At 47.5% G+C, this 57,671-nt stretch carries 43 protein-coding genes and 1 riboswitch (2 of these 44 running past the window's edge); of the genes, 5 read left to right on the top strand and 38 right to left on the bottom strand.

From position 1 onward, the window contains the following. From gatB to ACAW68_03450, 16 genes are all read right to left on the bottom strand, one after another. A protein-coding gene (gatB, locus tag ACAW68_03525) for an Asp-tRNA(Asn)/Glu-tRNA(Gln) amidotransferase subunit GatB (protein XGA16639.1) crosses the window boundary here: on the bottom strand, window positions 1-543 show its start. Its footprint begins 900 nt before the window's first position; the window shows 543 of its 1,443 coding nt (coding positions 1-543); its start codon is at window positions 541-543; its stop codon lies beyond the left edge, outside the window. Continuing rightward, window positions 543-2,000 (bottom strand): Asp-tRNA(Asn)/Glu-tRNA(Gln) amidotransferase subunit GatA, encoded by a 1,458-nt coding sequence (gene gatA, locus ACAW68_03520; GenBank protein XGA16638.1) that lies wholly within the window; start codon window positions 1,998-2,000, stop codon window positions 543-545. Before gatA ends, gatB begins: the two co-directional genes overlap by 1 nt. Continuing rightward, the gene (gene gatC, locus ACAW68_03515) at window positions 2,000-2,311 is read right to left on the bottom strand and encodes an Asp-tRNA(Asn)/Glu-tRNA(Gln) amidotransferase subunit GatC (protein XGA16637.1); all 312 of its coding nucleotides are present in this window, start codon (window positions 2,309-2,311) and stop codon (window positions 2,000-2,002) included. The genes gatA and gatC overlap by 1 nt, the downstream gene beginning before the upstream one ends. A gap of 51 nt (window positions 2,312-2,362) precedes the next feature. Then, the gene (locus ACAW68_03510; GenBank protein XGA16636.1) at window positions 2,363-3,766 is read right to left on the bottom strand and encodes an RsmF rRNA methyltransferase first C-terminal domain-containing protein; all 1,404 of its coding nucleotides are present in this window, start codon (window positions 3,764-3,766) and stop codon (window positions 2,363-2,365) included. Between the two features lie 125 nt (window positions 3,767-3,891). Then, window positions 3,892-4,722 (bottom strand): Cof-type HAD-IIB family hydrolase, encoded by an 831-nt coding sequence (locus ACAW68_03505; GenBank protein XGA16635.1) that lies wholly within the window; start codon window positions 4,720-4,722, stop codon window positions 3,892-3,894. 78 nt (window positions 4,723-4,800) lie between these two features. Beyond that, window positions 4,801-6,831, bottom strand: coding sequence for a Xaa-Pro dipeptidyl-peptidase (locus tag ACAW68_03500; GenBank protein XGA16634.1), 2,031 nt, complete (start codon window positions 6,829-6,831; stop codon window positions 4,801-4,803). Between the two features lie 96 nt (window positions 6,832-6,927). Continuing rightward, window positions 6,928-7,746, bottom strand: a complete 819-nt coding sequence (locus tag ACAW68_03495; GenBank protein XGA16633.1) for a DUF4097 family beta strand repeat-containing protein — start codon at window positions 7,744-7,746, stop codon at window positions 6,928-6,930. 4 nt (window positions 7,747-7,750) lie between these two features. Continuing rightward, window positions 7,751-8,377 (bottom strand): DUF1700 domain-containing protein, encoded by a 627-nt coding sequence (locus ACAW68_03490; GenBank protein XGA16632.1) that lies wholly within the window; start codon window positions 8,375-8,377, stop codon window positions 7,751-7,753. Continuing rightward, window positions 8,377-8,685, bottom strand: a complete 309-nt coding sequence (locus ACAW68_03485; GenBank protein XGA16631.1) for a PadR family transcriptional regulator — start codon at window positions 8,683-8,685, stop codon at window positions 8,377-8,379. The genes ACAW68_03490 and ACAW68_03485 overlap by 1 nt, the downstream gene beginning before the upstream one ends. A gap of 136 nt (window positions 8,686-8,821) precedes the next feature. After that, window positions 8,822-10,210, bottom strand: coding sequence for an Nramp family divalent metal transporter (locus tag ACAW68_03480; protein ID XGA16630.1), 1,389 nt, complete (start codon window positions 10,208-10,210; stop codon window positions 8,822-8,824). 304 nt (window positions 10,211-10,514) lie between these two features. Then, window positions 10,515-11,000, bottom strand: coding sequence for an N-acetyltransferase family protein (locus ACAW68_03475; GenBank protein ID XGA16629.1), 486 nt, complete (start codon window positions 10,998-11,000; stop codon window positions 10,515-10,517). Window positions 11,001-11,051: 51 nt separating this feature from the next. Then, window positions 11,052-11,537: a universal stress protein gene (locus ACAW68_03470; GenBank protein ID XGA16628.1), complete on the bottom strand. Its 486-nt coding sequence runs from the start codon at window positions 11,535-11,537 to the stop codon at window positions 11,052-11,054. A gap of 91 nt (window positions 11,538-11,628) precedes the next feature. Beyond that, the gene (locus ACAW68_03465; protein ID XGA16627.1) at window positions 11,629-12,141 is read right to left on the bottom strand and encodes a DUF1456 family protein; all 513 of its coding nucleotides are present in this window, start codon (window positions 12,139-12,141) and stop codon (window positions 11,629-11,631) included. 58 nt (window positions 12,142-12,199) lie between these two features. After that, window positions 12,200-13,120 carry a ribokinase gene (gene rbsK, locus ACAW68_03460; protein ID XGA16626.1) on the bottom strand — a complete coding sequence of 307 codons (921 nt, stop codon included), beginning with the start codon at window positions 13,118-13,120 and terminating at the stop codon, window positions 12,200-12,202. 83 nt (window positions 13,121-13,203) lie between these two features. Next, window positions 13,204-14,196 carry an aldo/keto reductase gene (locus tag ACAW68_03455; protein ID XGA16625.1) on the bottom strand — a complete coding sequence of 331 codons (993 nt, stop codon included), beginning with the start codon at window positions 14,194-14,196 and terminating at the stop codon, window positions 13,204-13,206. A 46-nt stretch (window positions 14,197-14,242) separates the two neighbouring features. Beyond that, on the bottom strand, window positions 14,243-15,214 hold the full coding sequence (locus ACAW68_03450; GenBank protein XGA16624.1) for a ribose-phosphate diphosphokinase: 972 nt from the start codon (window positions 15,212-15,214) through the stop codon (window positions 14,243-14,245). Between the two features lie 219 nt (window positions 15,215-15,433). Between ACAW68_03450 and ACAW68_03445 the strand changes: the two genes are divergently transcribed. From ACAW68_03445 to ACAW68_03430, 4 genes are all read left to right on the top strand, one after another. Next, window positions 15,434-16,369: a dihydroorotate oxidase gene (locus tag ACAW68_03445; GenBank protein XGA16623.1), complete on the top strand. Its 936-nt coding sequence runs from the start codon at window positions 15,434-15,436 to the stop codon at window positions 16,367-16,369. 23 nt (window positions 16,370-16,392) lie between these two features. After that, window positions 16,393-16,482, top strand: a riboswitch (TPP riboswitch). A 108-nt stretch (window positions 16,483-16,590) separates the two neighbouring features. Next, window positions 16,591-17,154 carry an ECF transporter S component gene (locus ACAW68_03440; GenBank protein ID XGA16622.1) on the top strand — a complete coding sequence of 188 codons (564 nt, stop codon included), beginning with the start codon at window positions 16,591-16,593 and terminating at the stop codon, window positions 17,152-17,154. A 2-nt stretch (window positions 17,155-17,156) separates the two neighbouring features. Next, the gene (locus ACAW68_03435) at window positions 17,157-18,569 is read left to right on the top strand and encodes an ATP-binding cassette domain-containing protein (GenBank protein ID XGA16621.1); all 1,413 of its coding nucleotides are present in this window, start codon (window positions 17,157-17,159) and stop codon (window positions 18,567-18,569) included. Then, window positions 18,562-19,230, top strand: coding sequence for an energy-coupling factor transporter transmembrane protein EcfT (locus ACAW68_03430; GenBank protein XGA16620.1), 669 nt, complete (start codon window positions 18,562-18,564; stop codon window positions 19,228-19,230). The genes ACAW68_03435 and ACAW68_03430 overlap by 8 nt, the downstream gene beginning before the upstream one ends. A gap of 100 nt (window positions 19,231-19,330) precedes the next feature. On the opposite strand, the gene xylA is transcribed toward ACAW68_03430, so the two are convergent. The 13 genes from xylA to ACAW68_03365 form a co-directional block, all read right to left on the bottom strand. Next, window positions 19,331-20,716: a xylose isomerase gene (xylA, locus tag ACAW68_03425; protein ID XGA16619.1), complete on the bottom strand. Its 1,386-nt coding sequence runs from the start codon at window positions 20,714-20,716 to the stop codon at window positions 19,331-19,333. A gap of 256 nt (window positions 20,717-20,972) precedes the next feature. Continuing rightward, window positions 20,973-21,686: a type I 3-dehydroquinate dehydratase gene (gene aroD, locus ACAW68_03420; protein XGA16618.1), complete on the bottom strand. Its 714-nt coding sequence runs from the start codon at window positions 21,684-21,686 to the stop codon at window positions 20,973-20,975. A gap of 1 nt (window position 21,687) precedes the next feature. Next, a complete protein-coding gene (locus ACAW68_03415; GenBank protein XGA16617.1) occupies window positions 21,688-22,191 on the bottom strand; it encodes a shikimate kinase in 504 nt (167 codons plus the stop codon). Continuing rightward, complete coding sequence (gene aroA, locus ACAW68_03410; protein XGA16616.1) at window positions 22,191-23,486, bottom strand: 3-phosphoshikimate 1-carboxyvinyltransferase; 1,296 nt, start codon at window positions 23,484-23,486, stop codon at window positions 22,191-22,193. The genes ACAW68_03415 and aroA overlap by 1 nt, the downstream gene beginning before the upstream one ends. Before the next feature lie 22 nt (window positions 23,487-23,508). Continuing rightward, window positions 23,509-24,687: a chorismate synthase gene (gene aroC, locus ACAW68_03405; GenBank protein XGA16615.1), complete on the bottom strand. Its 1,179-nt coding sequence runs from the start codon at window positions 24,685-24,687 to the stop codon at window positions 23,509-23,511. Continuing rightward, the gene (aroB, locus tag ACAW68_03400) at window positions 24,687-25,754 is read right to left on the bottom strand and encodes a 3-dehydroquinate synthase (protein ID XGA16614.1); all 1,068 of its coding nucleotides are present in this window, start codon (window positions 25,752-25,754) and stop codon (window positions 24,687-24,689) included. The genes aroC and aroB overlap by 1 nt, the downstream gene beginning before the upstream one ends. A gap of 1 nt (window position 25,755) precedes the next feature. Then, window positions 25,756-26,745 (bottom strand): 3-deoxy-7-phosphoheptulonate synthase, encoded by a 990-nt coding sequence (gene aroF / locus ACAW68_03395; GenBank protein XGA16613.1) that lies wholly within the window; start codon window positions 26,743-26,745, stop codon window positions 25,756-25,758. 2 nt (window positions 26,746-26,747) lie between these two features. Then, the gene (gene aroE / locus ACAW68_03390) at window positions 26,748-27,569 is read right to left on the bottom strand and encodes a shikimate dehydrogenase (protein ID XGA16612.1); all 822 of its coding nucleotides are present in this window, start codon (window positions 27,567-27,569) and stop codon (window positions 26,748-26,750) included. A gap of 113 nt (window positions 27,570-27,682) precedes the next feature. Then, the gene (locus ACAW68_03385) at window positions 27,683-28,369 is read right to left on the bottom strand and encodes a VIT family protein (protein ID XGA16611.1); all 687 of its coding nucleotides are present in this window, start codon (window positions 28,367-28,369) and stop codon (window positions 27,683-27,685) included. A gap of 13 nt (window positions 28,370-28,382) precedes the next feature. After that, on the bottom strand, window positions 28,383-29,072 hold the full coding sequence (locus tag ACAW68_03380; GenBank protein ID XGA16610.1) for a VIT family protein: 690 nt from the start codon (window positions 29,070-29,072) through the stop codon (window positions 28,383-28,385). A gap of 138 nt (window positions 29,073-29,210) precedes the next feature. Beyond that, window positions 29,211-30,422 carry an OFA family MFS transporter gene (locus tag ACAW68_03375; GenBank protein ID XGA16609.1) on the bottom strand — a complete coding sequence of 404 codons (1,212 nt, stop codon included), beginning with the start codon at window positions 30,420-30,422 and terminating at the stop codon, window positions 29,211-29,213. A 43-nt stretch (window positions 30,423-30,465) separates the two neighbouring features. Beyond that, window positions 30,466-31,401 (bottom strand): nitronate monooxygenase, encoded by a 936-nt coding sequence (locus tag ACAW68_03370; GenBank protein ID XGA16608.1) that lies wholly within the window; start codon window positions 31,399-31,401, stop codon window positions 30,466-30,468. 34 nt (window positions 31,402-31,435) lie between these two features. Beyond that, window positions 31,436-32,995 carry an acyl CoA:acetate/3-ketoacid CoA transferase gene (locus tag ACAW68_03365; GenBank protein XGA16607.1) on the bottom strand — a complete coding sequence of 520 codons (1,560 nt, stop codon included), beginning with the start codon at window positions 32,993-32,995 and terminating at the stop codon, window positions 31,436-31,438. Between the two features lie 159 nt (window positions 32,996-33,154). Here ACAW68_03365 and ACAW68_03360 point away from each other — a divergent pair, with 159 nt between their 5' ends. Next, entirely contained in the window at window positions 33,155-34,045 is an 891-nt protein-coding gene (locus ACAW68_03360; GenBank protein ID XGA16606.1) for a LysR family transcriptional regulator, read from the top strand. A gap of 63 nt (window positions 34,046-34,108) precedes the next feature. Here the strand turns inward: ACAW68_03360 and ACAW68_03355 are convergent, their stop codons facing one another. The 9 genes from ACAW68_03355 to ACAW68_03315 form a co-directional block, all read right to left on the bottom strand. Then, complete coding sequence (locus ACAW68_03355) at window positions 34,109-34,507, bottom strand: hypothetical protein (GenBank protein XGA16605.1); 399 nt, start codon at window positions 34,505-34,507, stop codon at window positions 34,109-34,111. Further along, a complete protein-coding gene (locus tag ACAW68_03350) occupies window positions 34,474-34,722 on the bottom strand; it encodes a hypothetical protein (GenBank protein XGA16604.1) in 249 nt (82 codons plus the stop codon). Before ACAW68_03350 ends, ACAW68_03355 begins: the two co-directional genes overlap by 34 nt. Further along, window positions 34,703-36,064 (bottom strand): glycosyltransferase, encoded by a 1,362-nt coding sequence (locus ACAW68_03345; protein XGA16603.1) that lies wholly within the window; start codon window positions 36,062-36,064, stop codon window positions 34,703-34,705. The genes ACAW68_03350 and ACAW68_03345 overlap by 20 nt, the downstream gene beginning before the upstream one ends. 115 nt (window positions 36,065-36,179) lie before the next feature. Then, window positions 36,180-44,789 (bottom strand): hypothetical protein, encoded by an 8,610-nt coding sequence (locus ACAW68_03340; protein XGA16996.1) that lies wholly within the window; start codon window positions 44,787-44,789, stop codon window positions 36,180-36,182. Window positions 44,790-44,807: 18 nt separating this feature from the next. Next, entirely contained in the window at window positions 44,808-50,117 is a 5,310-nt protein-coding gene (locus ACAW68_03335; GenBank protein XGA16602.1) for a hypothetical protein, read from the bottom strand. Window positions 50,118-50,183: 66 nt separating this feature from the next. Then, window positions 50,184-53,831, bottom strand: coding sequence for a hypothetical protein (locus ACAW68_03330; GenBank protein XGA16601.1), 3,648 nt, complete (start codon window positions 53,829-53,831; stop codon window positions 50,184-50,186). Between the two features lie 263 nt (window positions 53,832-54,094). Next, entirely contained in the window at window positions 54,095-54,715 is a 621-nt protein-coding gene (locus ACAW68_03325; protein XGA16600.1) for an ECF transporter S component, read from the bottom strand. 175 nt (window positions 54,716-54,890) lie between these two features. Continuing rightward, the gene (gene pgmB, locus ACAW68_03320; protein XGA16599.1) at window positions 54,891-55,562 is read right to left on the bottom strand and encodes a beta-phosphoglucomutase; all 672 of its coding nucleotides are present in this window, start codon (window positions 55,560-55,562) and stop codon (window positions 54,891-54,893) included. Between the two features lies 1 nt (window position 55,563). Next, window positions 55,564-57,671, bottom strand: the 3' portion of a protein-coding gene (locus ACAW68_03315) for a glycoside hydrolase family 65 protein (GenBank protein XGA16598.1). It continues 154 nt past the right edge of the window; 2,108 of the gene's 2,262 nt are visible here — the last part of the coding sequence; the start codon falls outside the window, past its right edge — the gene reads right to left on this strand; the stop codon is at window positions 55,564-55,566.

Below are 57,671 nucleotides of genomic sequence, written 5' to 3'. Positions count from 1 at the left end.
CGTAAATTGGATAGCTTGGCGCAAAGCTTCAAGGTATGCGTAGGCCTCGTCTGGTGATGAAATGTCAGGTGCACCAACGATTTCAATCAATGGTGTTCCTTGACGGTTCAAGTCAACGTATGAGTAACCATCAGTCCCGTGGGTATTCTTACCAGCGTCTTCTTCAACGTGAAGCTCAGTAATACCAACGCGCTTCTTCTCACCCTCGAACTCGATTTCCAACCAACCGTTACGGCCAATTGGCTCTTGTTGTTGCGTGATTTGGTAAGCCTTTGGGTTGTCTGGGTAGAAGTAGTTCTTACGATCCCAGTGCAAATCGCGTGTCACATCAGCATTCAAAGCCAAAGCGGCCATCATACCGTATTCCAACGCACCCTTGTTAGCTTGTGGCAAAACACCAGGGTAACCCCAGTCAATAACGTTCGTGTTGGCGTTAGGCTCAGCACCGTATTGGACTGGTGAAGGTGACATTGCCTTTGAGTTGGTCTTCAACTCAACGTGGACTTCAAGTCCGATTGTCGTTTCAAAGTTAGGCACAGCCATTACTTGTTACCTCCTGGTACTTGTTCAAACAAACGTGTTGCTTGCTCGTATGCGTATGCAGCACGGTAAATCGTCTCTTCTTGGAAACGGTTTGCGATAAATTGCATACCAACTGGCAAACCATCAACGAAGCCGGCAGGTACTGACATACCTGGCAAACCAGCCATGTTAACTGGAATCGTCAATACGTCGTTCATGTAAGTTACTTCTGGATCATCTTCGTTAGCACCGAAGTTGTAAGCAACGTTTGGTGTCGTTGGCGCGATAATCAAATCGTACTTAGCGAATACGTTTTGGAAGTCCTCGTTCATCAACGTACGAACTTGAGCAGCCTTCTTGAAGAATGCATCGTAAGTTCCTGCTGACAATGAGTACGTTCCCAACATGATACGACGCTTAACTTCGTCACCGAAGCCTTGTGAACGTGTTTGAACGTACAAGTCATCCAAGTTCTTCACACCTTCAGGACGGAAGCCGTAACGAATACCATCGAAACGTTGCAAGTTTGATGAAGCTTCGGCAGAACCCAAGATGTAGTATGCAGCAACACCATACTTGGTGTGTGGCAATGATACTTCTTCAACTTCAGCACCCAACTCTTCAAGCTTGGCGATACCAGCCTTGATTGTTGCCTTAACATCTTCGTTGATTCCGGCACCAAAGTATTCAGCTGGCACAGCAATCTTCATGCCCTTGATGTCGCCGTTCAAGTTAGCAGCGAAATCAGGAACCGCTTGGTCTGAAGACGTTTGGTCCTTCTCATCTTGACCAGCCATAGCTGACAAAACGCGGGCGTTGTCCTTAACCGTACGTGTGAAGACACCAACTTGGTCCAATGATGACGCAAAGGCGATAACACCCCAACGTGATACACGACCGTACGTTGGCTTCATACCAACAATACCGTTGAAGGCGGCTGGTTGACGGATTGAACCACCCGTATCAGTTCCCAATGCAAATGGCACTTGACCAGCTGCAACAGCAACGGCAGATCCACCTGATGAACCACCAGGAACCTTTGTTTGGTCCCAAGCGTTCTTCGTCTTCTTGTAGTATGACGTTTCAGTTGTTGAACCCATGGCAAATTCGTCCATGTTCAACTTACCAACACCAACTGCACCGTTATCACGCAACTTTTCAACAACCGTTGCGTCATAAATTGGCTTGAAGTTTTGCAAAATCTTTGAGGCAGCCGTCGTCGTCACACCCTTGGTTACCAAGTTATCCTTGATACCGTATGGGATACCTGACAAGATGTTGTCCGGGTCGATACCAGCTTCATCAATTGCAGCGGCTTCTGCCAATGCTTCGTCCTTCATCACCGTGATGAAAGCTTCATACGTGTCGTCTGTGGCAGCAATGTTATCCAACGTTGCTTGTGCCAATTCAACAGCCGTAATTTCCTTGTTAACGAGTTGCTCGTGCAAGGTTTCCAAATCTGTGTGCAAGAAATCCATTAGCCCTCTGCTCCTTCATCAAGAATAGCTGGCACCTTAATCAAGGTATCCGTGTGTTCTGGTGCATTTGCCAACAATTCTGCTGATTGGTGTGCGTTAACCGCAACGTCATCGCGCAAAACTGTGTGCATTTCTGTCACTGAATACGTTGGCTTTACGCCCTCCGTATCAACTTCAGCCAAAGTCGTCACCACTTCGAAAATCTTCTCCAAGTGATCTGTAAACATGTCGGCTTCAGCGTCCGTCAAAGTCAACTTTGCCAAGTTGGCAACGTGTTCAACTTCTTCACGTGTAATTTGCTCGTTTGCCATGTGTATTCCTTTCAAGCTGTAATAGGTTTATTTTACCAAAAAACCGCACTATTAGTACATATCGTCTGACAAGTCTTCTGCTTTGTCTTCACGAACCAAAAAGCGCAATCCCTTTGGATAGAAATTCTTCATTTGGCCATCAACCAACTTACCGAAACCAGTTCCGTTGCCACCGATTTCAAGCAAGTACCAACCGTTCTTATACTGGTCGCGGTCACGAATCATAAACGTGTCACCGTGAACGTATTGCGCCCACTCTTCGTCAGTCAATTCGTAACGACGCGTAAATTGGTCTGGGTGAAGAGCCAACGCCAAGGCCAAACTTGGTTCAAAGCGCTTCTTCTTCAAAGTTCCCAAGTGAACCCCAACACGCATCACTTGAAGTCCCGTCAAATCAGGCGTTCCTTCTGGGGCTGCGTAAATTTGGTCACCAAAGGCAATCAACAATTCTGGGTCGTAATCCGGCATGAAGTCTGCACGGAATGCTTGCCACAATTCGCGTTGATCCTTGGTCAAGTTAGACTTCGCCAACTTAGGTTCCTTTGAAACGTAATCTTCATCCGTTTGATTTGAAATCAATTTGGCCATAAAGTGTCCTTCACCATCTGAGTGGTGTGGGAACAAACGCGCCGTCTTCTTCAAATCAGGGTTACCATCGGCCCATTCTGGCTTTCCATCATCCATACCTTCGTACTTGTCGGCATCAACAATTTCCAAATCAGGACGTTCGTTAATCAACCAAGCAATGATGCGCTCATCTTCTTCTGGTGCGAACGTGCAAGTTGAGTAAACCAATTGACCACCCGGCTTCAACATCTTAACGGCTTCTTCCAAAATTTCACGTTGGCATGCAGCGTTTTCTTCTGGGTAGTGTTCGTGCCAGTACTTGATTGCAGCTGGATCTTTACGGAACATGCCTTCACCAGAACATGGTGCATCCAACACAATTTTGTCGAAGTATTGTGGGAACTTTGGTGACAACTCTTGTGGTGAGTGGTTCGTCACAATCGTATTTTGGATACCAAAGCGCTCCACGTTTTCACTCAAAATAGCCGCACGCTTACGGAAGATTTCATTTGAGACCAACAGTCCCTTTTGTTCCATAAATGATGCCAAGTGCGTGGTCTTTCCACCAGGTGCAGCGGCCAAATCTAGCACGCGCTCGCCTGGCTTGGGGTGAGCAAGTTCACCAACCAATTGGGCTGATGGCTCTTGTGAGTAAATGACACCCGTTGTGTGATCAACAGAGTGGCCCTTTACGGCACCAAAGTTTCCCCACTTACCCCATGGCACCTTGCCGTCGGCCTTGGTATCGTATAAATCCATATTGGCCTTCAAGGGGTTTTGACGGAACGCCTTCACGACAGGCTTATCGAACGATTCAATAAAAGCATCTGCCTCATCGCCAAGTAATTGACGGTATTTTTCTTCAAATCCTTCTGGTAACTCCGCCATTCGGTATCTCCTTAAATCTAAGTATTCTTATTTATTTTACACGTTTTTCATCTATTTTAAAAACCTGACCTGTTGCATAAAAAAACGCACCCGCAATTAATATGCAAGTACGTTTCTAATGTTAATTACAATGACAATTTCAACAACTTCTCAAGATAACGAGCCAAGCCGTCTTCTTCGTTGGTGTATTCTGTCATATCGTCGGCGATTGCCTTTAGTTCGGGGTTTCCGTTCTTCATCACAACACCGTGAGTTGCGTAGCCAATCATCTCGAAGTCGTTCATTTCATCCCCAAAGGCATAGATATCATCCTTCTTAATGTCGTAGGCCTTACGCAAGATGTCCAAACCAGTATCCTTTGAAACACCAGCTGGTGCCACTTCAAGGACTGGTGATTCACCACCCCAAGTCTTCACGTTCACGCGATCAGCACCGTAGCGCTCCGTTACAAAGTGTTGAATTTTTGATTGGTGCAAGGCATTTTCGGCGTGAATCAAGATGGCATTCACGTCCGTTTGCAAGTTCAAACGATCCAGCATCTTACGGTTCGCTTCGTCTTGTGGGAAGAAAATTGCATCTTCTGTATTACGTTGTGGGCCATTACCATTTGCCCACACGTCATTTTTGCTTTCCGCAACGACAGTATCAATACCCATCATTTGTGCATTTTCAAGCAGGTCAAACGCAATTTCACGATCGATATTAAATGAGTACTCGTGTTCCCAGTGTTGACGTGGCTTGTGGCCCAATGATCCGTTGAAGTTAATCATTGGTGACTTCAAGCCCAACGTGTCGTAAATATCCATCGACAAACGCATGGGGCGTCCCGTGACAATTGACACAATGTGCCCGTCAGCTTGTGCAGCTTGCAACGTACGACGGGTACGGTCTGAAACCTCACCTGCATCATTCAATGTTGTCTTATCTAAATCAATTCCGATTAGTTTGCGTTCCATGCGTTAGACCCCTCTTTTGACTCAATTGGTACTATGTTAGCACATTTCGGACAAAAGAGAACCGAAATTCCTGATGACCTAGTCGTTCACAATTGGGACCAGCAATTGACTGTTAGTCGTATCAATCGTGTAGCGAATATCTTGGTTACCACGCACCGTCATTTCAAAGTCCGTTCCATATAAAATAACGCCCAATTGATGACCCGCCTTCAAACGATAAAGCGTTGGCTGCAACGTCAAGTTAAGCGTCACATACTCATCAGCTGCCAAATCATCAACTTGCCAAGGCGCGGTGCGGTTTTGCAAGTTCATGTGGCCGATGCTAATCATCTTTTCCGTCGTTGGCTTTTGCAATTTGAACTCTACCAAAGATGTTGGCTGCCACTCCGTTCCACGGTCAATTTGTTGACCAAGTGGCGTTGGCGTTGCACCCAAACGTTGTGCCTCACCATAATCAACCAACATCGCGCTCACCAAGCCAAAGTTTTCAGATGACTTGATGCGCAACTTTACCGTCACTTCACCATCAATCACCATGTCATTTTCGAATGGCGCTTCCGTGAACACCAAACGGTTAACTTCAAAACGGTCATTCTCTTGCTTCAACATTTCAGCACACCAATTGTTGAAGTCACGCTTGTAGGCCTCAAAATCGGCATCGATTTGCCAATCTTCGTAGCTCATCTCATCATCCCCAGCCAATGGGAAGGCCACCGTTTCTGTTTGCCCCCAATTTTGACGTGTTTCCCAAGTCTCAGCTTGGTCATTCGCCTGCCAAGTCACATCCGGCAATTGGTCCTTTGTGCGGTGCCAGTCACCTGCATCGTGCATACGTGAGTAAACTAATTCCGCCAACACATCCATGTCCTCACCCGGGAAACCACCTGGTGCAATAACCAGACCATTATCACGATAGTATTGGTACCAATCTGAGATGGCAGCTTCAGAAATCACGGTTTCCAAACCAGCTACGCCAGTTGTCGCTACTGCTGTCGCCAAGGTTCCCAAATACGACTTTCCGGTCATCGCAACCTTGCCATTTGACCAGTTTGCCTTGATAGCATAACCCGAAGTGCGGTCTGTGAAAGCAACACGATTACCTGCCAACCATTCGACGACTGCCTTCATCGAAAGGACTTGTTCTGGCGAACCGGTGTCTTGCATGCCATCTGAATGACGCGTACCCACACCTGAAGAGTATGCAACCGCGAAACCACGTGCCAAGAAGTAATTGTTGATGTCGACATGACTCGTTGCCTTGAAACTTTCTGTTGTTTCATCAACTTCAGCGATAACCTCATGTTGTGTCGAATCCGGTATCGTCACCCCTGAGAATGCAATATCTTCATAGCGCACATTGTTAGGTGTCTTGTGACTTAGCGGCACATCAACCGTGTGCAATTTAGCATCATTCGCCTCGTTGTTCAATCCTTGATAGTAAGGTGACGCCGTAAACAAGACTGGTACATCAACCGACGTATCAGGTCGCAAAATTTCAACGCGAACCAAATCTCGAACACCATCTTCATCCGTATCCACATCCGTTTCGACATACACAACTTCTTTAATTAGCGCACTGGTATCAAAAGTCGCCATTGCTTTCCCGTTGAAAAACAGTGGCAAATTCGTCTTAGCAAAGTAACCACGGCTGGCCAAATCATCGATAAATTGCAATCCGCCGGCTGTGTGCGTTGTCAGCAAAGCATACCAAGCCGTAAGAACATCATCTACGTCCCACTTGCCACGCTTTTCGTATAGCGGTAGGCCAATTTCATGAACTGCTTCTACTGGTTGATCAATTTGGTAATCAACAGCTTCCGTAAAACCAAGCAATTGCAGTGCAACGGCATCAAAAATCTCAGTTGTTAGTGGCGCCCCACTCTGCAAAAATGTTGCAACATCCCGATTGTTATCAACCGCTAACTCACGTAATTTTGATGTTGCGTCCCGGTACTCTGGAAAGGCTTGAAGCAACAATGCTTGCCAAACGGCCGCTGCACCAGCACCCATTGCATCAGTCACGGTCTCATCGTAAAAACCGATTTCTGTCAGTTCATGCACCTGCTGTTCGAACGGGGTCTCAACCACCGCATATTGATTTATCTTCATTAATTTGGAACCCCAATTTGTTGGTTTCATTATACCAAAAATGAGATTTTTATGAGACAGCAAAAAAGCCGGATATTAAACCCGACTTCATTGTGATTAATTTTCAATTGAGATGACACCGTTGGTCGTTTGAATCTTCAAAGCCTTCGTTGCATCACCAGTTTGGTAGCTCTTATCATCGTCACCGTTTTGTACATCTTCAACATGCACATAACCATTGTGTGTTGCTGCATCCAAACCTGGGAAATGGCTATCCTCAAGCTTGATCATGCCGTTCGTTGAGGTGATGTCACTCGCATCCGTCAACGTTAAATTTTCAGCCTTGAATGCACTGTTTTGACTCTTTGAATGCACGGCATGCAAGTTCGTATCTTCAAGTGCAATCGCACCATTCGTTGTCGTGATGTTTAGTTGCTCACCTTGTAAGTTTTCAAAGCGCACACCACCGTTTGAGTTGCTTACCGTCGTGTTCTTAACGTTTTGTCCTTGGACAATCATGCCACCATTCGTTGTCGTAATCTTCAAGCTATCCAAGTTAGCTGAGAACGGCACCGTAACCGTGACCTTTGGATCATAGTTACCAAACGAGAAAATCATGTGGTGATTGTCATCTGGCGCATCAATACGCAACGTCTTATCTTGTAAATTAGTCAGTACCTTGTTTGACGTGCCAGTCGCCTTCACACTCCATTCCGTACCACGGACGATTTCAACCAAGTTGTTACCAGCATCGACCTCAAGGTTTTGTACTTGGGCATCCTTAAATGTTTTGTGTGTCGTTGAAACGTTAACAATCTTAGGCCCCTTGTCCCAAGCAATGTTTGTTTCCGCACCGGCACTCAAACCACCCACAATCATCACGCCGCCAAGCACCATACCGGCAGCGCCAATAATCAAAGTTTTCTTCAAATCCATGCGCTTACACCTCCTGTGCTGGTTCGACACGATTCTTGCGAACCAACTTGCGACCAATCCACTTTGCAAAGACAATGACTTGCTCAAACAACCACTTCGTTGCGCGCCATACTAGTGGCGCAAAGAAAATCGTGGCTGCCGTTGCGACAATTCCAACTCCCATAAAGAAGATTCCCGTTGCAACTGATTGGAATAGCAAGATAATACCTGAAATAAATGAAAAGACGCCTACTGCCAATGCAGCAATAATCGTTGCATAAATTGCGAAGATAACACTAATGAACGCAACGAATACACCAAACAAGGCTGCGATTAACCCCAATGCAACTGGAATCAAAACTGGTGACGCAAACAATCCTAGAATGATCAACCAAATCAACGTTGCACGATTCTTGGTACGCTTACCAGCTGGCATATCAGTTGCTTCTGGTGCATCGTCCACTTGAATAAAGTACTCCAACTTCAACTTGCGGGCGAATTCCTTTGGCGTGCCATATTTTTCAATGATTTGTTCGGACGTTAACCCAGCGTCCATCATTTGTTCCTCATAAAACTGTAGCAGTTCTTCGCGTTCGTTTTCTGGCACCCCAGCCATATAACTTCTCACGTCTGCCAAATACTCATTAACCATTATTGTTCCTCCAATAGTGAGTCAACTGCGCCACGGAAAGCGCCCCAGCTATCTTTAATTTCTGTCAAATGCGCTTGCCCCTCAGCAGTCATTTTGTAATAACGTCGGATGCGACCTTCAAAAGGCTGATCGTATGTTTCGACATAGCCATCTTTCTTTAGGCGGCGTAGCACTGGATACATCGTCGACTCACTGACGTTCAGCAAGTCTTGCATGTTTTTCGTAATGATATAGCCATAGGTATCTTCCTTGGCTAACATCGCGAGAACCGAACCGTCCAATACAGTCGTCGGTACTTGAATATTCATACCTGTCTCCTTCGTGTGATATAACACTATTTATGATATAGTATATATTATACGAGATATAATGATATGTCAAACATAAGCACTTGAAACAAAAAAGACTTCGCAGCGAACACTGCGAAGTCTTGATAAATATCTATTAGAACATGTTACGAACCGTTTCGACGATCAATTGGATGTTCAATCCAGTCAAAACGATAAATACTAGCCAAGCAACCGTTGTCATCCACTTAGGGTTAACGAAGTCTTCACCCATCACCTTCTTTGATGATGTGAACAAAATCAATGGTGCCATCGCAAATGGCAAAGCAATTGATAGGAAGACTTGCGAGTTAATCAATAGGACGTCCAACTTTGACTCATCACCACCGTAAATCAATGTAAAAGCGATAACTGGTGCCAATGCCAATCCACGTGTAATCACACGACGGGCCCACATTGGAATCTTCAAACGCAAGAATCCAGCCATGACAACTTCACCAGTCAACGTTCCTGTAATCGTTGAGTTTTGACCTGACGCCAACAACGCAACGGCGAACAACGTTGACAAGATTGGTGACGCAATTGCACCAGCAACCTTGCTATCTGACAAAGCTGAGTACATTTGACCAAACGTTCCAACTGAATCAGCGTGACCGAAGAACAATGATGCTCCCAAGATCAACAACATTGAGTTAACAACGAAGGCCAACGTCAATTGAATGTTTGAATCCCATGTCATGAAGCGAACGGCTTCCTTCAATTCAGCCTTGTTCTCACGGTTAATCTTACGTGTTTGTGAAACTGATGAGTGCAAGTACAAATTGTGCGGCATAACCGTCGCACCGACAATACCCAACGTCATCAACAATGGTGAATCAACACCCTTTGGTGCGTGCGTGCTTACAGCTTGCAATTGTGGTACGTATCCACCCAACATCGCAACGATGTCTGGGTTTGATGAGATAACCAAGTAACCGAAGATAACCAAAATCGTCAAAATCAATGTAATAACAATTGCTTCAATCTTACGGAAACCGAAACGCATCAACAACAATAGCAGGAATACGTCAAACGCTGTCGTCAAAACAGACGCAATCATTGACCAACCGAACAGCAAGTGCAACGCAATTGCTCCTCCGATAACTTCGGCAATATCAGTGGCAATCAACGCCAACTCAGTGATAATCCAAAGAACGAAACCACCTGACTTACTCGTACGAGCTCGTGTAGCTTGGGCCAAGTCTTCGCGCTTAACCATTCCCAACTTACCAGCCATGTATTGCAACATCATTGCGATCAATGATGACACCAATACGACTGACAAAAGCGTGTAGTGATAGTTCGCACCACCCGCAACAGACGTTACCCAGTTACCTGGATCCATGTAACCCACGGCAACCAAGGCCCCAGGACCTGAAAAGGCCCACAACTTACGCCAGAATGAACCGTTCTTTGGTACCTCCACAGAACCGTTCACATCGCCCAAACTTGCGTCAGCAGTTGCATCGCCGACGAAGCCTGGCTTCTTTGTCATTTCTTCAGACATGACAAACCCTCCTACTATGTTTTAAAAACTCATAGCGAGGTTTTCCCCAGTGTACTATTAACTTTTATCTTAGTTCATAGTGCTAAATAAAATTCATAAAGGATTTCGTCCAATCTTTTCAGATTGAAGGCTTATGACTTTCACTTAACCGGGGCTCCTCACCCGCAAGAGTTAGTATACAGGGTGAATGTTTTTTAAGCAATAGTATTTTTTCACATAAGTCAAAAATTATTCATACGTATGATATTTTTTAGGTTTTCACTTCCAAAAAATAAGAAAAGCACATGTCGCCATGTGCTTTTCATTAGTCGACGAACCAATCCATTAAATAGTCATCAACAAAATGACCATCTAAATAAAATTCATCTTTTAATTCACCAACTTGTTTAAAGCCGGCTCGTTCATACAGGTGCATTGCTTTGGGGTTCGTTCCCAAAACCCGTAAGGTGATTTTGTGCATTTTCTCTTGGCGTGCCAATTCTTGTAGCCACGCTAACAATTGGCCACCAACACCTTGCCCTTGCGCAGCCGGTGCAACACCAAGGCCGATGTCCCACTTATACCGATGACTTGGAAAACGAGACGAAAATTCAACGTATCCCAATACAGCATTATTCTCGTCAACTGCAACGCCATGACGGCGTCCTTCTGCCATCATTGCCGCTTTAAACGAACTCGCATCCGACCATTTTTGCATGGCAACTGGCGCATTCGTATCATTCCAAACGACCTCGTCAATTGCCAAAATGCCAGCGTAATCTGCTAGTGTATCCGCTTCTCTAATTTCCATATTTACCCCCAAATTAAAACCCCATACCAACGGCACAGGGCTTCACTTCTATTACTTCTTAGGCTCTTCCAAATCGCAACGGGCGATCATTGATGATACCTTGGCGTGACGCGCAACGTAAACGGCTTGAGAACCCAATGATTCCCACCACCCCTTCTTTGAGTGCGCCCCAACAATAATCATGTCAGCGTTAACGCGTGGTGCGATTTCTTCAACCAACACTTCACCGGCACGTTGACCGCTGTCAAAGACAACTTCAACATCCTTAACACCGTGTGCTTCTGCATATTCCTTGTAACGCGCCAAGTTGGCTTCCAATTGATCTTCAACCGCTTGAACAGTTGGCAAGCTCAACACATCAACTGCTGACAACTCCCCCAATTCCAAAATTGATGCGATGATCAACTTTGCGTCGTCCTCAACAGCTTGGTGAATCGCGTTCGCCAAAGCCACGTGACCTTGTTGTGATTCATCCACACCTACCAAAATACGTTGAAAATGCATTGGTTCAATTTCCAAATTCAATTCAGCTACCATGTTAATATCCCCCATATCTATATGATGAGGCAAGTATATCAAACCAGCGGTATTTTTTCAGTGCGTAACCTGCGAAATTTATTAGAATTTTCTAATCGACAATTTCAGTCGTCTCGCCATCGCGGAAAGTGATGGCCAACCCACCAAGCAACTTACGCATAAATTGATCCCCAGCAACCAAGTACTTAGGGTGGCCCTTACGACGCAACATCGCACCAACTTCACCCTTTGACACCTTGAAGCCAGCTGCTTCCCAGAACTCAATCAAGTCTTCATTGCTGTAAGTCATCGCAATCTTCAACTTCTTGATTACGACATTGTTGATGTCATTATCGCGTTGCATGCTGTAGTCAGGTTCAACTGGTTGCCCATCTTCGTCCTTCTTTACACCACGTTGTGAAATGATCAAACCATTCATGAACTTCTCCAAATCGCGACGTGACAACTTTTCATCACGAGGTGTATCTGGTTCTTGCTTGGTCATGATGTCTTGGTATTGGTCCTTGGTAATCGTCAAACCACCAAGTTCAAAAATCTTAATCATGTCAGCATTCTTAATATTGTAGATAAAACGAATGCGACGCACGATATCATTGTTATTCATTCTTGTTCTCCTGTTAAAAAACGCCGGACAAGCGTCCGACGTTTGCGTTCATTCTTTATTATGCACGTGAAGCGTTAACTTGGTCCAACGTTGGGATTGATGGTTGTGCACCAGCCCCTTGCACCGTAATTGCGGCAGCTGCGTTGGCAAAGCGCACGGCTTCTTCAACGTTACGCATGTCGGCGTCCAACTTAGTCGTCAATGCACCGATAAACGTGTCACCAGCGGCCGTCGTATCAACTGCCTTCACCTTCAAAGCTGGCACGAAACCATTTTCGCCATCCGCCATGTAGAAGTAAGAACCACGCTCACCAACTGTGATGATGACGTTCTTAGCACCCATTTCTTGCAAACGCTTAGCAGCACTTTCCATCGACAAATCATCCGTCACTGGAATGCCAGTAATGATTTCAGCTTCCGTTTCGTTTGGTACCACCAAATCAGTCACGGCGAACAACTCGGCTGGAATGTCCTTCGTTGCTGGTGCTGGATTAAGAACCGTCATCACGTCAGCTTCCTTGGCACTCTTGAAAGCATTCAAAGTGGCAACCATTGGCGTTTCAAATTGTGCAATCAACACATCTGATGCCTTGATGGTATCCTCAGCAGCTTCAACGTTTGATTCGTTAACTTGGCGGTTGGCCCCACCCAAAATCAAAATTGTGTTGTGTGAGTCAGCTTCCAACATGATGTAAGCCGCACCAGTTGCGACACCTTCAAGTTCAGCCACGTGGGTTGTATCAACACCATCTGCCTTAAGTGCATCCAAAAGCAATTGCCCATTTGCATCTTGGCCAACGGCACCGATAAAGTTAACATCCCCACCCATGCGCTTTGCAGCGACGGCTTGGTTAGCACCCTTACCACCAGGGGCAGTTGAGGCATCGTCCATCGCCATCGTCTCACCTTGTTGTGGCAAATGTGGAATGTGCAGAATTGTGTCAGCGTTCAAAGAACCCAAAACTGTAATCTTCTTCATGTTGTTCGCTCCCTTACTACTTATCAACTTAGTATAACAGAAAAAGTGCCCTACTACCCGCTTGGATAATAGGACACTTTCAATTAGTTGTTCTTCAAAATTTGATCAATGGTTACCAACTCTTCAGCTGACAAATCCATGTTATCGCGGACCTTCACGTTGTCCAACAAATGGTCAACTGATGAAGCGCCGATAACGATTGATGGGACGCGGCGGTCGCGAAGCAACCAAGCCATAGCCAATTGCGCCAACGTTTGACCGCGGTCTGCAGCCACCTTGTTCAACGCGTTCAACTTAGCAACCGTACCTTCTGGATCTTCCTTGATGAAAGCATTCGTACGGTGCAAAGGCATGTCAGCTGGGAAACCATCTAGGTAACGGTCAGTCAACAACCCTTCAGCCAAAGGACCGTAGGCAATCAAACCAGCGTGGTGCTTGTCCAATTCTGCCAACATATCCGTCGTTTCAGCTTCACGGTTAAACATGTTGTATGACATTTGGTTACCAATAAATGGTGTGTGCAATTCATCAAAAATTGCCCCAATTTCAGCAACTTGTTCCGTCGTGTAGTTTGAAACACCAACGTACAAAGCCTTACCTTGGCGAACCATCAAGTCCAATGCTTCAGCCGTTTCACGCAAGTTTGTGTTCGGATCCCAACGGTGCGCGTAGAAAATGTCAACGTAGTCCAAGTGCATACGTTGCAATGACATATCCAATGCGGCCGTCAACGTCTTCTTACCAGAAAACTCCCCTAGTGGACCTGGCCACATGTGGTAACCGGCCTTTGTCGTAATAACCAATTCATTACGGTATGGCTTCAAGTCCTTCTCAAACACAGCACCGAACGTCTCTTCAGCAGAGCCATCTGATGGACCGTAGTTTGATGCGTTGTCAAATGAGAAAATACCATTATCAAACGCCTTCAACATCACTTCACGTGAGTTAGCAAGTGGCTTTTGATCGCCCAAGTTACGCCATAGTCCGAAAGACAATGCTGGCAAAATCAAACCAGAATCGGCCGCGCGACGGTATGGCATCATATCATAACGATTATCTGCAGCTGCATAAACCATGTGATTACCCCTCAAGTTAATTAAAATTCATATACCTTAGTTAACATTATAACTTAGCTTCTGGATTATTGCGTGACTTCAACAAAACATCCAAAGCGCGGTTATCGTGAATACGTTGAATAGCCTCGGCCAACAACGGTGCCACTGACAACGTTGTGAACCTAGCACTTTGCTTTTCAGCAGGCAACGTCAACGTGTCTGTAAAGACAAGGCGCGAAATGTTATCATCTCCTGCCAAACGTTGCGCAGCATCACCAGACAAAACGGCGTGTGTTGCCACAACAAAGACATCCGTTGCCCCATTTGCACGCAAAGCACGCGCTGTCATTTGGACACGGCGACCAGTATCGACAATATCGTCAACGATAATCGCACGGCGACCAGCCACTTCACCAACAATGGCATCAGGCGACTCTGGTTTTGTCATGGCAACGTGGTCGTTTACCACACCCCATGGTGAGTGCAACAAGTCAGCAAACTTGCGGGCACGACCAGCACCCGTGTGATCAGGTGAGACAACGACCAAATCATCCGTCATATTGCGGCTGTAGAAGTAGTCTGACAACAATGGTGCGGCTTGCAAGTGATCAACTGGGATATCAAAGAATCCTTGCAATTGATCAGCGTGCAAATCGATTGCAACCACGCGGTCAACACCATTCATTTCAAGCATTGAGGCCACCATCTTAGCCGTGATTGGCTCACGTGACTTTGCCTTGCGGTCTTGGCGGGCGTAACCCAAATATGGAATCACCACATTGATTTGCCCAGCAGAAGCACGACGCAACGCATCAATCACAATCATAGTTTCCATGAAAGCGTCGTTCACTTCTTCAGCGATTGGTGCCACGATGTAAACATCATCGCCACGAACGCTTTCCAAAACTCGCTCATAAATTTCACCATCAGCAAAACGTTGAATATCAATTTGACTCAACGGTTGGTGCAACTCTTCGGCCACTGCACGCGCCAACTTATTGTTAGCTGACAGACCGAATAACTTAATTTCACACTCCACGAACGAATTCCTCCATTTTTTTGCGGTAGCTTAAAAAGCTACTTTACGGTTACTTCTATTCTACCAAATATCAGTGATAAATTCGCCTGGTAACTGTATTTGAGAATTAATTCACGAGTAAAACGTTATACCCAAAAAACAGTATAGTCATAGGCCTTGAAACCTGGTAGACTTAAAAAAATTTAATTTCACAAGAAGACTTTTGGGGGACAAAAAGCCATGACAACTTTGACTGCGAGCATTGCTGGTTTTGATTTTGACAACGTATTATTGAACGCTGCTGGCGTATATTGCCAAACAGCATCTGAATTGGACCAAATTCTAGAGGCCAGTGGCGCTGGCTCATTGGTTACGAAGAGTGCCACACCTGCTGAACGCGATGGTAACGCCGGTATCCGTTTTGCTGAAATGCCATTGGGTTCAATCAACTCAATGGGCTTGCCAAATCTTGGCTTGGACTACTACTTGGACTACATAATTACGCACCAAGATGAAAAGCCATTGTTCCTTTCAATCGCTGGTCTAACAAAGGCTGATAACTTGGCGATGTTGCGCGACGTTCAAGCTTCTGACTTTAACGGTTTGGTTGAATTGAACTTGTCTTGCCCAAACGTGCCAGGTAAGCCCCAAACGGCCTACGACTTCGACACAACGCGTGAGATTTTGACTGAGGTCTTCAGCTTCTACACGAAGCCTTTGGGTGTGAAGTTGCCACCTTACTTCGACATCGCCCACTTCGACATGATTGCTGAGATCTTGAACGACTTCCCATTGGCCTTCGTGAACACGATTAATTCAATCGGTAACGGTTTGGTAGTTGATCCTGAAACGGACACAGTTGTTATCGCGCCTAAGGGGGGCTTCGGTGGCCTTGGTGGTGAAATCGTTAAGCCAACAGCCCTTGCTAACGTGCGTGCCTTGCGTCAACGTTTGCGCCCCGAAATCAAGATTATCGGCACTGGCGGCGTGACGAACGGCCGTGATGTGTACGACCACATCCTTTGCGGTGCTGACTTGGTTTCAGTTGGAACGTCACTTTACTTCGAAGGACCCGCTATCTTCGAACGCTTGAACAACGAATTGATCGCCATTATGGCCGAAAAAGGTTACAACCACCTCGACGAATCCCGCGGACAGTTGCAAACCCTCGCCTAACCCCCTATACTTGTGTTAACGAATCAAACAAGCTGGGGTGCCGTTACGGCTGAGATAATACCCATGGAACCTAAGCAGGGTAATGCCTGCCGGGGAGCTTGGTTTGTTTACGATTGAAGTAAACGGACCCCAGTATCGGACTGCGTTTTGCAGTGATGCTGGGGTCCTTTTTTATTTCCATGGCTTTGGGCGATTCGGAATATTATTTGGAGGTTTGCGTCATGCAAACAGTTGTTGAAAACAAGCGCGGTTGGGCGCTTCGAGATGTTATTTTCCTAGCCATTATTGCAATTTTCTTTGGGGTTATCTACCAATTATGGGGTGCCTCATACTACTTCTTGTCAGCGACCCCACTTAAGCCATGCGCTAATGATATGACCATTGGCGTTTGGTTGATGGCTGGTCCATTGGCCGGTGTGTTGTTGCAAAAGTTTGGTGCAACGACGATTGGTGAAGTATTGGCTGCCGTTGTTGAAATGTTGCTTTTCTCAAGCTGGGGTGCCGCAACGTTGATTTACGGTTTCGTACAAGGAATCGGTTCAGAACTTGGTTTTGCCCTCACAGGTTACAAGAACTGGAGCAAGCTTGGTTTGAGCCTATCAGTTTTGACGAGCACGATTGTGACGTTTGCCTGGGACTTGGTTAACTCAGGTTACATGGCCTACAAGCCCGGCATGTTGATCACGTTGTTCGTGATTCGTTTGATTTCAGTCGCTTTGTTTGCCGGTGTGTTGGTCTACTTGATTAACGCCTTGGTTGCGAAGTCAGGTTTGATGAAGCGTTAATTATGACATCATTACGTGTTGTAGATTTCAGTTTCGCTTATGAAGCTGATCAGCCAAGCATTTTGAATAAGATAAATTTGGATTTGACGCCCAGCAGTTTTAACTTGATGGTTGGCCCTTCTGGCTCAGGTAAGTCAACGTTGCTCAAAGCGATGGCTGGCTTACTACCAAAATTCGGTGGTATCGTCACAAATGGCGATGTCTTGTTAGAAGGTCAATCTATTGGCCCAATCGCACCATTTGAAAAGGCCAAGCGGGTTGCGATGCTGTTTCAAAACCCAGACCGCCAATTCGCAATGCGCACAGCCCGTGAGCAAATCACGTTTGCATTGGAAAACTTGCAGTTACCTGTCGCCGACATCAAACGTCGTGTCACAGATGCGATTGCGCAATTGGACTTGGATGGATTAGCTGACCAAGAACTACTAACGCTGTCTGGTGGTGAAAAGCAGCTCGTGGCCTTGGCGACAATTTTTGCGATGCAAAGTGACATCATTTTGCTTGATGAACCATTCGCCAATGTTGATCCGGATGCCCGCCAATTGTTATTACAAGATCTCAAAGATTTGCAACAAACAAATGGCACGACGATTTTGATTTCAGACCACGACTTGTCTGGATACGCCGACCTCGTTGATACCCTTTACCAACTCGATACGGCAACTGGTACGTTGCATGAAGCGAGTCGCGATATGCTAACTAACATCGCACCATCCCCAGCCTTTGGTGGCGCACCAGTTGGGGATGGACCATTGCGTTGGCAAGATTTTGGCGTTGCAGTTGGCGACCGCCAATTGTTGCAAGATGCAACCTTTACCGCACCTGCTGGTCAGATTGGGCTGATTTCAGGTGCTAATGGTATTGGCAAGTCAACATTCTTCAAGGGACTCACCCATCAACGCGCGTATGATGGCCAAATTCTTTGGGAAACCGTTGATGGTCGCAAAGTTAAACAAAAGATTTGGTCACAACGTCTTGCGCTAGTCTTTCAATCAGCCATCGATCAATTCGTGACGATGACCGTTGCGAGTGAAATTGCACTCTCGAAAAAGTTCAGTTTGCAAGCAACTTACTGGACGGATGACCGTGTTGCAGATGCGCTTGAAAAGTTGCAATTAAACAACTTGCAGGACCACGTCGTTTATCAACTATCTGGCGGACAACAAAAGAAGTTGCAACTACTGACCATGTTAATCATGGGCCAACCTGTTTTGTTGCTCGATGAACCGCTCGCTGGTTTGGATAGTACATCCGTCAATGTGTTGATGAACTTGCTACAAGAAACGATTCACCAGACCAATCAAACCGTTTTGATGATTTCACATCAACGCCAAGGTCTGACTGGGTTTGTCGATTATGAACTACATTTTGCCGACCAACACTTAACGCTAATCGGAGGTGTCCAACATGTTTAAGTTGAATCCGACCGTTTTGCTCGTTATTCTGATTGGGATTGGTTTTCAAACCGCCTTTAGTCAATCAATTACGTTGAATATCGTTGTTGCTGTCATCGGTCTACTATACCTACTGCTACAACGTGTTTCCGGTAAAGTCATCGTGATTATGTTGTTAGTTGCTGCCCCACTTGCCTTTGGAACATGGTGGTCATTCATTGCTTTTGGAACTGGTGACACGCATCGCATTGCGTTGGTTTATGCCTCACGTCTTTACGCCTATCTACTGCTTGGCGCAGCGCTGACATTAACCACGCACGTGAAAGATTTGCTCATCAGTTTGCACTTGCATGCCAAGTTGTCATCAACATTCACTTATGGCTTGTTGGCAGCCTTCAATTTGTTCCCTCGTGTACGACGCCAAGTCCAAACGATTCGTTACGCCGCCTCATTACGTGGCATCACCTATCACTTTTGGAGCCCACAATTGTATTTCAAAGCAATTGTCAGTGCTCTACACTGGTCTGATGACTTAGCAATGGCGATGACGTCACATGGCTTCACGGAAGGCTTTCCACGAACGCAAACTGCGACTGATCCTTTGCCAATCTGGCATTGGGCCGTTGCTATCATTTTGATTGTTGGCTATGCCATCGTGGCATGGATTATCAAACCTTATTAAAAACAAAACGTGCCTAGCAGGTTCTCACAGGAGCCTGCTAGGCACGTTTTTTATTTTTAACAGATGATTATTTTTGAGAATGTGAGGTTATTGCAATTAATTACTTGTTGAAAGTCGTACCCAAAACTGAGTAGATGTAGTTGTTCAAGGTTGCCTTGATAGCTTCCAAACGACCAGATTGAATCGTTGCGAAAATTTCGTCGTTCGTCTTGTTCAAGATGTAATCTTCAAAGTCCTTGAAGGTTACCTTATCAGCTTCGAAGTCGGCACCGATGCCTGAATCGAATGATGCGTAACGCTCCTTGTAGATATTCTCCAAGAAGTTATCCTCGACCATCTTCAACGCAACACGCAAACCAGCGGCGTAAACATCCATACCGGCCATGTGGGCGTAGAACAAGTCATCAGGCTTGAATGACGCACGGCGAACCTTTGAATCAAAGTTCAAACCACCAGTTGGCAAACCACCGTTCTTAACGAACTCGTACATAACCAATGTTGCTTCATAAATGTCATTAGGGAATTCGTCGATGTCCCAACCAGTTTGCTTGTCACCCATGTTGGCATCCAATGATCCCAACAAACCAGCTTCACGGGCGAAGCGAGCTTCGTGTTCGTAAGTGTGGCCGGCCAAGTATGCGTGGTTTCCTTCCAAGTTCAACTTGAAGTCGTTTTCCAAACCGTACGTCTTCAAGAAGGCAATTGTCGTTTGGACATCAGTATCGTATTGGTGTGCCGTTGGCTCCTTTGGCTTTGGCTCCAACAAGAATTGACCAGTGTAGCCAATTTCGTTAGCGTAATCCTTGGCCAACTTGAAGAACTTGGCGATGTGATCCAACTCACGCTTCGTATCCGTGTTCAACAATGACTCGTAACCTTCACGACCACCCCAGAATACGTATGATTCTGAGTTCAAACGCTTAGCAATCTCCAATGAGTGCTTGATTTGGGCTGCAGCATAAGCGAAGACGTCAGCAAATGGTGTCGTAGCACCACCGGCCAAGAAACGCTTGTTCGTGAACAATGATGATGTGTTCCATAGCAACTTCTTGCCAGTTTCGTGCATCTTTTGCTCAATCTTGTCGACAACCTTATCCAAGTTGGCGTTCGTCTCAGCCAACGTGTTACCTTCTGGTGCCAAGTCACGGTCGTGGAAGGCGAAGTATTCAACACCCAACTTGTCCATGAACTCAAACATGTAATCAACCTTCTTCAAGGCTTGTTCCATGCTTGTGACATCATCAACACCATCAACATCCCAAGGACGTACGGCAGTTCCTTCACCAAATGGGTCAACCAAACGTTGGTCCATCGTGTGCCAGTAGGCAACTGAAAACTTCAACCAATCCTTCATTGGCTTCGTTTCTCCGTTGATCGTTACAGGCTCCTCAGGGTTATAGAAGTTATATCCCTTGGCGTCCAAAAAGTTAATCCCCTTCTTTCCGCCAAGGTACTCAACCTTAGGGAAGTCAAACAGTTCTGACATAATGCTTTCCTCCAAAATTAGAACAATATCTTCGTTGGCAGCTAAAACTTCGTCAGCTTAGTTGAGTTGATTTGTCCGGCCAACCAACTTACAACACCCATTATAGGAGCATAATTTCCAAATGCAAGCCCTTTCATTATTCAAAAGACAGCTTATTTTGAAACACCAAAAATAACTGATAGTTAAATAGTTCTAGTCTGAAAACTTGTACACAAAAAAATAGTGCTGAACACTTTGCCGTTCAGCACTATAAAGTTTATTCAAAATGTGCTTTTAGTTGTGTCACACCAGGTTGTCCTGGCGCTGATGACTCACCAAGGCTCGCGAATGTTAATTGGGAACCATATTGATACCCGTCGAAACGTGACCGCTGACCAAGTTCGCCCATCGCCATTGTGATTAACGGCTTTGCTTGATCAGCTGCCTTAGTTGCATCCAACAATCGTTGCACATCCTCATCATCATTTGGCATCACAGCCAGTTTTACAACATCAGCTGGTGTCGCAATCATTTCTTGCAACGTTGCAGCTAAATCAGCGGGCGTCTCGTCAAAATAATGACGTGAACCAATCACGGTAATGCCCTGTGATTGCGCATCTTCAATCACATCCCCAACTTCTTCAAGCAGCGCAACTTCGACATCCACCGCCGCAACACGACTTGCAATCGCCAACTGGTATACCCAGTGATAAGCGATGCTATCAAAGTCTTCTTGCCCGCCTTCAGCTGTTGTTCGCCACGTGACAATCAACGGCTTATCCGCATTAAAAGCAATGGTTTGCATTTGGCTAGCTTGTAACTCACCCGGATCAGCTAAATAATCCACGCGCCATTCAATCACGTCGGCTTGACTCTCGTTGGCTTGTTCCAACATCACCAACACATCATTCACGGTTTCACCCATGACTGGCACCGCAATCAACGGGCGCTCGGGCCTCGCAATGGCTGACCCAATTTTCAAATTCGTCATCTTATTCACCTAGTAACTCGCGAATTTCAGTTGCGACTTCAGCTGCTGTTTTATTATCCGTCGCAATCACGTGACTGGCAGCCGCGTCATATTTCGGCAAGCGGTTACGCCACAAGGCTGCCACTTCCATCAACGTCTTTGAACGCAAAATGGGGCGCGTGTCATCATCGGCCAATCGTTCCATCGTTTGACCAAACGAACCTGATAGATAAAACACTGGCACATTTGCTTCAGACAACAGTTGAATATTACCTGGCGTCTCGATAATGCCGCCACCTGTTGCAATAATGCCCTCATTATTAATGACTTCTTGCAACACATCATGTTCCAGCGCCCGAAAGGCTGACTCACCCTCTGCGGCAAAAATTTCGCCCGGCGTTTGTCCCGTCTTACGAATAATCATTTTATCGGTATCGGTTAATGGCACGGTCAACATTTCAGCTAGTAAACGACCAACCGTCGTCTTGCCAGCCCCCATGAAACCAATCAAAATCGCTGTTTTCATTACGCTTCCACCAATCTTTCTAGGTCCGCAAAGAAGCTTGGATATGACACGCTGACTGAATCAGCGTTTGCCAAAGCAACTTCACCATCCGTCAACAAGGCCGCAATCGCCAGCATCATCCCAATTCGGTGATCGCCTGATGAATCAACCACCGTTGCCTCTTCAACATGCAACGGCGTACCACCGTGCACCAAGAACCCATCTTCGCGAGCCTCGATGTTCGCCCCTAACTTATTGAGTTGCGTGGTCACCGTCGCAATGCGATCCGTTTCTTTCACGTGAAGTTCCTGGGCACCTGTAATCAAGGTGTCGCCAAGCGCTTGCGTCGCCGCCAACACCAGCATCGGAATTTCATCGACCGCTGTCGGAATATCTTCTGACGTAATGGCTGTCGCTTGCAAGGCTTGTGTACGAACAATCAAATCCGCGGTTGGTTCACCTTCTGAAATCACATTATCCAGTTCAATCACTGCACCCATGCGACGCAACAAACGTAAAATGCCGTCACGCGTTGGGTTAATCCCGACGCCGGTCAAGCGCAACTCACTATTTGGCACCAACAATGCGGCCACAATCCAAAACGCAGCCGATGAAATATCACCAGGCACGTTAATCGTTGTCCCAGTCAAAGTTGTGTTCGGCGTCACGATAATATCTTGGCCATCACGGGTAACTGCTACGCCAAACTTTTGCAACATCCGTTCAGTGTGGTCACGCGTCGCCAACGGTTCGGTAATCACCGTTTCGCCTTCAGCTTGCAAGCCAGCTAAAATCAAAGCACTCTTCACTTGCGCAGATGCCACTGGCAAACGGTAGTGAATCCCATGCAAGCCAAAGCCAGGCATCGTCGTCACCGGCAAACGGTGATTCGTCGACACAAAACGGGCCCCCATTTTCGTCAATGGATCAATCACGCGCGCCAATGGACGAGTGCTCAAACTAGCATCCCCAACAAACGTCATCGGGAATGGCTGATTCGCCAACAATCCCATCAACAAGCGCGTACTAGTACCAGAATTCCCCATATCAAGCGGTTCCTCGGGCTCCGTCAACGTCGTAAGTGGTCGGCCGTGCACAACGACACGGTCATCATACCAATCGACGGTTACCCCCAACTGCTGCATGGCGCCCAATGTATTTCGGACATCATCCGAATCGAGCAGTCCGTAAATCGTCGTCTCCCCAGTTGCAATACTCCCCAACATAACCGCACGGTGTGAAATACTCTTGTCCCCCGGTACCGTTAACTGGCCATTAATGCCGGTTGCTGCAGTTTTTAATTGTCGGTTAGTCATAACTTACTCCTTTCGGGGCGACTTAGAAGTTTTTAATTTCGGCACGGTACGCCGCTAATTGCTCCTTCAAACGATCCATATTATCTGTATCAAATTTATCCAAAATGGCAGTGGCCAACTCAATGGCAACCATGTGCTCCGCGATTACGGCAGCTGCGGTAACCGCCGTTGTATCAGAGCGTTCCACTGACGCACGATGGTCTTCGTGGGTATCGATATCGACACTTTGCATTGGTCGATAAAGCGTTGGAATTGGCTTCACAACGCCCTTCACCACCACTGGTTCACCGTTGGTCATCCCACCTTCGAACCCGCCGAGGTTGTTAGACCCGCGGTAGAAACCACGTTCTTCGCTCCAGTAGATTTCGTCCATCACTTCTGAGCCGAACTTTTCAGCGTTCTCAAACCCGCCACCAAATTCAACGCCCTTGAACGCGTTAATGCCAATAATGGCGCGCGCAATCTTGGCATCCAACTTTGTATCAGCGGAAACATATGACCCCAAGCCAACTGGTACGCCGGTTGCGATAACTTGGACTGTACCACCAACCGTGTTGTAATCACGCTTCGTGTCATCCAACAACGTGCGCATCTTTTCATCCGTTTCGGCGTCCAACGTACGTGTTGGGAAACTCTCAGTCACGGCACGCAATTCGGCCAACGTCTTATACTGAGCAATTTGACCCGCATCAGCGCGGACTGGCCCGATGTTTAACACAAACCCGTGCACATCAATACCTAATTCAGCCAACAAACGCTTTGCAACCGCTCCAACCGCAACACGCATGACCGTTTCACGCGCTGATGAACGCTCCAACACATTTCGCAAATCGGCCGAGTGACGATACTTCATCCCCCCAACCAAATCAGCGTGACCTGGGCGTGGGCGCATCACCTTACGCTTGCTGTTTTCTTCGTCAGCTGGCGTGTTGGGATCCATAATCTTTGTCCAGTGATTGTGGTCATCATTGTGCACGTTCAACGCAATCGGTGATCCCAATGTCACCTGGTGGCGTACCCCACCCATAATCGTGACCGTATCAGTCTCAATCACTTGGCGTTGCCCACGACCAGCTGCGTGCTGGCGTCGTGCTAGTTCCGTATTAATATCTTCTTGGGTCAAGTGCAAACCAGCTGGAATGCCCTCAATAATTGCCACTTCTTCCGGGCCGTGACTCTCACCCGCCGTCATATAACGCATTATTCTGGGTTTCCTTCCACGAATTCTTTCATTGCTGCTAACTCTTTTTTAACAATCACTGGCTTGCCCGGTGCCGCAATGGCGACCAACTGCAATGTGCCAGATTGATTTTTCTTATCATTCTTCAAATGGTCGTAAAAGTCACCTTTACCAATCAATGGTGAAAAGACTTGTAGACCAACGGGTGCCAAACGCTCAACCAACGCATCAGTCAAACCTGGTTCTGTAATCCCGTCACGCTCAAAGCGGTCCGAAATAGCGACCATACCAGCAGCGACTGCTTCACCGTGGCGCAATGACCCATGAGCCATCAACTCGATGGCGTGACCAAAGGTGTGACCGAAGTTCAACACCTTGCGCACGCCACCCTCTTTTTCATCGGCCATCACAATATCAGCCTTATATTGCACGGATTGTTCAATCAGCCATTGTGCATTGGCACGCACGTCGGCGACCGTCTTCATGCGACCAGTCCATTGCCAGAACTCGCCACCAGCCAAAGCTGACGTCTTGACGACTTCGGCATAACCTTCAACTAGGTCACGGTCGTCCAATGTGTCCAAATATTCTGGGTCGATGATCACCAAATCTGGTTGGTAAAAAGTCCCCATAATATTTTTCACATCATCCATGTTAATGGCGTTCTTGCCACCAACACTTGAATCAACTTGAGCCGTCAGCGACGTCGCCACTTGAATAAAGGCAATGCCACGCATATAAACTGACGCCACAAAACCGGCCACATCACCGATGACGCCACCGCCGAGCGCAATCACCCCATCTTGACGCGTAAAGCCATTTTCAGCCATCACACCAACTAGATAGTTGACCGCCTCCAAGGATTTCGTTTGTTCACCCGCCGGCAAGACCGCTGGTACAACCTCAAATCCATTCAACGTCAAATTTTGCGCCGTCACAGCCAAATAATAAGTGGCGACATTTTCATCTGACACCAACAGTACCTTACGCTTTGACCAAACCCGAGCAACTTGTTCACCAATTGCATGGCGCAAACCAGCTTGAATTTCAATGCGATATTGCTTGTCAGGTAATGTTACTTGAATCATATTATCCCCTTACAATTTCGTGAATCGCGCGCGCCTTGTCGGCTAATTCAGCAAATTGTGCTGGCGTCAAAGCTTGCGCACCATCAACAAAGGCCGCTTCTGGGCGATTGTGAATTTCGACCATCAACCCTTGTGCGCCAGCCGCCACCGCTGCCAAGCCAACTGATGTCACGTGGTGTGCAACACCGGCTGCGTGTGATGGATCGGCCAAAACCGGATAATGTGTTAATTCTTGCAAAACCGGAATGGCACTCACATCCATGGTATTACGCGTGTATTTGTTATCAAACGTGCGAATGCCGCGCTCAATCAAGATAATTTGGTCATTACCTTCTGACGCGATATATTCAGCCGCACTTAAAAGCTCATCAATCAAGGCGCTCATACCGCGCTTCAATGCGACGGGCTTACTTTGTTGCCCAAGCGCCTTCAATAAGCTGAAATTCTGCATATTGCGCGTGCCAACTTGGAAAATATCGGTATATTGTCCAACAATTTCAACATCACGCGTATCCATAATTTCAGTAATCATGTCCATCCCCAAGGCATCAGCTGCTTGGCGGTGCATTTGCAACCCGGCCTCACCTAATCCTTGGAAGCTATATGGACTTGTACGTGGCTTGTATGACCCACCACGAAGCAACGTTGCACCTGCTTCTTGCACAGCTACGCCCATCGCCAAAACGTGGTCAGCTGACTCAATCGAATCTGGCCCCGCCATCAAGACAAAATTGCCACCACCAATTACTGAATGCGCAGTCGTAATGACCGTATCAGCCGGGTGGAAAAGACGCGAACTTTTCAACGCCGCTGGGTGCTTTTCAATCACTTCAGCAACATCAGCCTCATTCACAAATGGGACTTCTGCCAACGTTTTAATCGTCGCAAAGCCCACGCGTTCCTCGTGTGCGTACACATTTTTCAAGCCGGCTGCTGTCGCTGCTGCGAGAGCCTGTTGCGCAGCTTGCACATTCTTCATGACTAAAATCATGGTTACTCTTCTCCTTCTTCAGCCGGCATAATCGCCTGCTTCATGACGTTGATATCAGGTAATTGACCGGTCCATTGTTCAAAACTCAATGCACCCTGACCAATCAACATGGCAAGGCCATCATCTGCTTGACGTCCGGCTGCACGGGCTGCAGCCACGAATGGCGTTGGCTCTTTCTTATAGATAATATCAACCACTTGGACATCTGGTTGGGTTTCATAGAATTGTTCAGTTGATAGAATCGAGATATCTGACTGCATCCCCACGTTCGTCGCGTTCACAATCAAATCAGCATATGGCAAATACATCCCAATTTCATCCAAATCATGCAATTCAACGCCTGCCAAATCATTGACCATCGCAGCTTTTTCCGGGAAACGGTCGCTTTGACGGTTGAACACGTGCAACGTTACCGACTTTGGTGCCGTCGCCATAATGGCGCGGGCTGCCCCACCAGTCCCAATCAAAATTACTTGATCAGCTGGCTCACGTAACGTCCGCCAAAAGCCAGCGCCGTCGGTTGAATCACCAATCGTTTTGCCATCGCGAATCACGACGGTGTTGACCGCTGAAAGGCGACGAGCTAATGGCGTCAGGTCATCCAAGTACAACATAATTGCTTCCTTAAACGGCATTGTCACGTTGAAACCCGCCACGCCGGATGCAACCAAACTTTTAAACGTCGCTGCCAATGCATTTGGTGCGACTTCATAGGCATCGTATTGCGCATCAATGCCCGCTTGTTTAAACGCGGCATTGTGCATTGCTGGTGATTTTGAATGACGGGCTGGGTAGCCCAAAAGTCCATATCGTGTCGTTGCCATATCAAGTGCGCTCCTCACTCCTGTTGTTACCTTCCAGCTTACCAAATTAAAGCCAATTAACAAAAAAGACCGAGCCTAAACTCAGTCTTACTTAATGTTTATTTTACCTAACTTTAGAAGAACATGCCAATGCCATAGTGGATGGCAATCGTCAAAAGTCCGATAATCACGTTTCGCTTAATGGCTTTGATTGGGAATCCCTTACCGATTACGGCACTTAGATACCCAGTCAGCGCAACGGCAACCACCGTCGCACCAATCGTAGCCAAGAACTCCCAACGTGGTGTGGCCAAAATCATCGCCAATAATGGGAACGCCCCACCAATGGCGGCACAAATCAAAGATGAAACAGCCGCTGACCATGGGCTCACATAGTGACCCAATTGGACATCATACTGCGTTGCCAAAATTGTTTCCAAGGGTGCCTTGGCCATCAACTCATCCGCAATCTTACCGGCGGTTTCAGTCGTTACCCCACGTGAAACGTAAAACGCGCGAATATCTTCAGCTACCCCAGCTGGGTTCACGCGCAATCGTTGTGTTTCACGATCCACAACCACCTTTTCAGCATCCGCTTGTGATGACACCGACGCATATTCACCAGACGCCATCGACAACGCACACGCCAACAGGTCAGCCAAACCGGCAATAAAGATTGTAAATTGATTGCTCGTCGCTGCCCCAACTGAGAACAGCACGCCAACAACTGTCAAAATACCGTCGTTCGAACCAAGCACCCCGGCACGAATCGCATTCAAGCGTTCTTCCATCGTTTGATGGGTTTTAACTTTATTATTCATAACGCAATCCCCCTTAGTGTCCAATCAACGTTCCGATGTAGTACGTCACGACCATTGTGAAAATACCCGCGACGATGTTGCGAATCGTCGCCCGTTTTTCATTGGCCCCAGACAAATGGGCGGCTGAATACCCGGTAATCGCCAACGCAATCAGCACGGCAATCCCCGTCGCAATGACACGCTCCTTTACCGGGAACAATGTAATTGCCAACATTGGCAACAATGATCCCAACGGAAAGGCAATCATCGATGCCATTGCCGCCCCAATCGCTGATACTTCATGGTGCAAACTGAAACCATAACGCTCACGCACTGTTGTCCCCAAGGCATCGTTAGCCATCATTTCCTTAGTCGCTTGCGTTGCCAACTCATCAGAAATCCCTTGCGCAGCATACTTGTTCTTCACAAATTCAAATTCAGTGTCGTACTGCGTTTTCAGGGCCGCCTCTTGCACCTTCTCCGCCTTCACTTGCGCATCATTTTGTGAGTGAACTGATGTATATTCTCCCATCGCCATCGACACCGTTCCCGCCAATGCCCCAGCGAAACCGGCAATGAAAATTGCGAATGAATTCGTCGTCGCACCGGCCACACCAATAACGATTCCTGATACCGACAGAATCCCATCATTGGCTCCCATCACGGCAGCACGAATCAAATTATTACGCTGCGCCAGCGTTTGCTTATCATGTTCCTTGCTCATGTTTCCAACCCCTTCTACTTTTTGCCTTTTATTAGTTTACACCGAAACAAAAGATTTTTATTTATGACTATAAGTAAGTGCGAAGAGCACGAAAAAAGGACCCTCGTAACCAGCGAGGATCCTTTCCGAATTAATGATTTAGTTTGCACGCTTCTTAAGTTGTACGTAGGCGAAGTTCAACACGATACCGACAAGGGCAATCACGATTGCAACATAGAATGCCTTTGAGAAATCACCTGATTGACCAGCCATACCAACGGCAACCTTTGGTGCGAAGAAAGCTGCAACTGAGTAACCCACGAATGTAATACCGTAGTTAACACCTTGATTGATGGGACCGAAGTTTTCCATCACCATTGGTGGGAAGACACCCATCACACCACCGAACGTCAAACCTAGCGCGATGATACCGATAGCGAATCCAATTTGTGAATTCATACCAAGGATCAACGCAAAGGCTGCGATAACCACAATCATAATGATGTAAAGCGTCTTGTTACGACCAATCTTGTCAGAAATTGTGCCCCACAACACACGACCAAGCGTGTTGCTCAATGAGTACAAGCTGACATAACCTGCGGCCGCAGTAGCCGTCAAACCGAACATACGTTGACCGATTGTTGAAGCGTTTGACGCAATCATCAAACCAGCAAATGCACCTGTAAATAGCATGAAGAAAATCAAGTAAAACGCTGGCGTGGCCAACATTTGTTGCCAGTTCTTGTTCACCGTCTTTGGTGCACCGGCTTGTTCAGCTGGTGACCAACCGGCTGGTGCGTAATCCTTTGGCGCAGTCTTAATAAAGAAACCAGCCAAGATGATGATGACAACATACGCCAATCCTAAGTAACGGAAAGCGTTCATGACATTTGAAGACTCGATAATCGCATTCGCAATCGGTGCGGCGATAATTGCCGCACCACCCATACCGGCCGTGATAATACCAGAAGCCAAGCCCTTCTTATCAGGGAAAAGCTTAATACTGTTACTCAACGCACCTGAGTATGCAAACCCTTGTCCAAGACCTGCTAATACACCGTATGACAAGTAAAGCATCATTGTGCTCGTCGCAAAGCCAGTCAAGAAGAAGCCGACTGCAAATAGGACACCACCCAAGACGATTGACCACTTAGCCAATCCTTTATCTGTTAAGAAACCACCTAGGATCATTGGGATGGGTCCAATTGCTGAGTTGATTGCGAAAGCCGTCATAATGGCCTCCATTGACCAACCTTTTTCAGCACTTAGCGGACCAGCCAACACACTGAAGGCATAAATAGCACCTGTACATAGCAAAACCACTGCAGAGGCAATTAGCACTGCCCAACGATTAATTGTTTTGTTTGTCATATTCCTAACTCCTCAGTTCCTAACCAGGGAACCTGATATTTAATTAGTAAGTAATCTTCAAGTTGTTAACCACTTCTTCAGCTTCGTTGAACAATCCTTCGATGATGTCCTTTACTGAACGCTTGCTGTTAACCATACCTGAAATTTCACCGGCCATAACTGAACCGTTTTCAACGTCACCCTCAAAGACAGCCTTTGACAATGATCCCAATGACAACTCTTCCAAGGCGTCACGTGAAGCACCTGAGTACTCAAGCTCAAGGTACTTAGCGATCATAGGGTTCTTGATTGAGCGAACTGGGGCACCTGAACGACGACCCGTAACCGTCGTAGCCGTGTCATCAGCGTCCAAAACAGCTTGCTTGAAGGCATCTGGCACTGGCGTTTCGTCAGCCGTCAAGAAGATCGTACCAGCTTGGATACCTTGGGCACCCAAAGCGTAAGCAGCGGCAACACCACGTCCGTCACCGATACCACCGGCAGCAATAACTGGGATGTTAACAGCTGAAGCAACTTGTGGCACCAAAGCCATCGTTGTCGTCTCACCAACGTGACCACCTGATTCCATACCTTCAGCAACCACGGCTACGGCACCCAAATCTTCCATCTTCTTAGCCAACTTAACTGAAGGGATAACTGGGATAACCTTGATACCAGCTTCAGTCAAAGCAGGCATGTATGGCTTTGGCGTACCTGCACCAGTCATAACGAATGGCACTTCTTCTTCGATGATAACTTCAACCATCTCGGGGATGTTCTTCATCATCAACATCAAGTTAACAGCGAATGGCTTGTCAGTTCCGGCCTTAACCTTGCGGATTTCCTCGCGCAAACCTTCCTTGTCAAAACCAGCTGACGTCAAAACACCCAATCCACCGGCGTTTGATACGGCGATAACCAATTCGTGGCGTGAGATACGCGCCATTGATCCTTGAATAAGTGGGTACTTCGTTCCTAGAATTTCTGCAACAGTTGCCATAATTAATAGTCCTCTTTTTCTTTCGTATTTTTTCTTATTGGTTAACTAGGGCTGACAATCCGCCCCATTCTTCAGCAAACAAACCAGCGTCCATTTGCTTCAAGTTTTCACTGATAAGTGGCTTGAAGTCCATGTGTGCCAAGATGTCCTTTTCCAAGTCCATACCTGGTGCAATTTCAGTCAACATCAAACCATCAGCCGTCAATTCGAAGACGGCACGCTCAGTCACGTAAACAACCGGTTGTTGGTTAGCTGCCGCGTACTTACCTGAGAATGTGATTTGCTCAACATTGGCCACAAACTTAGGGAAACGACCTTCTTCGTCGATGACCAACTTGCCATCTTCAATGTGTTCCTTCAAACCAGCGGCCGTGAACGTTCCAGCAAAGACCAACTTCTTAGCCGTTTGTGAGATGTCGATGAAACCACCAGCACCAGCCACGCGACCGTTGAACTTTGAAACGTTAACGTTACCCGTTGCATCAGTTTGTGCCAAACCAAGTACTGATAGGTCAATTCCACCACCATCGTAGAAGTCGAATTGGGCATCCATATCAACCGTTGCTTGTGAGTTGTAGGCGTGACCAAAGTCCTTCAAACCGGCAGGTACACCACCAACTGAACCAGCTTCAGTTGTCAAAACGAAGTCGTCACTTACACCTTCTTCAGCTGCAACCGCTGAAACGTTAACTGGAATACCGACACCCAAGTTCAAGATGGCACCTGAACGCAATTCCATGGCTGCACGACGAGCGATAACCTTCTTTGGATCCAAAGGCAAAGCTGGCACTGACTTCAACGGCACACGTACTTCACCAGAAAATGCTGGGTTGTACAACGTGTTTTCCGTTTGGAATTGGTTTTCAGGTTGGGCGACCACAATGTAGTCAACCAAGATACCAGGCACCTTAACCTTCTTAGGGTGCAACGTATTGTTTTCCGTTACTGCTTCAACTTGCGCGATAACAATTCCGCCTGAGTTGTGTGCTGCTTGGGCAATGGCTTGCACTTCCATGTCCAAACCTTCCTTATCAAGCGTCAAGTTACCGTTTTCGTCGGCGTACGTACCGCGAATCAACGCAACATTGATTGGGAACGTTGGGTAACGCAACCACTCGTCACCGTCCAAAGAAATCTTCTTAACGATATCTTCAGTCGTCTTGGCGTTCATCTTGGCACCTTCAAGGTCTGGATCAACGAACGTTCCCAAACCAATCTTCGTGATGACACCAGGACCCTTCGTCGCAATGTCGTGGTACATACGAGTGATGACACCTTGTGGCAAGTTGTAAGCTTCCAACTCATTGTTGTTAATAGCTTCAGCGATGCGTGGAGAGGCCGCAGCAATCCCACCAATCCAACGCTTCAACAAACCAGGGGCTGCCAAGTGACTCATTCCCTTTTGGTCACGGTTACCAACCGCACTTGAGTGCATTGCCGTCAAACCTTGTGGGTGTGACTCAGTTGCATAACGCTCTTCAAGGGCGATTAAAAGTTCCTCTGCGACACCAGCAAGTCCAAATCCACTTACTGCAAGTGTGTCGTTATCTTTAATCAAGTTTACAGCTTCACTTGCTGAAATAACCTTACTCATGGTTGTTACCTCTTTAATTTCGGTATAAAATAATCTAACTAGAAGTTCTGCTTGTTACCAACATCACTTATCAACACAATTAAGTATAGCTACTTGTGAATAAATGAACACAGTCAAAAAGTTTGTTACCCCAACCAAAAGTTACACTAGGAGATTGATATGAGTCTTGAACGCCTTACCTACTTTGTCAATGCCGTTGATCTAGCAAGTTTCACCGCAGCGGCTCAAAAGAATTTCGTGTCGCAAACTGCCATCAGTAAACAAATGAAAAATCTGGAAGATGAAATCGGCACCCCGTTGTTCATCCGTCAGAAAAACCGCGTCACCGTCACGTCCGCTGGTCGTCAGTTTTACAATCACGCCAAGCAACTCGTGAACAACTACGAACAAGCCGTCCAACTCGCTTACGCAATCGGCTCAACCGATAAGCAGACCTTGTCGATTGGTTTCACCACTTATTACGAAACGCAACTCATGTCACCGTTGTTGCATCAGTTTATGGCGGCACATCCTGAAATTGATATCACGATTTCGCAAGATAATTTCCGCGATAATAACCAAGCTTTGCTTTCACAGACGATTGATATTCTGTTCTCGCGAAACTACGCGCTCAATTCAATCAGCGACTTCGATCAAATTGAGACAACGACGCTTGAAGAAGGCGATATGATGGTCGCCGTTGCCGAAGATGACGCCATTAGTCAATACGACGTCGTGCCCAACGATGCACTCGCCAACCGAGATGTCATCTTCGTATCATCTGACGCCGGCATGACTGAGCCACACGGTTTAACTGATAATGCTCGCCAAGACGGCTACGAATTCAATAGCGTCACGCGAATTCAAAGTTTGGAATTATTGCTAATGTTGATTCGCTTGAATAAACTAATCGCCTTCTTCCCTGAAAACTCACTCTTCAGTACCAAAGGCGTCGTGTTTAAGCCACTCGAAAACACCTCACACCGCTACGAAATCATGCTGGCCACAAACAACCAAAATCCAAATCCAGCCGTTAAAATTTTCACCGACTTCGTTCGTGACAATAAATAGAAAAAACGACCACTAGGCACACGCATCTGCGTACACCTAGTGGTCGTTTTGTTATTTCTTATTCTATTGACCTGTATAACGAATAATCTCGATATTCTGATCATCAAACACATCTTCGAAGAACGCCGTCAAGCAACTGTTCTCCTCGTCAAACAACTTGCCATCATACATGAACGTCATGCTAATCGGCTGTTGACTGTCACCTTCATAGTTGTATAGCTTCTTCAACAACTTGCCGTTCGACAATTGCATGCGGATCATAATCGTACGTTGCTTATCGTCCCGAATCCAACGCTTCACCACATCCGCCTTTTCACCGACCAAATCAAACTGCCAGTTAAAACCACGCGCAATGTACTTCACCGCACGGACGGTTTGCTTCTGCCAATCCACCAACTGCAACGTTGCAACCTCATTGCCCATGTCAGTCACGCTGATTTCACCATACTTGTTGTATGACATCGCGTACTCTGGTTTAACGGCAAATCATTCAAATACGTTGCTGGTCGTAAACGAATTCCAGCAATGCGATACATCAAATATTCGCCCGGAAAACCATTGCGATATGACTCATTCTCCGTCATATTCACAACTTGCACGTGATGATAACGACGCTTGAGGTCCTTTAACTTTGTGACGACATCAGTAGTCTTGTCATCAATCAACATGATTTTCATGTGTCGCCTCCAATTTTGTAATCAAATCTAACCACTTAGCCTGAACATGTTCAGCATCATATTCACGTGCTTGTTCGCGGCCAGCTGCACTCGCCTTTTCACGCCAACGTTTATCCGCCAACGCCATTACAATCGCATTAGCCAGTGCATTCACATCCCCATCCGCAACCAACTTACCAGCTTTTCCGATAATTGCACGCGGACCATAATCAATGTCATACGAAATCACCGGCGTACCAGCTGCTTCAGCTTCCAGAATCGTGCGACCAAAGCCTTCCGTTCGTGACGTAAAAATCGTGACCTGTCCTGTTTCAAATGTACCGATTGGATCGGTCGTGGCCCCGTTAAACGTAATATACCCAGTTGCATGAGCGTCTGCGATTTGTTGTTGCAATTGCGTGTAATACGCTTGGTCAGAAACCGTGCCGTACAGTTGCAAATTAATATCACGATTTTGCTTATGCGCCTTCACCACGGCCGCAATCATATCTTCAACTCGCTTAATGCGGTCAAAGCGGGTCACCACAACAACCGACATCGCACGCCGGTCAGCCAAATCAGTCACCGCATCCGGTACCGTCACTGAAGCCGGTGCAATATCAACCGTTTGGGCACCCCACTCCGTTCGCAAATCAATTGCTTGGGTCTGCGTTCCCGTCACAATCCAATCGAACTTTTTAGCGCGCAATAAATTACGGAAGCCAACCAAGATTTGATGATGGGCCACGTGATGATCAGCGTGAATATACGCCACCTTCATTTCGGCATTTTCGACACTGCCATACGCCTGCGTCATTGTTTCCTCTAGCACATCGGCATACATGATACTTGGCTCTTCAGCGGTCAACTTGTCCAAGAAATATTTCACCATTGCTTCAAATGACAGCACATGCAGCATGCCACCGTCCCACAATAAGACTTGCGTCACCTTGTTTTGAACGTATAGCAACCGCATGCGTTCCGAACCATCCCGGTTATACAAAATGGCGCCACGTCGTGAAACACTCTTGTTATCCAAACCGTAATAGATTTCACCCACTAGTTCGTCATGTTGATTAAAGACCTTATCAACAATGGTTACCTGACGGGCATCATGTAAACGCTCAACGCGGACACCGCCTGCAACAGCCTCCCCTTGAAAATAATCCATCATGTTGATGTGGTGTGCCATGACATCTGGCGCAGCTTCACGCCAAATTTCTTCATACTGTGGATTGTAGTCAAATGTGACTAGTTTGACATCTTTGTTTAGATTTTTAAATAGACGTACACGCTCTGTAACAGCGTATGATCGGCCACTTTGGACGCGTCCGAAGAACTCCATTAAGAATAAATGTTTCATTAGACTCCCCCTGCTAACTTGCTCCCGCTTGCAGTATAGCAACAAATCATGGGAAATATATGAACTAATCATACAAAAACGCCTTCACAGGTCATTTCCCGTGAAGGCGTTTCCGTTACTTATCGTCGTGCTTCTTGCTTGTTTCTTCAGTTTCATTCTCGCGCTTACGACGCTTGAACAAACCAAGGAACAAACCGAACAACGTGGCCAAGCCAGTTGCCTTAGCACCCTCTTGCTCGTCCGAACCAGTGTATGGCAAGACGCCTGAATGTTGGGCCGTTGCCGACTCAGCTGCGCTTTGTTCGGCTGTGTAAGCCAACGAAGCAGCACTTTCAGGTGCAGCCGTTGCTGATTGAACTGCCGTGTAGGCCAATGAATGTGGCGTCAATATCTCAGGTACAATCGCCGGCGTCTCAGGCGTAACTGTTTGAACAGTTTGCGCTGGTTCAACCGGTTCATTTGGCTCAACTTCAACTGCTGGTTGCTCTGGTACAACCGTGTACGTGACATACTCAGTGAAGTTTGGTGTACCGACCGGAATATCCACGCCTGGCACGAGGTTGCGATCAGCCACGTAGCCCGGCATACCCGGTACAGCCACGTCCGGTACATGTGAACCATCTGGCGCCGTCCATGGGCCATACGTCACTTCACCAGTAACCGTATCGACCGTCGCCGTACGCGTGTACGTCACAATTTGCGTCTTCGTATCGACAATCGTGCCGTCACTTGTACGGAAGATAATCGTACGCGTCGTTGACGTCTTCAAGTGATCTTCATCAACACCGGCTGGCCACTTAGGACCATCTGGATTGTTCGGATCAATTGGCGTACCTGGTACACCTGGGTTATTTGGATCAACCGTCTTTGTGCCGTGCGCCAACGTGACCACAAACGTTTGGTTCAACGTTGAATCCGCATCAAACGTCATACCACCAGCAGGATAACCATCACGAACAAGAACGTAACCTTGGGCCATGTAGTAAGCGATTTGCTCAGCCGTCGTGTATGACGACTTGCTGTAACTGTCGCCAGACAACTGTTCAACATGGAGCACTTGCTTCGTGTTTTGATCAATGAAGTTGACCTTTGCGTGTTGACGATCAACCTTGTAAACAATGGTTGTATCAGTCGTTGGATCACCTGGCACAGCTGGTGGCAAGTAACCCTTGCTTGGGTTCTTCGGATCAACCGGTTGCAATGGCGTACCATCTGGACCTTGTGGCGTAAAGCCAGGTACATATGGGATGACCGGATAACCTGGTGAATTTGGATCAGCCGTCTTCGTTGGGTCATCTGGATCATTTGGATACGTCACTTCGCCTGGTGTCTTAACCCCTGGCACTTGTGGCACACTAGGTACCCAAGAACCAAGTTGACGGTAAACAACTTGTTGGATTTCATCTTCACTGGTTTCATCCATGCCAGCCACTTCTTCGACCACCAAACGGTCAGCAATGTAGCCCGGAATAACTGGTGATGTCTTGGCATCAAACTTATCGTCGTTGTTCACAGCCTGCCAATCAGAGTAAACAATCGCACTTGACGTTGCAGCACGTGCCAAACGCGCTCGTGGTTGCGCACTCTCTTGGGCAGCGATGACGTTAATGGTAATCGTACGCGTAAAGACAACCTGATCGGTAACTGTCTTCGCCGCCGTTGAACCATCCTTCTCATAGATATAAGTGATGGTCTGGTTGACCTCTTCTCGCAAGTCTTCCGTCGTTACCCCATCTGGCCAAACCGGTGGTTGTGGCCAAGTTGGTGAATCTGGATCATCCGGATCAACCGGCGTTCCTGGCTCGCCAAGTGGGTCTGGGAAGGTTGGTGAATCCGGATCGTTAGGATCAATCAAATCACCTGGTTGGTAAATCGGATCACCTGGCACCTTTGGATCATCTGACGTAACCGTGATTGTCGCACCCTTGAAGTGAACTTCAAAGGCCTGATCAACCGTTTCGTCACGATCAAATGTAAAGTGACTTGGGTAACCATTGCTTACCAACATCATACCAGCCAACTTGTAAACCATAATGCGGTTATAAGCGGTGTACGTGCTGGTTTCAGCTGAACCACCAGTAATCGTATCAACTGCTAGAACGCTACCTGTCTCATCATTGATATACGTAATCGTGGCCGTTTGCTTATTGGCCGTGTACGTAATCGTTGTATCTTCAGTCGGCGTCTCACTAGGTGCTGGTGGCCAGTAACCTGAACTTGGGTTATCTGGGTCAACTGGATCCAATGGCTCGCCATCTGTACCTTGTGGCGTGAAGCCTGGTACATATGGCATCGTTGGATTATCAGGTGTTCCCGGTGTAGCTGGATTATCCTCACCCGGTGTGTCCGTTGTAGTTGGATCATCAGGGTTATTTGGATAATCAATTGGCGTGCTTGGCACATCCGTTACGCCACTTGGGAATGATGGTACGTACTGACCAATTGGTGAGTAAACGACCTTCTCTGTCACATCCGCTGATGTTGCCGTCAAATCGCTCAAAGCAGCGACCGTTTGGCGATCAGCCACATAACCAGCAATGACTGGCGAATCGACTGCATCCATTGACGTTACCGTCGTTGGCACCCAAGCACTGTACGTGTATGCTCCGGTTACCGTATCAAGGGTTGCCGTACGCGTAAAGTGAATGGTTTCCTTAACCGCCGTCGCCATCGTCTTGCCAGCTTGATCCACATACGTAATCGTACGCGTCACTGACTCATTCAAATCAGTTGACTTCAAACCATCTGGATACTTTGGTCCATCAGGGTTATCCGGATTAATTGGCGTTCCTGGCGTCTTTGGATCGTTTGGATCAATCGTTTGTGAGCCGTGCGTCAAGGTTACCTTGTAGGCTTGTGTGACCGTCGTATCACGGTCAAACGTGAAGTCGGTTGGATATTCATCTTTAACCAACACGTATCCGTTAGCCAAGTAATCAGCCAAACGGTCAGCCGTCGTGTACGTACTTGATTCATCCGAACCACCCTTAATCATGTCGACAACCAAGGTATCGCCCGTCACCTCATCAATATACGTAATCGTGGCTTCTTGTTCATCCGCCTTGTACTCGATTGTCGTATCAGTGGTTGGGTCACTTGGCAAAGTTGGTGGCCAGTAACCTGAACTTGGGTTACTTGGATCAACTGGGTCCAATGGCTCGCCATCTGGCCCTTGTGGCGTGAAGCCTGGTACATATGACAACGTTGGGTTGTCTGGGTCACCTGGATCATTTTCATTTTCTGGTCCCGGTGTGAGTGGTTCCGTTGGATCATCTGGGTTATTTGGATACGTCATTGGGTCACTCGGAACATTTGTTGTATCGGCTGGGAACGATGGTACCCATTGTCCCATCTTGTTGTACACAACATTAACCGTCGTGTCCGCATCCTTAGCACCGATACCCGTCACCGTAGCAACTGTCTGCTTATCCGCCACATAACCCGTAATCACTGGTGAGTCCACTGCATCAAAGGTCGTATCGCCATTGGCAGCAACCCAATCACCGTAAGTAACTGCACCCGTTACCGCATCGACAGTTGCCGTACGACTGAGCGTGACCGTATCGGTCGCGTCATCAGCTGCTGTTTCACCGTTAGCGTACTTGTACGTGATAGTTTGCTTAACTGATTCATTCAAATCAGCTTCTTCCAAACCACCTGGATACGTTGGCGTTGGCGTGTCACCAGGGTTAACTGGATAAGTTGGGCTCGTTGGGTCATCCGGATCAACTGGACCACCTGGCGTGAAGATTGGTGAACTTGGCGTCTTTGGATCATTTGGATCAACTGTAATCACAGCGTGTTCCAAATAGACCTCATACGTTTGGTCATAATCATCTTCACGATCGAAGGTAAAGTTTGCACCTGGATAACCATCTGAAACCAAGACATAACCTGCTGCCTCGTAGGCTGCAATCTTGTCAGCCGTTGTGTATGTTGACGTCTCATCAGAATGTCCCGTGATTGTATCCATTGCCAAATGCTTGCCAGTCGTCTTATCAATATACGTAATCGTCGCTTGTTGCTCGTTGGCAACATACGTAATCGTCGTATCTTGTGTCGGATCAGTTGGCGTTGCTGGTGGCACGTAACCCTTACTTGGGTCACTTGGATCAACTGGTTGCAATGGGCCATCTGGTCCTTGTGGCGTGAAGCCAGGCACGTCCGGAATGACCGGATAATTTGGTGACGTTGGATCAGCTGGTTGCGTTGGGTCATCTGGGTCATTTGGATACGTAATCGGATCCGTTGGTACATCAGGCGTACCAGCTGGATATGATGGTACCCATTGTCCCATCGCCGTGTAAGTCACAACGGGGCCAGTGTCAGCATCAGTCGCCTGAATACCCGTCACTTCAGCAATCGTCTGCTTGTCTGCAACATAACCAGTAATCACTGGTGAGTCAACCGTATCAAACGTGGTATCACTATTTGCTGCAATCCACTCACCATACGTTACCGCACCTGTGACCGGATCAAGCGTCGCCGTACGGCTAAACGTTACCGTGTCCGTCTTTGGATCACTTGCCTCTTGACCATCGGCGTATACGTACGTGATGGTTTGCGTCACTGATTCATTCAAATCAGTTTCAGTCAAACCAGCTGGGTACGTTGGCGTTGCTGGCCAAGTTGGACCACTTGGGTTATCCGGATCAATTGGGTCACCTGGATTGCCTGGTTCTTCTGGGTACGTTGGGCTATCTGGGTCACTCGGATCGACCGGATCACCTGGGTTGTAAATTGGCTGACTTGGCGTCTTCGGATCACTTGGCGTAATCGTAATCGTCGCGTGCTTCAAGTGAACTTCATACGCTTGCGTCTTACTGTCATCACGGTCAAACGTGAAGTCAGTTGGATAACCATCCGAAACAAGCGTGTAACCTTGCGCCAAGTATGCTTGAATGCGCTCAGCCGTGGTATACGTTGACGTTGCATCAGAAACACCCGTGATTGTGTCGACTGCCAAATTCGTCTTCGTCGTGTCATCGATAAACGTAATCGTTGCCGTTTGCTCATTGGCAACGTAATTAATCGTCGTGTCTTCACCAGGGTTGTCCGTCGGCGTTGCCGGTGGCACATAACCCTTGCTTGGATCAGTCGGATCAACTGGTTGCAATGGGCCATCCGGTCCTTCTGGCGTAAAGCCTGGCACGTATGGCACCACTGGATAATCTGGCGCACCCGGTTCAAGCGGTTGCGTTGGATCATCCGGATCGTTTGGATACGTGATTGGATCTGTTGGCACACTTGGTGTATTAGCTGGGAACGATGGTACCCATTGTCCCATTTGCTTATACGTGACCTTAACGTTTTCATCCCCACTATTCGCCGTCAAACCAGCCGTTTCATCAACTTGCGTCAAATCAGCATAGTAGCCGGTAATTACTGGTGATTCAACCGCATCAAAGGTCGTATCGCCGTTCGTCGCAACCCACTCACCGTATGTCACAGTTCCCGTCACCACGTCATACTCGGCGGTGCGTGTGAACTGGACGTTATCCGTCACTGTCTCAGAAGCTTCGTTACCATTCTCGTAAACATACGTAATCGTACGGTCAACTGACTCATTCAAATCAGTCGTCTTCAAGCCATCCGGATAAGTTGGTGTTGCTGGCCAAGTTGGACCACTTGGATTGTTTGGATCGATTGGCTCGCCTGGCGTACCAGGTTCAGCTGGATACGTTGGGCCATCTGGGTCATCCGGATCAACTGGGTCACCCGGCGTGTAAACCGGTGAACTTGGTGTCTTCGGATCATCTGGGTCAATCGTAATCGTCGCGTGCTTCAAGTGGACCTCGAAGGCTTGCGTCGTATCATCATCCGTGTCGAACACAAAGTCAGCTGGCCAACCATCACTTACGAGGCTATAACCTTGCGCTTGCAAAGCCGCAATCCGGTCAGCGGTCGTGTAGGTCGTCGTGCCATCAGATTGTCCGGTAATGTCATCCATGACAATCGTTTGTTGCGTGTTGTCATCAATATACGTAATCGTTGCATGTTGCTCATTCGCAATGTAACGCACTTCAATCGACGTATCTGCATCCATCGCCGCAACGCCGGTCGCTTCCGCAACTGACGCACGGTTAGCCGTGTAACCAGCGATTGTTGGTGATGTCACCTCATCAAAGGTCGTATCACTATCAGCCGCAATCCACTCACCATATGTGATTTCGCCGCTGACCGTATCAAGTGTTGCCGTACGGGTAAACGTCACCGTTTCCGTCGCCGTCGTCGCAGCTTCTGAACCATCACGATCGTAAACATAAGTTACTTCACGCGTGACCGTTTGATTCAAATCATCATGTTCCAAACCGGCTGGATACGTCGGCGTGGCTGGCCAAGTTGGGCCACTTGGATTATCTGGATCAATTGGTTCACCTGGCGTACCCGGTTGTTCAGGATACGTTGGGCTTGATGGATCACTTGGGTCCACCGGATCACCCGGCGTAAAGATTGGTGAACTTGGCGTCTTTGGATCATCTGGCGTAATCGTTTGCGTAATACGCTCAAGTTGTACGATATACGCTTGATCAGTTGCCGTATCACGATCGAACGTGAATTCCGTACCTGGATAACCATCATCGACCAAACGGTAACCTTGTTGCTCATACATCGCAATGCGTTGTGCTGTGGTGTATGAACTTGCTTCATCAGAATGACCATCAATCGTATCAACCGACAAATCCGTATTAGCCGTCACATCGTGGTACGTAATCGTCGCCTTTTGTTCATCAGCAACATAAGTCACAACCGTATCACCACCTGGGTTATCGGTTGGTGTTGCTGGTGGCCAATAACCACCTTCTGGTGAACCTGGCGTTACCGGTTCAAGAGGCGTGCCATCTGGACCTTGTGGCGTAAAGCCTGGTACATATGGCATTGTTGGATTATCTGGCGTTCCTGGCACATTCGTATTTGAATCACCTGGTTCAAGTGGCGTATCGGCATGAGCTGGGTCATTTGGATACGTCGTTGGATCAGACGGCACGTTTTCAGTGCCGGCTGGGAATGATGGTACCCATTGTCCCATTGGCTTGTAGACAACTTGAACGTTTTCATCCCCCGTCGTTGCCGTCAAACCAGTGGTTTCAGCAACCACTTCCTTATCGGCGTAGTAGCCAGTCTTAACTGGTGAGTTCACCGCGTCGAACGTTGTGTCATTATCAGTTGCGACCCACTCGCCGTAGGTAACTTCACCCGTTACCGCATCGACTGTGGCCGTGCGCGTGAAGCTGACCTTGTCCGTTGCGTCATCGAAGACCGTTTCGCCTGCCTCATCGACATACGTAATCGTACGGTTAACCGTCTCATTCAAATCGGTCGTCGTCAACCCAGCTGGGTACGTTGGTACCGCTGGCCAAGTTGGCCCACTTGGATTATCCGGATCAATTGGATCACCAGGCGTACCCGGTTCCGCTGGATACGTTGGACTCGATGGGTCGCTTGGATCAACCGGGTCACCCGGTGTGTAAATTGGCGTTGATGGGTTCTTTGGATCATCTGGCGTCACGGTAATCGCAGCGTGCTTCAAGTGAACCTCGAACGTTTCAACATTGCCATCGACACGGTCAAACGCAAAGTCGGCTGGATATTCATCACTGACCAACCTGTAACCTTGGGCGTAGTAAGCAGCCAAACGATCCGCCGTCGTATACGTCGACTTCTCATCCGACACGCCATCGATATCATCAGTTGCCAATGTCGTGCCGGTCGTATCGTCAATGAAGACAATTCGCGCGGCTTGTTCATTAGCAGTATAGGTAATATCTTGGCTCTGCTTAGGATCATCCGGAATAACTGGTGGCCAGTAACCCTCACTTGGGTTAACCGGCTCCAACGGCTCACCATCCGGTCCTTGTGGCGTAAAGCCAGGCACGTATGGCAAGGTTGGGTTATCCGTCGTTCCAGGTTCGGCCGGATTATCCGGACCAGGATCCGCTGGATTCGTTGGATCATCAGGGTTGTTTGGATAGTTGATTGGGTCACTTGGGACATTCTCAGTTCCCGGTGGGAAATGTGGTACCCATTGACCAACCGCCGTATACGTCACAACCACTGATGTTGACTCAGTTGCACCGGTGACAGCTACAAATTCAACCGAAGCCTTGTCGGCCATGTAGCCGACAATCATTGGTGAATCAACTTGTTGCCAATCGACATCATCGCCGACTGCCGTCCACTCACCGTATGTGACCTCACCCGTCACGGCGTTAACCGTAGCGGTACGTTCGAACACGACATTGTCCGTGACTGTTGTCGCAGCTTCAGAACCATCTTCGTAAACATACGTAATCGTACGTGTAACCGTCTTGTTCAAATCTTCCGTTGTTACCCCAGCTGGATACGTTGGCGTCGCTGGCCATGTTGGTCCACTTGGGTTATTCGGATCAATTGGATCACCCGGCGTACCAGGTTCCTCGGGATAAGTTGGGCTTGATGGATCACTTGGGTCCACCGGATCACCCGGCGTAAAGATTGGGTCACTTGGATTCTTTGGATCATCCGGCGTCACAACCACGGTGACTTGCTTCAACGTTACCGTGAAATCTTGTGACTTGGCTGTATCACTGTCGAACGTAAAGTCCGTTGGATAGTTATCATCTACCAGTACATATCCCATCGCCTCATATTGCTTAATACAATCGGCGGTTGTATATGTGCCCGGTTCATCTGACTTACCAGCCAATGGATCAACTGATAACGTCGTACCAGTTGTCGCGTCAATATACGTTACCGAACCAACTTAATCAGCTGGTACGTAGTTAATCACCGTATCCTCGCCCGGATTAGTTGGGTTTGGTGGCAAGTAGCCTGAAGATGGGTTGCTTGGATCAGCCGGCGTTAGCGGCTCACCATCTGGCCCTTCTGGCGTGTAACCCGGCACGTAAGGTAACGTTGGGTTCTCTGGCGTACATGGTTCGCTTGGATTCTCAGCCGGATCCGTTGGTACCGTTGGATCACTTGGATTATTTGGATAATCAATTGGATCCGTCGGTGCACTTGGCGTTGTGGCTGGGAATGATGGTACCCATTGTCCCAACTTCTTGTACGTCACAGTCTCAGTCACATCACCATCCTCGGCTGCAACCGTTACCGCTGTACTGTATGCTTTATCAGCATAGTAACCATCAATAACTGGTGACTTGTAGGTATCCAACAAATCATCATCGTTAACCGCTACCCAATCTGAGTACGTCACCTCGCCCGTCACTGTGTCCAACGTTGCCGTACGCGTAAAGTGCACTGCATCCGTGTGTGGGTCGTGCGCAACCGTCGTACCGTCTTCGTAAACATAGTTAACCGTCAAATTAACCGTTTGGTTCAAATCTTCGGTCGTCAATCCCGTTGGGTATGTTGGCGTCTCCGGCCAAGTTGGACCACTAGGGTTAGCCGGATCAATCGGCTCACCTGGTGTACCTGGTTCGGCTGGATACGTTGGGCTCGATGGATCACTTGGGTCCACCGGCTCACCTGGCGTAAAGATTGGGTCACTTGGGTCCACCGGCTCACCTGGTGTAATCACCAAAACCGTGCGCTTCAAATGCACCTCGAATTTTTGTTCCGTCGCATCATCACGATCGAATTGGAACTCATCTTCTGGGAAGTCATTTGAAACCAATGTGTATCCTTGCGCTTCGTAAGACTTAATGCGGTCAGCCGTTGTATACGTTGACGTGTCACTCGACTCACCAGCGATGGTATCAACTGCCAATTCAAGGCCAGTATCATCATCAATATACGTAATACGAGCTGCTTGATCATTTGCCACATAGTGAATAACCGTGTCATCACCCGGCTTATCCGTTGGCGTCTCCGGTGGCCAGTAACCCGCGCTTGGATTGTCTGGATCGACCGGTGTCAACGGCGTACCATCTGGGCCTTCTGGTGTATAACCCGGCACATATGGCAACGTTGGGTTAGCCGGCGTACCTGGATCATTTGGATTATTCACACCCGGCTCCAACGGTTCGGTTGGGTCGCTTGGGTTGTTTGGATAATCGATTGGATCACTTGGCACATTCTCATCATCGGCTGATGGTGGGAATGATGGCACCCATTGTCCAAGCTTGGTATACGTGATTGCAACAGTTTTATCGTCGGCCATCGCGTCAACGTTTGCCTCTTCGTCAACCAGTAGTTGACTAGCCACATAACCCGAAATCAACGGCGAATCAACCTTATCAAGGGTTGAATCAGTCGTCTGCCAATCGCCATAAGTCACCGCCCCAGTCACCGCATTAACTGTCGCTGTACGACTGTACGTCAACGTTTCAGTAACCGTTTCAGATGCCTTTTCACCATTACTTGCATACGTGTAAGTAATCGTACGCGTGACTGTCTGATTCAAATCATCCTTGGTGACACCACTGGGGTACGTTGGCGTTGCTGGCCAAGTTGGTCCACTTGGATTATCCGGATCAACCGGTGTACCTGGGTCACCTGGTGTATCAGGTACCGTTGGTCCATCTGGTTGGTCTGGATAAACTGGGTCACCCGGCGTGTATGGGCTTTCCGGATATGTTGGGCTGCTTGGGTCACTCGGATCAACCGGGTCGCCTGGCGTAAAGATATCCGTGCCTGGTTCCTTTGGATCATCCGGTTCAACCGTAATCGTGACTTGCTTCAAGTGCACTGTGAATGGTTGGTCCGTATCGTCAACGCGGTCATAAACCACACCATCCGTTGGATAATCATCGCTCACAAGGACATATCCGGCACGTTCGTACGTCGCGATGTCGGTCGCCGTGCGGTAAGCATCAGTTTCATCAGACTTACCCGTCAAATCGACAACCTTCAATGTGTCACCCGTCGTATCGTCGATAAATGTTACAGTCGCCTTTTGCTCATTCGCCGTGTAGGTAATCGTCGTGTCACCACCCGGATTATCGATTGGCGTTTCCGGCGGCCAGTAACCCGCACTTGGGTTATCTGGATCAACCGGCGTCAATGGCGTGCCATCTGGTCCTTCTGGTGTGAACCCAGGAACGTATGGCAAGGTTGGATTATCCGTGTCGCCTGGTGTATCCGGCGTTCCCTGACCCGGCTCCAAAGGATCACCAGGATTATCTGGGTCATTTGGATACGTAATTGGGTCACTTGGCACGTTTTCAGTACCTTCTGGGAATACTGGTACGTACTGACCCATTGGGTAGTACGTCACCATATAGCTACGGTCGAAATCACCCGGTGCAATCGTTACCGCCGAAATATCTGAGATATCAGCATAGTAACCTTCCTTCACCGGACTTGGTGTCTCTGGCCAGTCATCATCACCAGCCGTTACAACCCAGTCCGTTGTTGAAATTTGTTCACCAGTCACGGCATCCAGTGTGATTGAACGCTCAAACGTTACTGTACGCGTGACATCTGGGAATGCTTCATCTCCGTTTTCATACTGATAATTGATGACACCATTAATCGTCTGCTTAACGCCGTCGAGGTCAGTTCCACCTGGCCAAGTTGGCGTTCCAGGTACATCTGGGTACATCGGATTACCTGGATCACCAGGGTTATCCGGCGTGACTACAACCGTGCCGTGGTCCAAGTAAACCTTAGCAAATTGGGTCACGTTATCTGCGTCGTCATACGTCCCAGCCGTTGCGGTTGCATCTTGCTTAACTAGAACATAACCACGAGCAGCATAATCTGACAACGTGTTCGTGTAAGCCGCGTTCGTTGTTCCCGTCAAAGTTTGTTGTAGCTCAGTAACTTCGACTTCGGTTCCTGATGAAACGTCGACATAAACAACCACCAATGTTTGTGGATGTGCCACATAGTAAATCGGCGTATCCGCGGCCGGGTTGTCCGGCACAGCTGGTGGGTAGTAGCCCTTCGTCACATCGTTTGGATCAATTTGTTCCAAAGGTGTGCTGCTACCGTCGGTCGTAGGCGTATATCCTGGGATATATGGCACTGGTACTTCAACGTAGTTTGGATCATCACGTGTCCAAACCTTTGAGGCATCGTTTGGATCATTTGGATAGACACGCGTCTTCAATTGCTCATCTTCTGGCAAATCAGGCACGTGTGGAATCCAAGAACCTAGCTTCGTGTAAGTGACAGTTTCTTCACGACTTGCATCGTTGTAATCAACCGCGCCACCAGCAACTGAACCTTCACTAGCAAAGTAACCGTCAATAACTGGCGTTTGAACATCGTCAAAACTCTGTTCTTCAGTTGGCCAAACAATCGAAACAACTTCGCCAGTTACCGCGTCATAAGTCACTGATGCTGTAAACGTCTTTTCCTGTACACTATCAGGCTTGGCCGTTGCATTATCAGCTTCATAGACATAGTGCACCGTCGATTTAACCGTAGACGTGTAACTGTCGTGGTTTGGATCATCTTCACGACCACCATCAACAACCACCGTACCGTGATCCAAATGAACCACATAAATTTGATTTGCGGTGTCATCGCGGTCGTAAGTTCCGGCAGTTGCGCCCGCTTCAGCACTAACAAACGTATAACCAAGCTTTGCATAATCAGACAACGTGTTCGTATAAGCTTGATCAGTTTCACCCGAGAACGTTTGACGAAGTTCAGTTACTTCCGAACCGGTCGTGTCGTCGATATAACGAACGATGACTTGTTGCGTATTGCGTGTGTAATTAATCGTTGTATCCCCAGTTGGATTCGTTGGAGCTGGTGGAATATAACCAGCTGATGGATTTTCTGGATCAACCGGCTTCAATGGTGTGCCATCAGGCCCTTCCGGCGTGTAACCCGGTACATACGGAATAACTGGGTCACCTGGCTCAGCGGGGTCATGTGGCGTTTCATTATCCGTTGGATTATTTGGATCGTTTGGATATTGAATCGGATCACTTGGCACGTTCTCAGTATTTGGTGGGAAACTTGGCGTCCAACTTCCCATCGGCTTATACGTAACTGTGTATTTTATATCCGTGTCATTGTGGTCGATTAAGTCAGAATCAACTTGTGTTACATCGGCAACATATCCAGTAATAACTGGACTCTTAACCGCAGTGAACGTGGCCGAATCATTAGGCCATTCAATCGAAACCGGTACATTTGAATCAACCTTATAAGTAACCGTTGCCGTAAAGGTGTGACTGATGATATCATCTGGCACCAACTCACCGTTCGCATCCACCATTTGATTACCATCTTGGTCGACGTAACGAATCGTACGGGTAATCGTCTTTGTGTAGTCGCTTTGGTTTGGGTCATCATCCTTACCACCTGGTACCGATTCCGTTCCAATCGCCAAAATAACGTTATAAACTTGTGTCTCATCATCGTCAGCATCGAACGTACCGCTCTCAGCACCGGCATCCTTAGATACCAAAACATAAGACTGGTCTGGATTATTCTCGTAATCCCACAGTTCGTGCGTATAAGTTGCGTTCGATTTACCATCAAATGATTCAGTATGCACGACTGTACGGGTGCCATCATCCGCAACGTAAATGTAGTTAACAGTGACGGTTTGATCATTCGCATGATAAACAATTGTCGTGTCAGTCGTTGGATCTGCCGGCACATCTGGTGGCAAGTATCCACCAGTTGGATCACTCGGATTAACCGGCGTCAACGGCGTACCATCAGGTAATTCTGGCGTATATCCAGGCACATACGGTACAACAGGCACTGATGGATTCGTGCGATCAGGTTGTGTTGGATCCGTTGGGTCGTTTGGATACGTGACATCAGTTGGCGGATTATCTGGCGTCGTATCTGGGAAGCTTGGCGTCCAAGCACCCAGCGCCTTATAGATTACTCGGAATCCCACACTGGCTGAATCATAGCTAACAGTCGCTGCTCCAGCCGCTGACAAATCAGCGATGTACCCCTGAATAACAGGTGAATCAACATCCGTAAATGTGTAGCTATCCGCATCCCACTTCGTCGCTAATTCTTCGCCAGTTACCGCATCATAAGTTATGGTTGCCGTAAAGGTTGTTGAACGCACATTCGCTGTGGCGGCAACCGTCTTGCCATCTTCATAGAAGTATCGCACTGTCGACCTAACTGTCCATGTTGCATTTCCGTCCTTACCACCGACGACATCAGTCGTGTTGTGCTTCAAGTAAACGTAGTAAGTTTGGTCTGTGTTGGTATCGTTATCGAAGGTTCCAGAACGCGTTCCAGCATCTTACGCCACAACAACGTATCCAGTCGTCGACATTCCCCACGGCACATTGGTATACGTCTTACCAGTGTCACCAGTTACCGTTTGCACCCAACTAGTGATTTCGGTTCCATCGGCAGCTGTCCAGTCCTTCTCTTTGTCTGAATCATTAACGTCAATATAACGCACCTTAACTGTTTGTGTGTCAGCGACCAAAGTAATCGTCATTGTTTGCAAACTACTATCAGTCGCACTCAAATTGTTATTCGTGGCGTCATACGTACCAGAAACTGTCGTACCAGATAACGTCATGGCTGGTGAACCAGTGGTTGTCGTCTTACTTGTATCGATGTGGTATCCAGCAGGAATACTGTTTGCGATGTCTTGTGACAAAGCTTCACCAGTCTTACCAGTCAAATTGATGTTTGCTGGTGCTGTCGTTCCATCGGCCATCACAAACTTAATTTGAGCTTGTTGGCTATCGATGGCATAGTACAAAACAATCGCATCCGCTGATGAGTCCGTAATCGCACCATTCGAAACACTTGTACTTGCGGTCGCGTTGTAATTCGCATTTGAATTTTCATACGGCATGGCATAAGTACCATCTGATTTCTGCACAGATTGCAGAGAGCCACCGTTGTACGTATAACCAATGTAGGTATAACCTGGCACCTTGGTATTAATTTTCGCCCAATCATTAGCCGTGCTGCCTGTTCGAGCAACACCAATGACGGCACCCGTCACACCTTGCAAGGCTGAGTCTTTTTGACCAGACGTCTTGTTGTTATAGTTTGAAACACCATCCGTATTAGTTCGGGCAGCATCGACCAACTTATACGTGCCATCGGATTGCTTTTCAGCTGTCTTCAACCCAACTGTTGCCATTTGCGGTGCAGCAACATAGTAGAAGTTAACGCCGGAAACGTTAAACTTTCCGATAATCGTAAAACTGTTTTGCTTATCACCATAACCACCATTCTTAAAGCCGGTGAAACTACCACCATCGATTGATCCGTTACGATCTTCATCTAACCAATCTGGTGTTGAAACCACTGTGTTAGCGTTACCGAACGCATCAGTCGCAGAAAACGTGAGCGTACCAGTAGTCGTTTTATAGATATCACCCGTAATCTTGGCAAATGTATAACCCGCTGTAGTCGGTTGTGACGTTGCAGCAACAATTGAAGTCGCACCCGTCGACGTATTTGTTTGTAGGTAGAACGTAAGCGGAGAAGTCGGAATCGTATAGTGCTTAACTGGATTTGTTGCAGCTCCACCGCTGGCACTCGTATCAAATCGAATTGTGTTCGAACCAGTATCCCAAATAATTGACGTTTGCCCGGTTTCATTACCATTAGCATCAACCACCGGCCAAGCGATTGTGACCGTATAACCACCACTACTGTTGACATACTTGTCGACCACCGCGCCAACCGGCACCTTACTCAAGTCAAAACCATACGCACGAACCAACGCCAAATTAAATGGGTTGTTCGGATCAAGCACCGTACGATACATATTCGCACCAGACTTGGTCATCTGATCGTATACGTTTGTCATAAACTTTCCACGCACCGTTTGTGTCATTCCTGTGCCTGAACCAGTTGTCGTAGAAGACATTTGTCCTGAAGCATAAGTTAATGATGGCACAAGCTGGTACCCGGCCAATAGGTCGGACGTGATGATATATTCGTCCGGGTAAGACCCACCAGATCCACCGGTCAACGTATTAACCTTGGCATCGCCAGTTGAGCCAGCACTTGTATTTACTGGAATACGAATATCCGTCTTGGTGTACGTCCCGTCACCATTATCGATGGCATAGTAGTAGTTGGCATCGGCTAACGTTGACTTAGTCGTAATTCCCTGCATCGTCCATGATTGCAAGCTAGTTCCTGTACTTGTGTAATAGTTACCAATATAGTAATCACCACTTCCAGCTGAAAATCGATTCGTAATCGTCGTTCCATTCAGGGTGATTGATTGTCCATTATTTATATAGTTTCGACCAATGATTCCCGATGAATTGATTTCGACAATATAGAGTGTCTCACCAGGCTTGATTGTTTGTCCCCACGGATCAGTCGTACGGCCTTCACGCGCCATAAGGATAACATATTGCTTCTTGTCACTAGCACTCAAGAAGTATTGGATTGGAAAATACGTTCTTAACAAATTGGCGTCGTTACGAATAATTGCTGGCAAGTCTGTGTTGCTTGTATCCAAAACTTGGTCACCAGTCGGCACTGTTTGTCCCGTATCCATACGGCGCCAAGCCTCTGATGCAACAACCCAATCCAAGCCATTTGTCTCAGCCCAAATACGAATGTCATCGTGGTCGACCGAATCAAATGTTGTACTTGCCTCAGTTGAGTCTGGCCAATAAAAAATAATTGTCCCGTTGTCATTCATGACTTCCGTTGCTGGTAACAAGTTGAACGAATCGCGATTGAACAAATCAAACGAAGCTTGTTGTGCTTCGGTCAGACCAGTTGTTGTATCCTTCTCTTGTTCACCCTCTTGCAAGAATGAAATAACCATACGGTTTCGGACAGCGTATGCTTTCAACGCATCCATATCAATACTGTTGAAGTTGTAAGATGCTGGCAAGTTAATCCAGAGATACTTATCAACATACGTCACTGTAACTGTGCTACTTAGGCCATAGTCAGAACCCGTAAAACTGTCCCTATTTGGAATTTCGATTGTTGTGTCAACGGAAACTGTCACACCATCTGCCTCGGTTTCTGGGACTGTTTCTTCCTCAGTCGCACTATCGTCTGCTCCCAAAACAGTTGCTGATTGTGAGCTCGATGGTGCAACCGATTGCAATGAGTCTGCGCTACTCATTGCTGATTCGGCTGAAGATGACTCGGCTTCACTTGATGGCGCCACGCTTGTGAGTGTGTCTGATGTGCTTTCGGGCACAACGCTAGTCAATGTGTCTGATTCACCCTCGGATGACACGCTCACCAAACTGTCAGATGCGCTTGACTCCTCATTGCTTGTCGCACTGCTTGCTTCGCTTGATGGTGCAACGCTCACTAAGCTGTCAGAATCCGTTTGACCTGCCTCGCTTGACGCATCAGATGGGCCCGTAGAATCAGCTGAACTTTCAGAAGCTGCAGATGTGGTCGACAAAACCACCGAACTAGCCAATGAACTTTGGCTTGTGACCGGTGATTGCACAACTGATTCACTTTCACTAACTTCCGCAGCGCTTGAGACAACACTTTCTTCAGGCAGACTGCTCGTTTCAGAACTCGTACTCTCCACTACAACTGGATCAACTGGCGTTTCAGCCACCGATTCGGCGACCGATTCTTCAGATGCCGTAGCTTCTGCGCTAGCTACGACTGAATCTGGATCACTTGGATTGGTAGGCACTGGTTCGCCAGTTTCATCGTCCAACCCATCGCCATCCTTATCACGTTCTGCAATATCTTGGTCGTCATCCTTGTCAGATGAGCTCACCAAAGAAGCATCAGCATCGTCAATCGTTGGATCTTCCGCCGCTGAAACTTCACCGCCTGTATTGGCCCCCATACCAATGGCAATCAGCAATGACGTCGCACCAAAACGCAGCCACTGCTTATTCTTCTTATTACCGCCACCGTCATCTTCGAGATTAACTTCTCGCTCCTTTACACTTGTGTCTGTAGATTTCATGATTTTAACTCCCCTAAAATTCAAGACTGTCAAAGTATAGACTTCGACCATTGTCGATAGTTTAGCTCACAAAAGTACTAAAAAGCGGGAACTAATATCGACAAAAACACCCCTATTACATGGTCAAAATCTACTTCTGTATCTAAATTTTAACGAACTGCGGACATTAAAGCTCTTTTGACGTATCAAATTACGAAACTATGGTTTTTTTATGAAAAACGCGCAAAAAAAGACCCGATAGCAGTTGCTACCGAGTCTAAAAATTATCGTGCGTTTTGACGATTGAAGAATGTCAAAACTGGAATACCAATTAGTGGCACTAAGATTGCCCCAACAATGATTTCAAAAACACCGTTGAAACCGGCAATTGAAACAATCAAGTAATTTGCGAGTCCCGAATCAGGAATACCAAACGCCGTTGTGTGCATGACCGTAAAGCCAATCCACGTGATACTCAACACGAAGAACGTATTCACAAAAGCTGACAACGCACCTAGCCCTGCTAACCAAACGGTTTGTTGCCCCATTGGACGATTCTTAACGAAGCGCCAGTATAGGTATCCGATAATCAATCCGACCAACATACGTGGCACAATCGCTGTGATTGGGTTACGGAAGATCAAAGCGCCAATACTTGGTGCTGATGTCCATGCGTGCCAAAGTGAATAGGCACCCCAAACGAAACCTAGTAACGCACCGGCGCGAGGTCCCAAGACCATCGCCCCAATGGCGACAGTAAACGTAATAATCGTTACCGCTGCCCCAATTGCGAACGCCCCAAGTGGTAATGTGCCCAGCCAAGGAACAACTGACTGTAGCAGAATAATTGCAATAAATAATGCCGTCAAAACGAGATGACGACTTGAATTAGGACGTGCTGCCATTCTAGGCCTCCTCTAATAAAAATCCAAACAAACTGTGTTTACTTAATTATAGTTGGCAAGCTTGCTAATGTCATTAACTAATGAAAAAAGACGCCAGCTTCATCATGAAACTGGCGCCTCCGCGGCAAAACTTTGATTTGAGATATTTTTTGAGATTCGTGAGAGGTACAAATTTTTAATCGAGTTTTGCCGCGATGTTTGCTAACGTGACGTCGGCAGTTGACTCAAAGCGAATGTCAGCGTCGTGCAAAATGTCGGCGTTACCGATTCCCAATGACACTTCGCCGGCCCCGTTAATTGCTTGAATACCTGACGCAGCATCTTCCAAACCGATAACTTGCTCTGGTGGCAAGTTCAATAACTCGGCAGCACGCACATAAATTTCAGGATCCGGCTTGTTGGCAGTCAACGTACTTGGGTCAACAATACCGACAAATGAATCCGTCAATTGCAAACGGTCAAGAATAAATGGCGCGTTCTTTGAGGCTGACGCAACACTGGCCTTGTAGCCCTTGTCGTTCAATTCCTTGATGAAATCTGCCATCCCCGGCAAAATATCATCTGGCGTCAAACCAGAAATCAATTCAACATAGTGGTTATTCTTCCAAGAAGCCAACGCCACCTTTTCGTCGTGCGTGTAGTCATCTTGCTTGTTGCCAGCCTTCAAGATCATTTCAAGGCTGCCCATGCGGTCGATTCCCTTCAATGACTCCTGCAATTCTGGTGTCCAAGTCACATTCACTTGTTCAGCAAGCGCATGCCAAGCTTGCGTGTGAAACTTAGCAGTGTCTGTGATGACACCATCCAAGTCAAAGGCAAATCCCTTAATGTCTGAAAATTTTGTCATCTTAGGCCTCCAAAGTTAGCTTCTCGCCAGACAAATCAATCGTCAACGGCTCACCAGACAACAATTCGACGTGTGAACCGTTTTGATCAACAGCGACTGACAACAAGCGACCGCGGAATAGGAAGCGGAAGCTGTATCCTTGCCACTTATCAGGCAAGAATGGCTCAAAGTGCAATTGGTCGTCACGGACACGCATGCCAGCAAATCCTTGCACGATTGATAGCCAAGCACCAGTCATTGACGTGATGTGCAACCCATCTGATGTGTCGTTGTTGTAGTTGTCCAAATCAAGACGTGCGGTACGCTCGTAGAACTCGACACTCTTGTCGGCCATCTTCAAATCAGCGGCGATAATTGAGTGAACAGATGGTGACAATGATGATTCGTGTACCGTGAATGGCTCGTAGAACTCATAGTTGTCACGCTTTTGTTGTTCCGTGAAGGCATCTGGGAAGTAGTACATCGCGTGCAATGTATCTGATTGCTTGATGTATGGTGAACGCAAGATACGGTCCCATGACCAGTGTTGGTTAATTGGCAAGTTCTCTGGATCCAAATCACGAACTGGCACCAATTCCTTGTCCAAGAATGTGTCGTGCGCAACAAAGACGTGACGTGGCACACCGTTGACGTCAGTAACATCCGCTTCAGGCAAGTACATCTTGTCGACAATTTCTTGCCAGTGCTTGCGTTCTTCGGCCGTGACAGCCAACTTTGCTTGGTACTCTGGCGCAACCGTGTCGATGTTTTCCAAAGCGTATGACAAGACCCACTTGGCCATCCAGTTAGTGTAGTAGTTGTTGTTGATGTTGTTCTCGTACTCGTTTGGTCCGGTCACACCGTGAATCATGTACGCATCATTGCGTGCTGAATAGTGCACACGATCAGCCCAGAAGCGCGCGATACCGATCAACACTTCACTACCTTCGTTTTCAAGCCATGAACGGTCACCCGTTAAGTGCGTGTAGTTGTAAATAGCGTAGGCAATCGTTGAGTTACGGTGAATTTCTTCAAACGTAATTTCCCATTCATTGTGTGATTCGATACCGTCGAAGGTCACCATTGGGTACAATGCCCCAGCCAAACCTTGTTGCGTAGCGTTGTGGTAAGCCCCTTCGATTTGTTGGTAGCGGTACTTCAACAATGACTTTACGACAGCTGGATCAGTAACCCCTAGGTAAACTGGAATGGCAAACGCTTCCGTATCCCAGTATGTGGCACCACCATACTTCTCACCAGTGAAGCCCTTTGGTCCGATGTTCAAACGCGCATCGTTACCGTAGTAAGTGGCAAACAAGTGGAACAAGTTAAAGCGAATACCTTGTTGCGCTTCTGCATCCCCTTCGATTTGGACATCCGCCTTCTCCCAACGCTTAGCCCAACCGGTTGTGTGGTCGATGACCAAGTCGTTGTACGTGTTTGATGCAATGTCAGCGAACAAATCATCCGTGGCAGCCTTAACGGCATCATTCGACTCATAGTCACGTGAGGTTGTCACAATGACACGCTTTTCAATTTGAACAGGCGTTTCAGTTACGATACCAGCAAAGACATTTCCGACTTGCTTTTCATCGTTGACTGACCCAACGGCTGGCAAATCTGAAACGAAACGTTGACGGGCAGCCACTGTAAATTGTGGCACACCAAATGGGTTGGCAATTGTGCGTGTCATGATAAAGGCTGACTCATCATCAGCTTCCTTATCCAAGACATCCCAGAACTTCTCGTCATAGTTTGAATCTTCATTCATGACATCAGCGTCAATCAAAGCTGTCAATTCCAATTGGTGTGTGGCCTTGTCGACTGATACAAAGGTCCAACGCAAGTCCGCCAATTCCTTCTTAGCAACTGAGATAAAGCGATCAACGCTAATCTTAACGCCCTTTACGATGAATGAACGGTGCAAAATACCAGCCTTCATGTCCAATGACAACTCAAAATCATCAAATGGCATCTTAGCCAAATCAACCAAGTCACCGTCAATGCGGATTTCAGCCTTCACAAAATTCAAAGCGTTGATGGCCTTACCGAAGTACTCTGGGTAACCATTTTTCCACCAACCAACACGGGTCTTGTCTGGGAACCAGACACCACCAATGTAGACACCTT

The organism is Weissella confusa (assembly GCA_041871065.1).
GTDB lineage: Bacteria > Bacillota > Bacilli > Lactobacillales > Lactobacillaceae > Weissella > Weissella confusa_A.
This window is presented reverse-complemented; position numbering and strand designations above follow the sequence as displayed.

What these genes read in the sequence shown, in the direction of transcription:
- ACAW68_03350 (XGA16604.1), bottom strand. Translation starts at nt 34,722, where the DNA reads ATGAAAATCATGTTGATTGATGACAAGACTACTGATGTCGTCACAAAG.
- pgmB (XGA16599.1), bottom strand. Translation starts at nt 55,562, where the DNA reads ATGACAAAATTTTCAGACATTAAGGGATTTGCCTTTGACTTGGATGGT.
- ACAW68_03505 (XGA16635.1), bottom strand. Translation starts at nt 4,722, where the DNA reads ATGGAACGCAAACTAATCGGAATTGATTTAGATAAGACAACATTGAAT.
- ACAW68_03370 (XGA16608.1), bottom strand. Translation starts at nt 31,401, where the DNA reads ATGGCAACTGTTGCAGAAATTCTAGGAACGAAGTACCCACTTATTCAA.
- ACAW68_03435 (XGA16621.1), top strand. Translation starts at nt 17,157, where the DNA reads ATGACATCATTACGTGTTGTAGATTTCAGTTTCGCTTATGAAGCTGAT.
- ACAW68_03445 (XGA16623.1), top strand. Translation starts at nt 15,434, where the DNA reads ATGACAACTTTGACTGCGAGCATTGCTGGTTTTGATTTTGACAACGTA.
- ACAW68_03440 (XGA16622.1), top strand. Translation starts at nt 16,591, where the DNA reads ATGCAAACAGTTGTTGAAAACAAGCGCGGTTGGGCGCTTCGAGATGTT.
- aroB (XGA16614.1), bottom strand. Translation starts at nt 25,754, where the DNA reads ATGATTCAAGTAACATTACCTGACAAGCAATATCGCATTGAAATTCAA.
- ACAW68_03380 (XGA16610.1), bottom strand. Translation starts at nt 29,072, where the DNA reads ATGAGCAAGGAACATGATAAGCAAACGCTGGCGCAGCGTAATAATTTG.
- ACAW68_03510 (XGA16636.1), bottom strand. Translation starts at nt 3,766, where the DNA reads ATGGCGGAGTTACCAGAAGGATTTGAAGAAAAATACCGTCAATTACTT.
- ACAW68_03360 (XGA16606.1), top strand. Translation starts at nt 33,155, where the DNA reads ATGAGTCTTGAACGCCTTACCTACTTTGTCAATGCCGTTGATCTAGCA.
- aroA (XGA16616.1), bottom strand. Translation starts at nt 23,486, where the DNA reads ATGACTAACCGACAATTAAAAACTGCAGCAACCGGCATTAATGGCCAG.
- ACAW68_03470 (XGA16628.1), bottom strand. Translation starts at nt 11,537, where the DNA reads ATGGTAGCTGAATTGAATTTGGAAATTGAACCAATGCATTTTCAACGT.
- ACAW68_03465 (XGA16627.1), bottom strand. Translation starts at nt 12,141, where the DNA reads ATGAATAACAATGATATCGTGCGTCGCATTCGTTTTATCTACAATATT.
- gatC (XGA16637.1), bottom strand. Translation starts at nt 2,311, where the DNA reads ATGGCAAACGAGCAAATTACACGTGAAGAAGTTGAACACGTTGCCAAC.
- rbsK (XGA16626.1), bottom strand. Translation starts at nt 13,120, where the DNA reads ATGAAGAAGATTACAGTTTTGGGTTCTTTGAACGCTGACACAATTCTG.
- ACAW68_03475 (XGA16629.1), bottom strand. Translation starts at nt 11,000, where the DNA reads ATGGAAATTAGAGAAGCGGATACACTAGCAGATTACGCTGGCATTTTG.
- ACAW68_03415 (XGA16617.1), bottom strand. Translation starts at nt 22,191, where the DNA reads ATGAAAACAGCGATTTTGATTGGTTTCATGGGGGCTGGCAAGACGACG.
- ACAW68_03495 (XGA16633.1), bottom strand. Translation starts at nt 7,746, where the DNA reads ATGGATTTGAAGAAAACTTTGATTATTGGCGCTGCCGGTATGGTGCTT.
- ACAW68_03455 (XGA16625.1), bottom strand. Translation starts at nt 14,196, where the DNA reads ATGGTTTATGCAGCTGCAGATAATCGTTATGATATGATGCCATACCGT.
- aroE (XGA16612.1), bottom strand. Translation starts at nt 27,569, where the DNA reads ATGGCAACGACACGATATGGACTTTTGGGCTACCCAGCCCGTCATTCA.
- ACAW68_03430 (XGA16620.1), top strand. Translation starts at nt 18,562, where the DNA reads ATGTTTAAGTTGAATCCGACCGTTTTGCTCGTTATTCTGATTGGGATT.
- ACAW68_03500 (XGA16634.1), bottom strand. Translation starts at nt 6,831, where the DNA reads ATGAAGATAAATCAATATGCGGTGGTTGAGACCCCGTTCGAACAGCAG.
- ACAW68_03325 (XGA16600.1), bottom strand. Translation starts at nt 54,715, where the DNA reads ATGGCAGCACGTCCTAATTCAAGTCGTCATCTCGTTTTGACGGCATTA.
- ACAW68_03345 (XGA16603.1), bottom strand. Translation starts at nt 36,064, where the DNA reads ATGAAACATTTATTCTTAATGGAGTTCTTCGGACGCGTCCAAAGTGGC.
- ACAW68_03485 (XGA16631.1), bottom strand. Translation starts at nt 8,685, where the DNA reads ATGAATATTCAAGTACCGACGACTGTATTGGACGGTTCGGTTCTCGCG.
- aroD (XGA16618.1), bottom strand. Translation starts at nt 21,686, where the DNA reads ATGACGAATTTGAAAATTGGGTCAGCCATTGCGAGGCCCGAGCGCCCG.
- ACAW68_03480 (XGA16630.1), bottom strand. Translation starts at nt 10,210, where the DNA reads ATGTCTGAAGAAATGACAAAGAAGCCAGGCTTCGTCGGCGATGCAACT.
- ACAW68_03490 (XGA16632.1), bottom strand. Translation starts at nt 8,377, where the DNA reads ATGGTTAATGAGTATTTGGCAGACGTGAGAAGTTATATGGCTGGGGTG.
- aroC (XGA16615.1), bottom strand. Translation starts at nt 24,687, where the DNA reads ATGCGTTATATGACGGCGGGTGAGAGTCACGGCCCGGAAGAAGTGGCA.
- ACAW68_03355 (XGA16605.1), bottom strand. Translation starts at nt 34,507, where the DNA reads ATGTCATACAACAAGTATGGTGAAATCAGCGTGACTGACATGGGCAAT.
- aroF (XGA16613.1), bottom strand. Translation starts at nt 26,745, where the DNA reads ATGATTTTAGTCATGAAGAATGTGCAAGCTGCGCAACAGGCTCTCGCA.
- ACAW68_03385 (XGA16611.1), bottom strand. Translation starts at nt 28,369, where the DNA reads ATGAATAATAAAGTTAAAACCCATCAAACGATGGAAGAACGCTTGAAT.
- ACAW68_03365 (XGA16607.1), bottom strand. Translation starts at nt 32,995, where the DNA reads ATGAGTAAGGTTATTTCAGCAAGTGAAGCTGTAAACTTGATTAAAGAT.
- ACAW68_03375 (XGA16609.1), bottom strand. Translation starts at nt 30,422, where the DNA reads ATGACAAACAAAACAATTAATCGTTGGGCAGTGCTAATTGCCTCTGCA.
- gatA (XGA16638.1), bottom strand. Translation starts at nt 2,000, where the DNA reads ATGGATTTCTTGCACACAGATTTGGAAACCTTGCACGAGCAACTCGTT.
- ACAW68_03330 (XGA16601.1), bottom strand. Translation starts at nt 53,831, where the DNA reads ATGAAATCTACAGACACAAGTGTAAAGGAGCGAGAAGTTAATCTCGAA.
- xylA (XGA16619.1), bottom strand. Translation starts at nt 20,716, where the DNA reads ATGTCAGAACTGTTTGACTTCCCTAAGGTTGAGTACCTTGGCGGAAAG.